The sequence below is a fragment of the Shewanella gaetbuli genome, from assembly GCF_023284065.1.
Lineage (GTDB): Bacteria > Pseudomonadota > Gammaproteobacteria > Enterobacterales > Shewanellaceae > Shewanella > Shewanella gaetbuli.
In genome coordinates, this window is the sequence record NZ_JAKIKP010000018.1 from 1 (window position 1) to 51,852 (window position 51,852).

Consider the following 51,852-nt stretch of genomic DNA (forward strand, 5'->3'; position numbering starts at 1 on the left):
AGCCAACTGCTCTACCGACTGAGCTAACGACCCATCTTGGTTTTGCTAACCTTACAGATTAGACTGGAACAAAAGCCAACTGTCTATGTTTCAAGACCGACTGAGCTAACGACCCATTATAGAAAAATCTATAAACCTTAAATTCTTTAGCCACTATTTAAGAAAGTGGTGGGTCGTGAAGGATTCGAACCTTCGACCAATTGGTTAAAAGCCAACTGCTCTACCGACTGAGCTAACGACCCATCTTAGTTTTGCTAATCTTAATAATTAGGCTGGAACAAAAGCCAACTGTCTATGTTTCAAGACCGACTGAGCTAACGACCCATTATAGAAAAATCTATAAACCTTAAATTCTTTAGCCACTATTTAATAAAGTGGTGGGTCGTGAAGGATTCGAACCTTCGACCAATTGGTTAAAAGCCAACTGCTCTACCGACTGAGCTAACGACCCATCTTAGTTTTGCTAACCTTACAGATTAGGCTGGAACAAAAGCCAACTGTCTATGTTTCAAGACCGACTGAGCTAACGACCCATTATAGAAAAATCTATAAACCTTAAATTCTTTAACCACTATTTAAGAAAGTGGTGGGTCGTGAAGGATTCGAACCTTCGACCAATTGGTTAAAAGCCAACTGCTCTACCGACTGAGCTAACGACCCATCTTAGATAAAACTTAAATTCTTTAGCCACTATTTAAGAAAGTGGTGGGTCGTGAAGGATTCGAACCTTCGACCAATTGGTTAAAAGCCAACTGCTCTACCGACTGAGCTAACGACCCATCTTAATTTTATTAACCGTAAATGGTTAACTGGAACAAAAGCCAACTGTCTATGTTTCAAGACCGACTGAACTAACGACCCAAACGTTATTGCTAACGCAGAATTCAAATCAATATTTGAGTTAAATTCTTTCTCAAAACAGCTGTGCTGTTCTGAGGGCGCCTATAATACCGTTTTCATTTTGTCATGCAAGTCCAAATTTCTAATTTCTTGTTGTTTGCATGAAAAACAGCCTAAGAGGCTGTTTTTTGACTTTATTGCAACTATAAAGCGGACAACTGTTGTTGTGCTAAACGCGCTGAAGCACTATTTGGATATTCTTTTAGTACTTTATTATAGAACGCTTTTGCTTCTGTCTGATTATTATCTTTCTCAGCAATCATGCCTAACTTAACCAAGCTATCACCACGTTTATTGGAATCAGCAAAATCAACCACAACCGTATTAAAAGCTTTTTTAGCTTCTGCATTCTCACCTTTATTAAATAATAGCTGCCCTAACCAATAGTTAGCATTGGCTGCAAAGCTAGATTGCGGATATTGTTTAATAAAATTACGAAATGCCGGAATCGCTTCATCGTATTTGCGCTCTTTGAGCACTAGATTCACAGCCGCTTCATAACTGCCTGTTTCACCTAAGCTAGATGTTGCTGCAACATCCGTAGTGACTGAATTTTCAGTCGAGGCAACAGGAACTGCAGCTTTGGTCGATAGATTGGCAATTTCTTCATAAAGCTGACGTTGACGTTCCAACATCTGATTCAGTTGATAGTTTTGCTGCTCAGTAATACCCCGTAAATCAAGCACTTCTTTTTGCAATGCATCTAAGCGGCGTTGAGTATCAAACTCGCTTTGCTGTTTAGCTTTTATAATTCGTTCTAAACGCGCAACACGCTCATCACTTGAACCACCTGCAACATCCTCAACGGGAGCAGGCGCAGCAACTGCTGTACCTGCACCTAAGAACATTGCCGTAATTAATACGGCTCGTTTCATTATTCACTCCTAAATTGGCCAGTGATAAACTGGCCGTCCTTGACTGTAAACTTAATAAACTAGAACACCACGACGGTTTTTAGCAAAACCTTCATCAGTACGAGAGAAATCTAATGGTTTCTCTTCACCATAACTAACAATGCTCATTTGGCTAGGTTGAACACCCATGCCTTGTAAGTATTTTGCAATGGCTTTCGCACGTCGCTCACCCAGTGCAATATTGTACTCTGGAGTACCACGTTCATCAGCATGGCCTTCAATTAAAACACGTACATTTGGGTGTTCAACTAAGTAGTTACCGTGTGCCATTAATATTTCAGCATTTTCACTTTGCAGCTCACTACGGTCAAAGTCGAAATAAATAATATTTTGGCGACGTAATTCTTGTTCTTTTAAACGCTTTTGCTCAGCAGGACTCAATACTTCTGCTGCCCCACCTGTTACAACACCGCCATTTTCATATTGACCGCTAGTGGTAGAACCGTTAGTTGATGAACCACTGGCATCAGTTTCAGAGTCTGAAGTTGAGCTACAAGCACCCAGTGCCAATAGGGGAACTGCAACTACCATAGCTTTGAACAACTTATTCAGATTCATGTTAATTCCTTATTCTTTCTTAAATTATAGAAATGGAGACCAAGCGGGTGATTTAACCTCGCCTTGTCCTACTGGTAACCTAGCCTTGAAGCGTCCATCTGTTGAAACAGCGGCAAGAACTTGTTTACCTTGATGCGTAGTACCGTAGATAACCATAGTGCCATTTGGAGCAACGCTGGGTGATTCATCTAAACGAGTTGATGATAACACTTGCATAAAGCGCGTCGCCAAATCCATTCTAGCAATATTAAAGTTTCCGTTAGTACGATTGACAAAGATCATGCTGCGACCATCAGGAGTAATAGAGCCCCCTAAATTCCATTCGCCTTCAAAAGTCATTCGGGTGACTTTGTTTGTATCCAAATCAACTTTATATAACTGCGGTCTACCACCTCTTTCAGAGGTAAACAACAGAGACTTGCCATCAGGGAACCATGATGCCTCTGTATCAATAGCATAATGGTCTGTCACTCGCTTAATCGCTTTGGTTGCAATATCAATGGTATAGATTTCAGGTTGACCATCTTTAGATAACGTCACGGCCAGCTTTTTCCCATCAGGTGAAAATGCCGGTGCACCATTAATACCATCAAAACTACTGACCTTAGTTCGCGCTTGAGTGTAGATATCTTGAACAAATATTTCTGCTTTACGGTTTTCAAAGCTCACATAGGCTAAGCGACGGCCGTCTGGAGACCATGTTGGCGACATTAATGGCTCAGGAGAGCGTAAAAGCATTTGCTCGTTATAACCGTCATAATCAGAAATCATTAAATGATAAGGAGACTTTTCACCTTGCTTTACAACTACGTAGGCAATACGCGTTAAAAAGGCTCCACGAATGCCAGTAAGTTTTTCGTACACAACGTCACTGATACGATGTGCATATTGTCTAAATTGGCTTGCTGAGATTACAGTTTCACGGCTTTCAAGTAATAATTCACTCGCATTAACTGGTCCTTTACCTGCTTGAAGTTGAGCCTTAACAATATCAATTAACTCGAATGTCACTAAAAATTGATCTGCGCCATACGGTTTTACCGAACCGACAATAACAGCATCAGCAACCACACTTGACCAGCTATCCACTTTAAATTGATTAACATCACTAATATTGCCCTGTGGTAATGAGCGAGTGTCTAACGGTTGAAATGTACCACTGCGGCTTAAATCTGACATGACCACGTCAGAAATAGACTCAGGAATAGCGCCCTCACCTTGCCAAACAAACGGGACAACCGCGATAGGCCTGGCTTGATCAACCCCTTCTGTAATCACAATATCTAATGCTGCGCGTGCAGGCATTGTTAATACCACACTGACTAACACAAACCATTTAACCAACTTTTTCATGAGACTCCTTCGCACAAACTTCGCTTTTAATGCATTATTTAATATCGGTAACTCAATAAAATACTAATTGAATTCGGGTGATACTAATAAATTAATTTCTTTTAATTTGTTGTAAACATCGGGTTCGTTAGACACAGGTAAACGACCCGCTTTGTTGATGGCCGCTTTAGCAGCTCGACAAACAACTTGATCACCTTCAAGTGTTTGGCTCGATATCACTAATCCATCCGGAGCTAAACGAATAAATACTCGACAATTTTTACCCCGCATATTCTCATCAACCACAAGGTTACGTTGAATAGTGGCTCTGATCATTGCAGTAAAACGACCGACTTCTGATAAAACTTGTTTATTACGTGTTTGCGACAAGGCTGCTTGCTCCGCGGCTAACGCATCAGCCATTTCTTGCTCTTGACGCGCTTTTTCTGCTTCACGCTGTTTGCGCTTACGTTCTTCTTCCGCTTTACGTTTGCGTTCTTCTTCAGCCTTTTTAGCCGCAGCTTCTTCTTGCCTACGTTTTTCCGCTGCTTTTTTCGCAGCCTCTTCAGCAGCTATACGTTCTTGTTCTTTTTGCTTTCTGAGCTTTTCAGCTTGCTGAGCACGCTCTTTCTCTTGCTGCTGTTTAATTTTAGCCGCTTTTGCTGCTTCATTTGCTTTTTGAGTTTCTAATTCTTTTTGTTTGCGCTGAATTTCAAGATTCTTAATTCTTTGCTGTTCTTGTTCACGAGCTTTTCTAGCCTCATTTGCTTGACGTTCAAGCTCAGCTTGACGCGCCTTTTCTTTATTCTCGGCATCTTGCTTTTGCTTTTTTAACTTCTCAACATGATCATTAATCCGTTGTTGGTCAACGACCACAGCTTGAATAGCCGGAGCACTAGCGGCTTGTGGCGTAGGCTTTGGTTTGTCATCAAAACTCACGCCTAAAGCTAAAATGACAATCGCCCCTATATGCACACCAGCTGAAATCGCTAACGGGATTTTAAGATCTGATTGACTAGCCACCTATTTCTCCTTGGGTGAATCTGTCATTAGCCCAACAGCAGGCACACCCGCTTGCTGTAAGCTAACCATAAGTTGAATCACGCTTTCATAAGCAATACTTCTATCGGCTTTAACAACAACAGGCCTTTCAGGCTCGAGTTGAATCATCGCGCCCACCTGAATAGACACTTCTTCCAAATCTAAAGGTTCATTGTTTGAACCACTGCCGACGTTTAAGTAGTAGTCACCTGCCGCATCAATAGAAGCCACTATGGGTGGCTTACTTTCTGGAGGTAACGTTTCAGCTTTACCTTGTGGTAACTCAACTTTGACGCCTTGAGACACAATGGGTGCAGTCACCATAAAGATGATTAACAGCACTAACATGACGTCAATGTAAGGCACTACATTAATTTCTGCTATAGGTCTGCGACGCTTACGTTGATACATTACACCGCTTCCTTGTCGCTATAAGCTTGGCGTTGCAAAATATTTGAAAACTCTTCCATAAAGTTGGCATAAGCTGACTCTAACTTTTCAACTTGAGTCGCAAAGCGGTTATAGGCAATAACAGACGGAATAGCCGCAAACAATCCCATTGCGGTAGCAATCAAGGCTTCGGCAATACCCGGCGCGACCATCGCTAAAGTGGCATTTTCAACCGCACCTAAGGCAATAAAGGAGTTCATAATCCCCCAAACCGTACCAAACAAACCAATATATGGACTCGTTGAACCGATAGTCGCTAATAAAGGTAGGTTATTTTCTAATTTTTCTAGCTCTCTTGATAAGCTCACACGCATGGCTCTAGAGGTGCCATCCATAACTGCTTCAGGTGATTTACTATTCACTTTAATCAGACGAGAGTACTCTTTAAAGCCAGCAACAAACATCGCCTCAAGACCACCATTGTTATCACCTCTGACCGACAACTCTTTATAAAGACGATTTAAGTCAACACCTGACCAAAAAGTATCTTCAAACTTTGCTGAGCGTACTCTTGCTGATGTTAGCAATTTTCGACGCTGAAGAATGACCGCCCATGATGCTATGGACAATCCTAATAAAGTCAACATAACTAGCTTTACTAAAACACTGGCTTGTAAAAACAATCCAATAAAAGAAATGTCAGCGTGCACGATTAAACTCCTGAACTATATTTTGTGGGATGGCTCTTGGGCGCATTTTTGATAAAGATATACAGGCTACAGTGACTGTCGCGTCACAATAACAGGTTCCCGATTCATCTATCAGTTGCTGATGAAATACCATTGATGCTTTTTTTAATAACACAATACGCGACTCAACAATTAAGTCCTGTTCGAATCTTGCCGCTTGGCGAAAATCTAATTCAGCATGTTTCACCACAAAAGCAATATCGTCACCTAATAATGTTATTTGACTCACACCCATTGCTTTTAACCATTGAGTGCGTGCTCGCTCAAAAAAATTAAGATAATTTGAATGATACACAACACCACCAGCATCGGTGTCTTCATAATAAACAGTAATAGGCCAATTAAATGTCATTGTGCGTTTTAATTTTATGAATAAAAGTTGGCTTACTATACCGAGTACAAGGCACGTTGTGAATCACCCTCATTATGAAATAATGACCAATTTCAGCTTAAAAATCGCAAAAATGTCATTTATAAGCCTAATTGATATCAAGATGAAGATTTATTAATGTTTTATGAGTTAAAACATGACAAATCCAATGCGAAAAGTTGTTTATTTAATAAGCTTTAACTGGGTTTTAAATGCTAACAAAGCGTCTAAAGGGCCGCATTCAGCTTCTTGTCTTTGACGACACCCAAAAAACTCACCGCATTGATATCATCATTTCAAACACAATGCGTGCTAGGCATATTTAACACTAAAGCGATAACTTAAATGAGGACTTAAATGAGGACTAAGCTGAGAATCTTAAACTGGGAACAAAAATTTTTTATATATTTTCTGGTAAATTCAAAAGCTAAAATACCAAAGACTCTTTTTATTAACAAATGCAACCTACCAACAATGCAGCTTATCCGAATATTTATGCAGCAAGTGGTAGGATATTGGCTGTAAACCAGTGTAAATAGTCATTTACCAATAATATATGATTAACCCCACCCAATAAAGGATTAGAAAAACTAATGCTTTATCGAAATTTTTCTAGTTTGTGCGTTTAGAGTATTAAATCTATTATAGCCTTGTTTTCGGGACACATCGATTTGATGTAGAAAACAATGAACTTCAGATTAGAGTTATTTAACTTTAGTCTATTCCAGTTCTTATGCTTGACTTCCTTCCTTCAATTTGTTGATTGCAAATTATTTGGCCCACTCAATTTGAGTGGGCTTTTTTTTGCTTTGTGCCATAAAAAAGCCTGAACAATGTCAGGCTATGTGAGAATAATTCTTTAAATTGGCTTAGTTATTTTAATCACAACTCTTCTATTAACCTGTCTCTCTGCGGCAAGGTCATTTCCAGATACATGTCGTTTTTCACCATGCCCTTCAGTAATAATACGATCCATCGATATTCCACTGGCAACCAGTAAATCTTTAACTGAATCAGCTCGCTTATCAGACACCCGTTGATTAATACTGCGGCCACCATAACTATCGGTATAAGCATTAACCACAACAAGCTCTACGTCTTGGTCATAAGAAAGATACTCTTGCACCTTTTTAAGCTGATATTTTGAGAAGCGTGTTAATTCTGTACCGCCCTCTTTATAATTTAATACTGTAAAAGCAATATCTTCAAAGCTATAGGGTAATAGGTTTGCTAAGCAAGAGCGAAACTCACGATACTTACTACCAAAGTTAGCGGCAGAAATACCCACAGCTACTTTATGGCTGTCATCATACCAATCAGCATAATAAAATGTCGGTTCTCGACCTTGGCTCAATTCATTCAACATCGTCCAGGCCGCTTTTTTAGGTACTTCACCATTAAATTGCTTTTGGTAACTTAATGAGGTGATTTGTTTAGCTGCATCTCCAGGACGCCATTTAGGGGCACGGCTGATCAATTTAGCGTCCGTTACCGCATCAGGTTTGGCCCACATATCTAGGGTAAATAATAGGTTTAACTCTTTGCCTGCTCGACTGGTAAATACTGCTTTACCATAATCTGGAATATCATGCTCAAGTCTACATTCTATCGGGCTATTTTCACCCACTTGCCAAGATGAATTTTCTAAAGTCGCAATATAATGGCGCAAATCAGCATTAGCACTAGCACAAATGCATAAACTTGAAATAAAGACTATTTTTAGCCACATAACATCACCCTTTAATTACATTACTTCCATACTATCGGCGAGCAATTAGATTTCTTAAACAATTTTTACCACTCAAACGAGCATCTTAATTCAGTTTGGGTATAATACCCCGCAAAAGGCTGTGACCATTGTTTGCACCTCATTCCCCACAGCAATAATTATGATAGACAAGGTAACTGAATTACATGAGCGACATTTGTGATAGCAATAAATTTAAGCATCGTTTCCGCGGTTATTATCCAGTGGTGATTGACGTTGAAACCGCAGGCTTTAATGCTAAAACCGATGCATTATTAGAAATAGCGGTCACAATGTTAAAAATGGACGACAATGGTGTGCTTCATATTGATAAAACACTTCATTATCATATAGAGCCATTTGAAGGTGCCAACCTAGAACCTGAAGCCCTTGCTTTTAATGGAATTGATCCATCTAACCCTTTACGAGGCGCAGTAGATGAGAAAAGTGCTTTTTTAGAAATTTTCAAGGAAGTGAAAAAGGCACAAAAAGCAGCAGACTGTCACAGAAGTATTGTTGTGGCTCACAATGCAGCATTTGATTTAGGCTTCGTCAATCAGTGTATTGAACGTAATAACTTGAAACGCTCGCCTTTTCATCCCTTTGCCAGTTTTGATACCGCCTCTTTAGCTGGTTTAGCCATTGGCCATACGGTATTAGCCAAAGCCTGTAAAATGGCGGGCATTGAATTTGATAATAAAGAAGCACATTCTGCCTTATATGATACCGAACGCACTGCAGAGTTATTTTGTTATATCGTCAATCGTTGGAAGCAATTAGGCGGCTGGCCGCTTGCACCTTCAGAGTCTGAGTCAGAAGAATCGGAATAAAGACGATTCAAATATCACGCATAAAAAAAGCTGCCCTTGGCAGCTTTTTTATTACAAAACTAATAATTATAGTTTGTCAGAATTGTCTTTTAAGTAAGCAGCAACACCGTCAGTGCTTGCAGTCATACCTTCATCACCTTTAGACCAACCCGCTGGACATACTTCACCGTGCTCTTCGTGGAATTGAAGTGCGTCGATCATACGTAGCATTTCATCAACGTTACGACCTAGTGGTAAGTCATTCACAACTTGGTGACGTACTTGACCTTCTTTGTCTACTAAGAAAGAACCACGGAAAGCAACGCCCGCTTCTGGATGCTCAACGTCATACGCTTTACAAATTTCATGTTTCACGTCAGCAACAAGAGTATATTTAACTTGGCCAATACCACCCTTCTCTACTGGAGTGTTACGCCATGCGTTATGAGTGAATTGTGAGTCAATAGACACACCAATAACTTCAACACCACGCTTAGTGAACTCTTCCATGCGGTGGTCAAAAGCAATAAGCTCAGATGGGCATACAAAAGTGAAATCTAAAGGATAGAAAAAGATAACTGTTGGCTTACCTTTAATTGCAGTTGCAAGGTTAAAGTTATCAACAATTTCACCAGAACCTAATACCGCAGCCGCAGTAAAATCAGGGGCAGGACGACCTACTAATACGCTCATTTTATATCTCCATTAATGGCTTTAATAAATTCCAAAGTTAAAACATAGACTATGCTTTAACGCAATGTGCTATACCATACCCTTTATTTGTGACATAGATAAGAGGTTTTGAATGAAAAATATTTTACCTGTCTAAAAAGGCAACATTTTTTGAGAGTTAAGCCATCATGCCGCTTTGCTCTAGCCGAAATTTGTATATTTACCGAGCCCACATCCACCATCGACGAACCCAAAAACCGCCATCCTCAAGCCTAAAAACCGCCATCGTCGAACCCACAACCGTCATCCTCGAGATCTTTTATCGAGGATCTGCTTTCCTCTGTAAACGAATAACAATAGATTCCGGCTCAAAAGCTTTACCGGAATGACGGGGTTATTACTTGAATGACGGGGTTATTACTTGAATGACGGGGTTAATTAACATCAACAAACTCATCAATAATCATCCTCAAGCCTAAAAACCATCATCCTCGAATCCACAGCCACCATCGTCGAACCCCAAACCGCCATCGTCGAACCCCAAACCGCCATCGTCGAATCCACAAACCGTCATCCTCGAGATCTTTTATCGAGGATCTGCTTTCCTCTTTAAGCGAATAACAATAGATTCCGGCTCAAAAGCTTTGCTGGAATGACGAGGTTATTACTTGAATAACGGGGTTAATTAACATCAACAAACTCATCAATAATCATCCTCAAACCTAAAAACCACCATCGTCGAACCCACAAACCGTCATCCTCGAGATCTTTTATCGAGGATCTGCTTTCCTCTTTAAGCGAATAACAATAGATTCCGGCTCAAAAGCTTTACCGGAATGACGGGGTTATGACTTGAATGACGGGAGCTTGTCGGAATAACTAGAGTTGGTTATTATCGTAATGACGACGTTATAGCCGGAATAACGGGGTTAATTAACATCAACAAACTCATCAATAATCATTCTCAAGCCTAAAAACCGCCATCGTCGAACCCCAAACCGTCATCCTCGAGATCTTTTATCGAGGATCTGCTTTCCTCTGTAAACGAATAACAATAGATTCCGGTACAAAAGCTTTACCGGAATGACGGGTTAATTACCGGAATGACGGGGTTATTACTTGAATGACGGGTTCTTGTCGGAATAACTAGAGTTGCTTGTTTTGGCCCTCATCTTTATTTGCTACTTTTGTGCTATTTCTTGTTTATACAGAAGATAAGTAATAAATAGGTTAATCACTGGATAACTAGAGCCAATTAACTGTCTTGTTAGCCATCTCAAACAGAATATTCACATTCATAAATACATGTAAGCTAAACCCTGCTCACAATTGCCAATAATATAGTCAAAAGTCGATGCTTTGCTGGACAAGTCTGTGAATACAAGTCATAAATAAACGTTTTACTGTATTACAAAAAGAAATTACAAGAATATGAATGCTGTTGTTATTGCTGTTTGCTTAATGCTTGCATTAAGTTTTGCTCGAATAAATGTGGTTATCGCATTAACGATAAGTGCGTTAGTTGCCGGATTAGTGGGTGGACTTGATATACACCAAACCATTGCATCTTTTAATGATGGCCTAGGTGGGGGGGCGCAAATAGCATTGAGTTATGCCTTGCTTGGCGCATTTGCTGCGGCACTTTCTCATTCTGGGTTAACCACCTATATCTCACACTCAATCATCAAAAAGCTGGGTAAAGAACCCAATAGCACCAATACCAACGTTGTTCGTTGGACTTTACTCATTGCTATTTTAGCTATGGCGGTTTCATCTCAAAATATTTTACCCATTCATATCGCCTTTATTCCTATTTTAATTCCACCTTTATTGCATGTTATTTCTGCATTAAAAATTGATAGACGCCTGATAGCGTGTATCTTAACTTTCGGTCTTGTCACTACTTATATGATTTTACCAATAGGATTTGGTGGCATATTTTTAAATGACATCTTATTAGCGAACTTGAACAACAATGGCTTAGAGGCGGTACATGCTCAAGTACCACAAGCTATGCTGTTACCTGCTTTAGGTATGGTTTCTGGCTTATTGGTTGCCATTTTTATAACTTATCGTAAACCAAGAGAATATAAAGTCATTGCTGCTGAAGCTAATCAAGACATTACAGATAGTGGAATTAATAAGAAAAGTATCATCATTTCTCTGGTCGCGATTGTGTCCACCTTAGTGGTGCAACTACAAACAGACTCGATGATTTTTGGTGCGTTAACCGGTTTTATTATTTTTAGATTTTCAGGCATCATCAAACAAAATGTAGGCCAAGACTTGTTTAATCAAGGTGTTCACATGATGGCGAACATTGGTTTTATTATGATTGCCGCCGCCGGTTTTGCTGCGGTTGTTAAATCAACGGGTGAAGTGAACACCCTCGTCACTTCATTGGGCGATATCATCGGTGACAATAAAGCGCTTGCAGCCATGTTAATGCTGATTGTGGGTTTATTAATTACCATGGGAATTGGTTCTTCATTCTCAACTATCCCAATTATTGCCACTATTTATGTGCCACTTGCATTAAGTTTCGGCTTTTCAGTTCCGGCAACCATTGCTTTAGTCGGTACTGCTGCCGCGCTGGGTGATGCTGGTTCTCCTGCTTCAGATTCAACCTTAGGCCCAACGGCAGGTTTGAATGTTGATGGCCAACATGACCATATTCGCGACAGTGTGATCCCAACATTTGTTCACTACAACCTACCCCTACTTGGCTTTGGTTGGTTAGCTGCAATGGTGTTGTAGCCGCTTCATAATCTTACTGATACAAAAATGGGAGCTAAAAAGCTCCCATTTTTTATTAATACGGTAATTTCATCCTTAAAATCTTTGGCTATTTGGTACCAAAAATCTTATCACCAGCATCGCCTAAGCCTGGTAAAATATAACCTTGCTCATTTAAGCAATCATCAATGGCTGCTGTATATAATTCAATATCTGGATGAGCTTCTTCTAACGCTTTAATGCCTTCAGGTGCGGCTACCAACACCAATGCTTTAATTGAAGTGCAACCGCGCTCTTTTAATAAATCGATAGTTGAAATCATTGAGCCACCTGTGGCTAACATTGGGTCAACGACTAATGCGATACGCTCTTCAACATTGCTAACTAACTTTTCAAAGTAAGGCACAGGCTCAAGGGTTTCTTCATCACGATAAATTCCCACGACAGAAATACGCGCACTCGGAATATGCTCAAGAACACCATCCATCATGCCTAAGCCCGCACGTAGAATGGGGACTACGGTAACTTTTTTACCTTTAATCTGGTCAACTTCAACTGGACCATTCCAGCCATTAATGGTCACTCTTTCAATTTCAAAGTCTGCGGTCGCTTCATAAGTTAATAAAGAGCCAACTTCAGTAGCAAGTTCACGAAAACGTTTAGTACTAATATCGGCTTCACGCATTAAGCCAACTTTATGACGAATTAAAGGATGTTTTACTTCTACTATTTTCATTTCTCTCTCCCAGCTTTGAATATTTATAGCCAAATTTAATAAATGTTAGTGCATTTATCCTATCTATAAAACATAAAGTTTTACAAAAGCAGTAAATCGTGAGCTAAGCCAATAAAAATCGACCAATTAGATGTTTTATATAGCGGATAAAACAAAATCACCGCTTTCGAGTAGCATCACAAGCTGATAGAATACCGCCGCATAAAATCCCTAAAACGATGTACCCGAGAGGATCCTCCGTGAGCACTCCTACACCTTTAAGTTACAAAGACGCCGGCGTTGATATTGATGCAGGTAACGCGTTAGTTAATAACATTAAATCTGCCGTAAAACGCACCCGTCGCCCTGAAGTTTTGGGCAACCTAGGGGGCTTCGGCGCATTATGTGAACTACCAACTAAATACAAACACCCTGTTTTGGTTTCTGGTACTGACGGAGTTGGTACAAAACTTCGCTTAGCTATCGACCATAAAAAACATGACACTGTGGGTGTTGACCTTGTTGCCATGTGTGTAAATGATTTAATCGTATCTGGCGCTGAGCCACTATTCTTCTTAGATTACTATGCCACTGGCAAGTTAGATGTTGATACCGCAACCTCTGTTGTTAACGGTATTGCTGAAGGCTGCTTCCAATCAGGTTGTGCATTAATTGGTGGTGAAACCGCTGAAATGCCAGGAATGTACGAAGGCGAAGATTACGATTTAGCTGGTTTTTGTGTTGGTGTTGCTGAAAAAGAAAACATCATTGATGGCACGAAAGTTAAAGCTGGCGACTCTCTTATAGCATTAGCTTCATCTGGCCCACACTCAAATGGCTATTCATTAATTCGTAAAGTTTTAGAAGTCAGCGGTGCTGATCCATTACAAGACCTTGCAGGTAAGCCATTAATTAACCATTTACTTGAGCCAACTAAAATTTATGTAAAATCTTTACTTAAATTATTAGAGCAAACAGAAGTACATGCTATGGCGCATATCACGGGTGGTGGCTTCTGGGAAAACATCCCTCGCGTATTACCAGAAGACTGCAAAGCCGTCGTTAAAGGTGATTCTTGGGAATGGCCTGTGGTATTTGACTGGTTAATGGAAAATGGCAACATTGCACAACGTGAAATGTACCTTACCTTTAACTGTGGTGTAGGCATGGTTATCGCATTACCAAGTGATAAAGTAGATTCTGCTTTAGCGTTATTAAATGCTGAAGGCGAGAATGCATGGTTGATTGGTGAAATTGCTAACCGCTCTGCTGATGAAGAGCAAGTGGAGATTATCTAATGTCTGCAACCTGCCGCATCGTGGTATTAATTTCTGGTAACGGTTCTAACTTACAGGCAATTTTAGATAGTTGTGATGACAATCTACAAGCCGAAGTGGTAGGCGTCATTAGCAATAAACCTGATGCTTATGGTCTGACTCGTGCTCATTACAGCGAAGTGGATACTAGCTGTGTTATTGTTCATAAAGATGAGTCGCGCGCCGAATATGATGCAAGATTGATTGATGCTGTTGAAAAGTATCAGCCTGATCTTATTGTATTAGCTGGATTTATGAGAATTTTAACTGATGATTTTGTTAATCGTTACTTAGGTAAAATGATTAATATTCATCCGTCACTATTACCCAAATATCCAGGGTTAAATACACATCAGCGCGCTATTGATGCTCAAGACTCTGAGCACGGTGCAAGCGTACATTTTGTCATTCCAGAACTCGACGCTGGACCAGTAATTTTACAAGCCAAAGTGCCTGTATACCAAGACGATGATGCGACTATTTTAGCGGCTAGAGTTCACGAACAAGAGCATGCTATTTATCCGCTAGTTGTAAAATGGTTTAGTTTAGGTCGTTTGGCTTTACAAAATAATCAGGCTTTCTTAGATGGTCAACTTATTGGTATTAATGGCTACGCTCCTGATTAAGGCATTTGTTAATTAACCCAATAAAAAATCTCGCCTTGGCGAGATTTTTTTTGGGTTAGCCATTATTTTATTGGTAATTCCATATCGGCAAACATTTCATCAATTAACTGTTGGTCTCTTAAACCAACGGCTTGCTCAACCACTGAACGCGTTAAATGTGGTGCAAAATGTAAGATAAAGTCGTACATGTAACCCCGTAAGAAACTGCCTCGTCTAAAACCAATTTTTGTAGTGCTATGGGCAAATAAGTGGCTCGCATCAATGGCAACAAGATCTTTATCAATATTGGCATCAATAGCCATAGACGCTATCACTCCAACCCCTAACCCTAAACGGACATAAGTTTTAAGTACATCGGCACTGGTAGCACTAAACACAACCCTAGGGTCTAGACCTGCACGGTTAAATGATTTTTCAATTTCAGAAGCCTTATCGAAACCAAATACATAAGTTACTAATGGATATTTAGCGAGTTCTTCAATACTCGGTTTAACCATTTTGGCCAGTGGATGATTTCTGGCAACAACAATAGAGCGATTCCAGTGATAACAAGGCAACATAATTAAGTCACTGTATAAATGCATCGCTTCTGTTGCAATAGCAAAGTCAGCATCGCCTCGCGCCGCCTGCTCACTAATCTGGCTAGGTGTCCCTTGATGCATATGCAAGTTAACTTTTGGGTATCGTTTAATAAACTCCTGAATAATATTAGGTAAAGCATACCGCGCCTGCGTATCGGTTGTCGCAATATTTAGCTCACCCTGATTAGGCTTGGTATATTCTTCAGAGACTTTTTTAATACTTTCAACTTTACCCAAAATATCATTGGCGATTTCAATAACTTGCTGACCTGCAGGCGTAACATGAGTTAAATGCTTACCGCTTCTGCCAAATATTTGAATGCCCAACTCATCTTCTAGCATTCTAACCTGCTTACTGATCCCAGGTTGCGATGTATAGAGGTTTTCAGCCGTTGCTGACACATTTAAATTATGTTTAACCACTTCGGCAATATATCTTAATTGTTGTAGCTTCACGGCAAATATCCTTGCAGTTTTTAAAAGTATACCTAGAATTTTATTAGCCGATTTCAGGCCACCAAGTATAACCAAACGTTATACTTAACATAAAATGTAATGTAATTTGGAATATATGACAAGTGAAAACGACTCATAATGTCTGCTTGAAGAATTTAATATTGATTTATAAAGCACAAGGAATTGAGCTCAAGCAAACAACTAATCGATAACCATATTGATGTGAAAAAGCGCATATTAATAAACAAAAGGACTTATTTTTCAACGACAGTCCGGTGAACTTACGCTAATATATGGGTAATTTAGATTTAACAGTAAATTATATAATAAAGTTAATGATACCTGTGCCGTAAAATCTCATAGCATAAGTATCTATTACGACAAGATGGAAACCCTATGTCCCTTATTTTTATCCTACTGCTTATTGGTGCCTTATTACTGCTGATTATTGGCTACAGCATAGTGCAGCAGCAAAAAGAACGTGCAGAAGCTGAGCGCAGACAAGAAATCGCTCGCCAAAAAGCCATCATTGATGAAACTGAAGCAGTGTTAGCTAACACTGGGATTGCATCATGTTCAAGTCATATTATTTTGGTCCTGTATAAGCGTATTCAGGATGCTATTCAACAGTCAATGACATTTGCTTCTGGCCAAATTTTAGCGGATTATCAACGACGCCTAAGTGATTTAACTGCACAAATAAATACCCTAGCAGGTAGTCCACCTCAAGTTCCACCGGTTGAAAATTTCCGCTTACCAGATAACGATAAACAAGTACTTGAGTTAGTCAGAACCCTTAAAAAACTCAAAGCGATATTACGAGCAGAACACAATAAAGGTAAGGTAGACCCAGCGATATTCAGCACTGAAGAAAGCCGCATTGACAGTTTACAACAACGAATTAATGTTGAATCAATGATTACCCGTGCTCGTGCAGCTTGTTACATGAAACAGTATGGATCAAGCAAACAAATGGTCACAAAAGCATTATCAACCTTACATTTAATTAAGGCTCAAACTCCTAATGATCCGTTTATTAGCCGTAAAGTTGATGAAGCCAAGCAACTACTTGATGAAATAATGGGAGCTCAAAAAAGTGCTGGACCTAGCTCACCTAAACAAAACAAAAGTGATGACGATGATTTAGACATGTTGTTCCAACCCAAGAAGAAATGGTAATAACCTCCTTAGTCGTCATTTAGCTTATAGCACAATAAAAAACGGTAGCCAGATAGAACTCTGACTACCGTTTTTTAATGACTCATTTTAAACAACTAGTGTTGATTGTCGTCTTTAACCTTCTGAGCCAATTTTTGTTGTCTTCTTTTTTCCATAACCTGCTTAACATCGCTGCCAATATGGGCCTCACCACGTTGCTTAGCAAGTTGTACTTGTCGTTCACGCTCAATAAAGCGTTGGCGCTGTTCATCTGAAATTTTATCAATACAGTGCGGACAACTTACGCCTTGCACATAAGCTGGCGACTGTTTTTCAGCTTCTGTAATGGGCATTCTACAGGCATTACACTGATCATACTGGCCTTTTTCTAAAGCATGATTCACCGCAACACGGTTATCAAATACAAAACATTCACCTTTCCACAAACTTTCTTGCGGCTCGACTTCTTCAAGGTATTTTAAAATTCCCCCTTCTAAGTGATACACCTCTTCAAAACCTTGCTCTTTTAAGTAAGCAGTCGATTTTTCACAACGTATGCCACCAGTACAAAACATGGCTACCTTTTTGTGCTTGTTAGGGTCGAGGTTTTCTTTCACATACTTAGGGAATTCACGGAATGTTTCTGTGACAGGGTTTACTGCATGTTCAAAAGTACCAATTTGAACTTCATAGTCATTACGGGTGTCGACAAGAAGCACATCTGGATCTGAAATTAACGCATTCCAATCTTTTGGTTTTACATAGGTCCCAACGACTTTACGCGGGTCGATACCTTCCACACCCATGGTGACAATTTCTTTCTTTAATTTAACTTTGGTGCGGTAAAACGGCATTGCTGCGTCAAAAGACAGTTTAGTAACAATATTATCTAAACCGGGTTGGTTATCTAACCAAGCCAACAGCGCATCAATTGCAGCGTGGCTACCTGCAACCGTACCATTAATTCCCTCACTCGCAAGCAGCAAGGTCCCTTTTACATCATGTTGTTCCATCACCGCTAATAAAGGCTCACGAAGTGATTCAAAATGCGTTAACGATACAAATTTGTAAAGCGCACATACGACAACATTTTCTACAGCCGATGTATTATTAGGCTCAACTTGACGAATATTTTTGGTAATTTTAGACATATTATCTCCGCTGGCTGGAACTTAACTTCCAGTGCATAGGCAGGCCAAAAGTGACCAACCTCTAAAAAATGGCGGGAATTATACCTAAATCACACAGTAAAAACAGTTTTTATTGTTGCAGTTAATCGAGCCTACAAGATATTTAGCGAGTAATGAACATAAGGCTTAAATCGACAAAAATATCTGAAATTTAACTACTTACGTTGAGTATATATCGCTGAGTTGTTAATATCTCACTTTGTAATGTCTCACCTAAACTCATCAAAATGGAACATCTACATGGTTTTATACAGCTTTCGTCGTTGTCCTTATGCAATGCGCGCAAGACTTGCACTACATTTGAGCCAACTGAATCCACAGATACGTGAAATTGAACTGAAAAATAAACCCAGTGAAATGCTTGCTGTATCCCCTAAAGGGACAGTTCCAGTTTTGGTCAATGGTGACGATGTGATTGATGAAAGCTTAAACATCATGCGATTTAGTTTATTACAGCATCCCAATCCTAATTGCGAATACTTAACTCAAGCACAGTATCAAGTTCTGCTACAAAGCATTGAAAACGCTAGCGCCAATGAGCTAATAAAACGCCATGATGAAGAATTTAAAGGTTGGTTAGATAAATATAAATATGCCGATAGGCACCCACAAATGAGTCAAACTGAGTATCGATTACAAGCCGAAGCTTTTATTCAACAATTAGAAGATAAGCTGCTTGAAAATGAGTATCTATTTGCCGCTAGCCCAACCTTTGCAGATTTTGCCATTTTTCCGTTTATCAGGCAGTTTGCCAATGTTGATCCTAAGTGGTTCAATAATAGTCACTACCCTAACGTTATTAACTGGCTTTTAAAGTTAGTTAATAGTCAACTTTTTGGGCAAGTAATGACAAAATACCCGTTATGGCTGGATAAAAAACAGCTGACAAATCTAAAAAATTAATAAAACTGACAATAAGTCAACATTTTGATGGATATTTGCTTAATTTAGCTGCATATTGCAAATTATCTATTACGCTTAATACAGTCATTGCTAAACGCAAAGGAAAAATGACATGAACTATATGGATATAACACTAGCCTTGTTACTTATAGGCTTGTTTTTACTACACATAATGTTTTGCTACCGAGCATTAACCACAACCGCCCACATTAGCAATATAAAACGCTGGTTTTGGGGCGGAGTCAGTCTGTTAATGGGGCCATTAGGCTATTACGTGTATCAAAACCTTCTACCACTAGAGTCGTTAGAATAAGCTGCTTATTCAACTATTTGAAGCAGAGCCGTTATAAATAACGGCTAAATTGCTTACCGGGTTTTAACGGTTTAATTGGTGCAGTTAGTGTTGGTGTGCCGATATACAAAAATCCAATAATTTGATCTTCTTCCCCTAAACCTAATCCTTTATGAACCTGACTATCAAATGCAAAGTCTCCTGTACGCCAAACCGCACCTAACCCAAGCGTAAAAGCGGCTTGTTGCATCGCCATAGTGGCACAACCTGCTGCAAGGTGTTGTTCAAAAACAGGGACTTTAGGGTGTTGTTGAGTTTTAGCTACAACGGTGATCACCATCGGTGCTCTAAAAGGCATTTTTGACGCTTTTTCTATCATAGCTTCATCACATTGTTTAAGTTTTGCGGCTTCAACAAATATATCTGCTAAACGCCCTAACCCTTCATCTTGAGCAATAATAAACTCCCAAGGTGTTAATGCGGCATGATCAGGTACACGAGCCCCGGCATTTAAAATAAATTCAACTTGTTCCGCCGTTGGGCCTGGGGTGGTCAATCTTGGGCTAGATTGACGAGTCAGTAATAATTCAGTGGCTTTCAATGTCTTATCCTTTGTTATTTTTTTGGAATAATAACAAATATCCCACTAGTTTAGTGGGATATTTTGATAAAAAATTAACGGTGTCGTTGAATGAAATTAGCCTATTCAGCTTTTACTTAAACGTGCATGAACATAGTAATCAAGGCTAAAGTAACGTCCACCGCCTAAGAATAATAACGCTAGCAGCATAACAAAGTAAGTCACAGCAAACTCAATACCATTATTTAGAATCACAAAATTACCTGAGCTTGTTAGCCACTCATAATTGCCGTGTTGCTGTAATATTGTTTTAGCCGCCGCCAGCTTTTCACCCGCCTCAATCACGTTTTCATTGGCTAACCATGAGCTTGAATCGGCTATCGCCAACCAGCCTTTATCCCAATGTACAGCAAAAGCCGCAACTAACATGGTTACCATCATAGGAATAGCAACAAACCGAGTCGCCAAACCAATAAGTAATAGTATGCCCCCAACGAATTCTGTTCCGGCTGCAAGTGCCGTCATTAATTCAGGCATAGGTAAGCCTAAGCCCCAATCGGGGTTACCAAACCATGCGGCAGTATCTTCAAAATGCGACAACTTATTATAGCCAGCTTGAATAAGCACGGGGGCAAGATAAACTCTTAATGCTAGCGGCGCTAAACCGTCAAAGTAAGTAAGCTTTTGTAATAAACTTTGGTAGAGGGAGAAAAGTTTTTGCATGACATGTCCTTTGAAATTAACCCATTTATGATTCGCGCGTTTAATTCGCCGTTGCTAGCTAATCATAGTGTACTTAACTCAAAAGACCTGAACACTGCGTATTTAATTTCAAACTATCCATCATTTTCTAACCCTAGCTTGGCTAACAATCACTAACCTAAAACCCCTATTACAACAGAGGCTAGATTGACGATAAATCAATTAGCTCAAAATAGTGTTCAAAATAATCAAGATATTCAAAGCGCCCCTTTGATGCTATCAATAACGTCCACATACAGGCAAATACCCAATAACAATTAACAGCGTGATCTACACATTCAATGGCTTCAGTCGTTAATTTAGGTGTCGGTTGATTAAATTGCCAATTAAAATAGCGGCTTTTTAAATAGTTAACTTGCTCTGCAGACAATTGATGGGTCGCTATAATCGTCGCTAAATCGAATAAAGGATGACTGGCGGCAGAATATTCAAAATCAATACATACAAGGGCTTGTGTATCAATAGTTTCGTTTGAAGCAACATCTATGGGGTTGATTGATTGAAGTAATACATTAAATGGCGTCAAATCTCGATGGCAAAAACTGAGATGCAGTAAGCATGCATCCAACGCCTTAAACCATAAAAGACAGTGTGGTGTTATCTGTTGCAGTTTTTGATAGCACTTTAGCCAGTCATCTTGATGATTTGACTTGTCTCCACCGACGTTATCAATGGGTGCGTGCTGCACAATAGACTGGTAATAATCCGCTAATGTATGTTGATACTGTTGCCATTGTTGTTGATAACAAACATGCTTTTGAGGCAGTGGCAATTGCCCTAGCTGTGTTAATAAGCTCAGCAATAAATCAACGGGTTTTGTGGTGCTAGAAAACAAACTTAGTGTCTGTTTTCTATACGTTTTTGCCCCATACTCCTGATAATACTGCTGCCATTGTGTATCTTGTTGGATGTATTGGCTCAAGTACACTTCAAAGCCTTGGCTATGAAAATACAAACGCGGGGCAATATTCTGTGCAGCAGCTTGTTGCCATGCAAAAACTTCGTCTTCTCGGTGACACCAACTGGCCTGATTATCATTCACTCGTAACACAAACGCTTGCGGAAAATCAGTTATGGAGGTTGCTGTCGGGCAGTACAATACAAAGTTTTGATTACTTAACCCTTCGGTTAAGCACTCTATTTTTTGACAATAAGAGACTAAATGTTGATAAAGCGTTGACGGTAGTTGCTCACTAAGCAAGGTATTTACCGCATCGGGTAATGCGGTAAATACCGGGTATGTTTTCAAATTGTTACGCATTGCGCATCGCAGTGGTAACAGAACTTCGTGATTGATCTTCTGCCAACCAAGCTTTTCGCCACATGAAATACCCGACCAACGCCATCACCACATACATGACAAATAACGCCGTGGTTAGCATTAATCCTTTTTGAAAATAAAGGTAAATAGACAAGGTATTAATGACGACCCAATAAAACCAATTTTCAAGCACCTTTTTAGCCACTAAATAGGTGGTCATCACTGCAAAACAGGTGGTAGCAGAGTCAAGATATGGAAATGAAGCTTGAGTAAAGTTTGCCATAACATAACCGACAATAATGGAAATAACAGCCGTAAAGGTAATCAATAGTACATGGGTATTGAGCGACCAACTAATAATAGGTGACCCAGCGTCATTGATGTGATGCTCTTTACCGTCTTTAGGTTGTTGCATCCACAACCAATAACCATACACTGCCATCGCCATGTAATAGATGTTAAGTAACGACTCCATTAATAACGACACTTTCCAAAATAACACGGTATAAATAGCGGTGCTGGCAAAGGCCGCTGCCCAACACCAAATATTGGTACGCATTGCTAATGCTAAATAAGCAATGGCCAACACTACAGCAATGGCTTCCCAAAAAGTCATTACTCCGACTTCATTAATAATTTGTTGAAATGATTCTGTTAGTTCCATCATGACAATGATTACTCAGAATGAGCTAGGTTCAATTCACCGCCAATAAACTTACATACAAAAACCGCTTTACCCCATTTTTCATGGGCGGCTTTCATTTCTATCGCAAGCATAGACATAACATCTTCATACTCACCACACACTTGTGTCGCCATTGCGTTAGTAACGCGTTCAATATTGTTATAACTATCCACTCGACCAATAAACCATTTAATGGGGTCTAAATAGTTTTCGTTAAATGGATACATGCTTATTTCTGCAGTTAACTTCATATTGCTACCTTAAAGTAAATTGCGACACCTCTGTTATGGTGTCGCGATTAGTTAGCGCTTCCCTGCTTAAAGCTCAGTGTCACACCGAGCGAAAATTACATAAATTTATAATCAAACGTAATACCCACCTGACGCGGATCGCCATAGCGGATATATTGCTTATCAGCCCAATCTAAATCAGGTTCGTTTCCAAAGTAAAAGCCTCGTACGCCGTATTTTTCATCAAGTACATTGCGTCCCCAAATATAAGCTGACCAAGTTTGAGTTTCATAGCCTACACGAGCATTAACCAAGGTGTAAGGCTCAGACTTTGATTCATTACTGTCTGAGTAATAAAAATCACTTTTACCGTTGGCATTGACATTAACAAACCAGCCAGAGTCTGCAAAATAGGTCATACCCAAGCTGTAAGTAAAGTTAGGCGAGTGGGCTAATTCACGTCCAGACAGGTCAACCGGATTACCGTATTTATCATTGTAGGTGTATTCACCATATTCTGTTTCTAACCAACCAAGGCTACCATATACCTGAATGTTTTCGGTGGCATACCAGTTCGCATCTAATTCAGCACCGTAATTGCTCGAACTTCCGGCATTTTCAGTAAATAATAGGAAACGTTGTGGGTTTACAGGGTCTTGAATAGAAGCCGCAACTTGCTGATCTTGTCTGTCCATATAAAACAGCGCAAAGTTACTGTCTACATTGCCATTTAACCAAGATGACTTAATACCAAACTCATAGTTATACAGAGTTTCAGTATCGAACTCTTTTTTATCGCTTAACTCTGGCGGTAGGGTCATATTAAAGCCACCCGCTTTATAACCGCGAGCTACTTTAACGTAGGCATTGTGATCCGTATTAATCGTTTTAGACAAGGCAATATGACCACCCCACATGCTTTCAGAAGGCTTAAAATAATCACCGTTTGAGTCTGAGTACTCACTATCACGACGTTCAAAACGAATCCCAGTTGATAATAAATAGTCATTGCCTAGTTGGCTATCTAATTGGCCAAAAATAGCATAATTTGTGGCTTCATACTCAGACTGTAAAACTTCATCAGGCCAAGTGTTATATTCTGAATATAAGTCATTGTCTTCTCTCAAATTCAATGCGTAAACCCCCACTAACCATTCTGTTGTATCATTGAATAGTTTACTGGCTTGAGTCGATGAAAAGCGGAACTCTTGAGATACGGTTTTACGCTGACCTTCTTTGTCCCAAATATAATCATAAACACAAGGTTCAGAACCAATAACGTTCCAGTCTTCGTCATATTCGTTACAGGTTTTTCCTTCCCAGTACTCAGGATTAGCCCAGTCACCGTCATAGGCGTGTTCATGATCTGTTTGAGCAAACGACGTTAATGAGGTTAACACAAAGTTTTCAGCCCCTGTGTAGGTAAACTTTAGCCCTGCGCCAGTGGTTTTTTGATTATCAACGCCAGGTTGGTCAGTTAGGGTGTCAAAGCCGTTGTTATCTAATGTCCAAACATCATAACCATTGTCATAGTTAGCATGTAATAAGGTTAAATCAGCCTGTAAATCATCAGTAGCATACCAACGTAATTTAGCGCGAGCGGTAAACTCGTCACGCTTATTGGTGTCATCTCGACCTAAGTAGGTATTATTTCGAAAGCCATTTTGATTGTGTTTTTCTAGTGAGACACGGTAAAGCAATTTGCCACTATCGGTTATTGGGCCAGAGCTAAAACCAGCAAAGCTTTGTAAGTCATCATCACCAAGGCTTGCTTCTAACCCATGTTCAAAGGTATCGGTTGGGTCATTACTTTTTAAATAAATAAGCCCTGCTAACGCATTAGCACCGTATTGAGTCCCTTGTGGCCCCCTTAATACTTCAACTTGTTGCATATCATACATGCTCGACACCATACCTAAACCCGATAAGTCGATGTCGTCAACAATAAAGCCAACAGACGAATTTGGCGCACCTTGGTATTGCTCTTGCTCACCTACACCACGAATTTGGAAGTATTTGGGTCTAGAACTGCCACCAGACCAATTAAAGTTAGCAATACCATTTAGAATATCTTCAAAGTGCTGTGCACCTTCATCTTCAATTTGCTGAGCATCAATCACCGTCACACTAGAAGGCATTTTGTCTAAACTAATATTACTAAAGTCAGCATTAACAACAATCACTTCCATTTTTTCAGTTTCTGGAGTTTCTGTAGTAACAAGTTCATTAGCCGCTGAGGCCGAACTAGCATAAAGCACAGAAGAGATTGCCAGCGCGATCGTGGAGGATGAAAAAATTGATTGATTTGATTTTAAAGAATACATAGGACCTCAAATATAAATTTTGAGATCCGGCAGATAGCGATAAAGAAGTGCACGTCCATGAAATCGAAGTAGCCCATTCCTACGCCGGTATTAGCCGGATCAGGTTCTAAGGGTTCATATTTAAATGTCTCAGTTCACCACAAGTAACGTTAAAATAACGTTAGCAGTAGGTGAACACCCCTTGGCGGCGTCGATTATATATTAATTTTAATTTTGTAACAGGCAAAAGGCGGACTTTTTGCCAATAAAAAGCCAAGCAACCGCTTGGCTTGTTGATACATCGATAGTAAAACCCAAGTGAAGCATACTATTCTCCAGCTCGGCTCAACTGATTTGTATACAAAGACTTAGTTAGAAAAAGCTTTTCTGACGTAAACTTCAAATCGGCTGGCATTGGCGTTTGGAGCTACCCCAGACACTTGTATTTGTTGTTTACCATGCAACTTTAACGCTTTCCAACTGCTCGCTTCATCTTCAATGGTAAAACCCGCAGCGTCATACCAAGTAAACTTATATTGTAAGCGTAAGTCTGTGGCCACTAAACTGTTGATTTGCGCTGCGCCTTGTAATAAGTCAGCCGACTGGCGAGCATTGACATTACTCACAGAGACTTCTCTAGCAAAAGTATTATTATCGACTCTGACTTCACCTTGAGAATTCACCGCAATACCCGCAGTGTGGTTAGCACAACCGCCTAGTAGCATTGCCGCAGTAAACATAATACACGCAAGCTGTTTCATAATAAGTCCTTAATTATTCAATTAAAAAGTGGGCGCGAGCCGTTGCAATTAACTGCTTTCTGTTGGTTTGCCAACAGTTAATACTGACATTAGCAACCCTGCGTCCTTGACGGGTAATTTTACATTCTGCAAAGGTGTCTTTGTGCAAGCCGGCACGCAAGTAATCAATTGAAAAATCAACAATTTTAGGTACTTTATTGGCTTGCATAAATACCATTAGCTGCACAATGGCTGACATTTCCATAAACCCAGCAATCACCCCTCCATGAATTGCAGGTAAAACAGGGTTACCAATGTTGCCATCTTTAGCGGGTAGCTTAAACACCATTTCATCACCAAAGCGTGAAACAGACATGCCAATAAATTGTGAATAAGGCACTTTATCTAATAAATAAGAATAATCATTTAATTCAATGGCACGCTTTACGACATTTTGCACATCAATAGATTGAGGCTCAACATTATTAGCTTGAGGCACATTTAGTGATGTTTCTGGCTCATCGATATGATTAATAGGTGGCTGATTACCCATTAACGCTTGGCGAAACTCTTCACCCACCATTTCTGGACTGATACGCATAAATGAACCTACGGCATGAGCAATAGGCTCATCAATACTATCTTGATAAGCAATAGCACGAGTAAACGCGACCGTTGATGATAACCGATAACACTCAGCAAACGCATAAACCGCTTTATTTGGCTCAGCGGGCTTCATGTAATCGACTCTTAAGTCCAGTGTAGGAGATATTTCAAGCGACTGGTACTTGTTCAAAATGGCACACACCACCGCCGAACCACAAGTGGTGTCAATAAGGGTAGTGATCACCCCGCCGTGAATAACCCCAGTATCAGGATAACCAATAATGTCTTCACTATAGGGCAACTTCACCAATACATGATGTTCGCTAGCCTCTTGCACTGAAATATTTAAACGTCGGCATTGGGCTAGCTGATTAACAAACCGCTTAGCAACGTCTGTTAATGGGAAAAAATCTGGATTGAATTGCATTAGCCTTTACTCAACATAGGGCCAAGTGGTTTACCGCCCACTAAATGAAGATGGATATGGTAGACCTCTTGTCCACCATGCTTATTACAATTCATGATTAATCTATAACCATCTTCAGCTATACCTGCTTCTGCTGCTAATTTTGCTGCAACCGTCATCATACGGCCCAACGCTAACTCATCTGAGGCTTTAACATCATTTGCCGTGGCAATTAAATGGTTTGGAATAATCAAAATATGAGTCGGTGCTTGAGGTGCAATGTCGCTAAATGCAGTGACTAATTCATCCTGATACAAAATATCGGCCTCAATCTCTCGGCGGATTATTTTGCTAAAAATTGTTTCTTCGGCCATGTTATTGTCCTTGTTGTTCTTCACTGAATCGTTTGGTTAAGTTTATCTTATTTTTCAGAAATTATAATGCTGATTAAGGGTTTTTAGTGCTGGTTGATTGCTTAAACAACACATTTTTGGCAGCATGTTTGCTTTCTTACCCAGACTTAATGGACACGTTATGCATCATCATATTTATGCTTCTGATCCCAAAGCCCATTTATTCTCCATCAAAGCATCATTAACTAACGCTGCGCCACAACAAATATTTAGTTTACCTGCCTGGTTGCCGGGCAGTTATATGATTCGAGACTTTGCCAAAAACATTATTGATATTCAGTTTTATGATGAACAGCAAAATGCTTTATCTTTTGAACAGTTAGACAAGCAAACATGGCGAGTTAACAACCAAGGAGCTTGCATTACCATTTGCTATCAAGTCTATGCTTGGGACTTGTCAGTCCGCACCGCACATTTAGACACAAATCATGGTTTCTTCAATGGGAGTTCTGTCTTTTTAGCGGCTAAAGGCCTAGAACACTTACCGCAACGAGTTACCATTGCGCCGCCCGCAGAAGAGGCGCTATCTGAATGGAAACTTGCCACCAGCATGAATAGAACGTCGGGCGAGCAATTTGGTTTCGGTGAATTTGAAGCGTCTAATTATCAAGATTTAATTGATCACCCTGTCGAAATGGGCGACCTCACCATTGACACTTTTATGGCGGCAGGAGTGCCACATGACATCGTGCTCAGCGGCAAGCATCGAGCCTGTATGGCTAGATTGAAAAAAGATTTAACTGCCATTTGCGAATATCAAATACAGCTATTTGGCCCCCCAGCACCATTTGAGCGTTATGTGTTTATGACCACCGTGCTCGATAATGGCTTTGGCGGATTAGAGCATAAATCGTCAACAGCATTAATGTGTTCTAGAAACGATTTACCGAAATCAGAAACGGCTGAAGTCAGTAAAGGCTACCGCACCTACTTGTCACTTTGTAGCCATGAATATTTCCACAGTTGGAATGTAAAACGTATAAAGCCAGCAGAGTTTACCCCGTTCGATTTATCTCAAGAAAGCTACACTCAACAACTTTGGGCTTATGAAGGTATCACCTCATACTTTGATGACTTTTTAACTTACCGCAGTGGCTGTGTTGATAAACAAAGCTATTTGACATTATTGAGTGAAACCATGACCCGCGTTTATCGTGGCAAAGGTCGATTTAAACAAAGCCTAACTTCATCTAGCTTTAATGCTTGGACAAAATTCTATAAACAAGATGAAAACGCCGCCAATGCAATCGTCAGTTATTACACTAAAGGGGCGTTATTTGCCCTGTATTTAGACTTAACCATTCGCCTTGAAACTCAGGGAGTCAAAAGCTTAGATAACGTAATGCAGCAACTTTGGCAGCAATATGGACTCACTGAAATCGGTACCGACAAAACCAGCCACCAACGTATTGTTGAATCCATTTTAAACCGACCATGTGATGACCTTTTCAGTTATTTGTATAACACCCAAGACTTGCCTTTAGCACCTTTGTTAGAACAAGTTGGCGTACAATTAAGCTTTAGATCTAGTCAAGGTATGACAGACACTGGCGGTGATAGTGTTAACGGTTATGACATTGGCTTTGGTGCCAAATACAAAGTAGAAGGCATAGGGCTTAAAATCCTTACCGTTGCGCAAGATAGCCCTGCACATCAAAGCGGCTTAAGTGCCGGTGATGTATTAATTGCGGCTGATAATTTACAAGTAACGGCTAAGTTTGAACAGCTATTGCAAGACTACAGTGTTGGTGAACAAGTTGAATTACATTGGTTTAGACGTGATGAACTAATGAAAGGATTACTGCCTGTTAAATCTGCTGAAAAAGACACTGCGGTATTAACAATTATTGATGAGCAAAAAGCCGCAATTTGGTTAGATTAAGCAATTATTTTGCCCCCAATACCCAATGTTGGGGGCTAAAAATTGCGTTAAACAACCACCTCATGCATATGAGTTTGTGCCCATGCAATGGCTTGGCCTCTGCTAGATACCCCTATTTTTCTAAATGCCCGATATAAGTGAGTTTTAATGGTCGACTCACTGACAAACAACTGATTCGCAATATCTAAGTTAGTACTTCCTGACAATAAAGCTTGTAATACTTCTCTTTCACGAATCGTCAATTGATCTTCTTCGTCGGTATCATTTTGAACGCTTTTGTACAGTTCTTGAGGTATAACACTGCCGCCTTTGAGGATTTTTGTTAACCCTGTGCTAATTTCAGCCAAGTTAGCATCAGAATAAAACACTCCTGAGGTAATCGCACAATGAATTAGAAACTTAGCATCCATTTGTTTAGGAAAATTGATAAATACTGTTTTCACGTCACTATATTCACGATCTATGCATCTTTGCAGTTGATAAGCCTGCTGAAGATCAATGGTCGCAAGATCAAATATCACTAATGAATTTTCATGTTGTTCAAGCGTTTTAGCCATAGTGCTAGGTTGAGCACTCACTAATTTCACCAAAAACTCTTGCGGCCACCGGCAATCAAGCAAATCTATCAATAAGGTTGACCTAGAAACGATCATCCAGTTTGCAACTTTAAACATATAACACTCCATGTAATTTGCTCTTAAAGTAGAGCTTAAACTGTTTAAGCTTTAACAACTGTATCAAGCCAATCAATGCATAACAATTAGCCTAATGGGTGCTTATGTACTTAAAGTTATACTTTTGTACTACACAATCGTTAAGCAGACACAGATTGGTAGCCATGATCTAAGTGACTGTCTAACTCATTTTAGTTGATGTTTTTTTGTTCAACCAGTGAGGCGGGATTTTTAATTGATTAACTTCAGGCAGAGATTTGACTCCCTGCCTATAAGTTCACATTAAGTTTATCCAGTAACCAGAGAAGCGACCAATGCAATAAACAGCATAATTGATACAACCTGCCAAAATTTAACTGGGTCTTTATCAATAATTGGCACAGTGGTTTTACTGACTTTATTCGGCTGTGGAGTGGTTAATTGGTGAATAAACTCACAGCTGTCGGCTTGTCTAAAGGAGGCCTCAATACTCATGGCTTTTTTCAACACCGCATCAATCCACTCGGGCACCATAGGGTTTAGCTTATTAACACTAATGTACTCTATGGCTAAAAAGTCTTGTCGAGTGTGACATTTACACAATTGTCCTTTAAAAGGTAACTCACCGGCTAACATTTCAAAGGTGATCACCGCCAACGAAAACAAATCTGCACGGCCATCGGCTTGATAACCCAGAATCACTTCTGGCGCGGTGTAATCTGCTGTACCTAAAATATTATCGCGGGTTAATGGCGTAGTAATTTCAGCAATGCCTTTGATATAACAGGAACCAAAATCGATAATCTTAATATTGCCTTGCTTAGTGACAAAAATATTGTCTGGTTTTAAATCTTGATGCAGGGTTTCGCGACGATGAAACGCCCTTATGCCTAATTCAATCTGCTTAACTAAACGAATAACCTCTTCAACAGCGGCCTTTTTATGCTGGGTTAACCATTCAGCTAAACTCACCCCATCTAAAAACTCAGTTAAGTAATACAAGGCTGATTTAGGCCTATTATGCTCTGCCACTTTGACGACATAATTGTTATTAATCCGATTCCCTACCCAGCTTTCAAGCATAAAGCGTTCAATATAGGCGGCATCGTCTATATAGTTCACCGAGGGCGTTTTCATACAAAATGCACTGCCAGCTTCGTTAATAACACGATAAACCTGACTGCGCTGCGACTGATGAATAATATGGGTTACTTGATAACCATCAAGCTTCATTCCCACATCTAGCGGAGGGGGAAATGGTTTACTGGAAAGCTTTTGATAAACATCGCCAATGTCTTGTGTAGGCAACGCAGCCACATACAGCAGTTGGACACTTAAATTATCATTACTTTGTGCATTTAACGCAGTATCAATTAACTGCAGGCAAAACTGCTCACATTGTTCATCAGTTAATTGTGGGTGTTTTTCAATATACTTGGTTAAACTTCGGCCCAGTTCATAGTCAGTTAACACATCATGAATGCCATCTGTGGTGAGTAAAAATATATCTCCCACTTCAAGTGCTACTGACTTGTAATCAACATCAAGTTTAACGTCCATCCCCAAAGCACGGGTTAGATAATGCTTACTTTCACTTACCGTAGTGCTGTGATCGCGACTTAGCTTAACCAACTCACCCGCTCTTAAACGGTACACACGCGAATCACCCACATGCAGCATATGGGCAGTACAAGACTTAAAAACTAAAGCAGATAACGTACAAACATATCCTCTACGGGCATCGCGATAATCTTGGCCTAAGCCGTATAACCAGCGATTTAAGGCGGTCAACACCTTATTACACGAGGTTTGCACTCCCCAAGTATCTGGAGTGGAGTAATAGTCACTTATAAAGTTACTGACACTGATAGCCGAAGCTTGTGCACCACTTTCTGCGGTACTGACACCATCACTGATCACCGAGACTATGCCCTTAGTAGACAACATCAACCCAGAAGGGATTCGAATCCCTATGGCATCCTCATTAGCTTGTTTACGGCCTTTTTCTGACGCTTGACCTACATGAATCGTTAATGGATTGGTTACATTAGTCACCAATGCCTCTTCTACCAAAGCGGCATTTTTAGGTGAGTCTTGTAAAACAGATGATGTTTGCATATTCATATATCCAATGACGAAAATAGCGAGGTCTTAGCCTCGCTGTTTTAAAGGCGCCAAATAACACACTAGCTTACGCTAATTAAAGTCACCTCACCTTGTTCATTTACTTCTGCAATATGGCCTTTTGGCTCTGCCATAAATAACAAGGTAATAAAACCAAATACCGCACTAGTGGCAATAACGTAAAAGAAAGTTTGGGTAGAGACTATAGAGTAAACGGTTAAAAAGAACACCGCACCTACATTACCATAAGCACCTGTCATGCCAGCAATTTGCCCTGTTAAACGACGTTTAATTAAAGGCACTGCAGCAAATACCGCACCCTCACCACCTTGGACGAAGAATGAACATGCCATCACCACAACCACAGCAATGGGTAATCCCCAGCTTGAGTCAATTTGCGCCACCGAGAAATAACCAATAGCCAAGCCTGCGGTTAAAATTAACAAGGTAACTTTACGGCCAAATCGGTCACTTAACCAACCGCCACCTGGACGCGACATTAAATTCATAAAGGCGTAACTAGAGGCAACCATACCCGCTTGTGCCATACCTAAACCGAAAGTTTCGGCAAAAAATAAAGGCAACATAGACACCACTGCTAATTCAGAACCAAAAGTGGTGAAATATAAAATATTCAGTACCGCCACTTGTTTGAATTCATAACGTTCAAATTCAGGTACTTCTGCCACAAATACGTGCTTATTCACTTGGTAGGTCTGATAAAAATCAACACAAAACACCAACACTAATGCGGCATATATCAACAAGGTTGTTTGCTGGGTAAACATGCTGACACCGGCAGGCGATAATTTCCAAGCCAGTAAAGCCAACGTGGCATACATAGGGATTTTCATGATAATTAGCAGCACAAAATCTTTTTTGCTAGTGACCTCTAAGCCACCAGCTTTTTTAGGTTTAAAGTAGGTAGACCCTTTTGGTGTATCAGACACATTAAAGTAATACACAAAAGCAAACAATAAGCTCATTAAGCCTGTTAAGCCAATGGCAAAACGCCAACCATTTTCACCACCAAAAGCTAACGCAATAGCAGGCAAAGAAAATGCCGCAGCAGCTGAACCAAAGTTACCCCAGCCACCATAAATACCCTCGGCAGTGCCTAACTCTTTTGCTGGAAACCACTCACTAACAATACGAATACCAATCACAAAACCAGCACCAATAAAGCCAATTAAAAAGCGTGCTAATGCTAATTGCTCAAAACTATCCGCTACCGCAAACATAAAACACGGTATAGAACAAACCGCTAACAACACCGAGTACGTTAATCTTGGGCCGTATTTGTCGGTCACCATACCAATAATGATACGTGCTGGAATGGTGAGCGCTACGTTTAAAATCAGCAAGGTTTTGATTTGTGATTTGGTTAAGCCCAAGCTGTCGGCAATAACACTCACTAATGGTGCGGCGTTAAACCACACCACAAAAGTGATGAAAAAAGCCATCCAGCTTAGGTGTAATACTTTCATTTTTCCGCTAAATGAAAAAAGCTTAAATTTATCTGCACTCATAGCGACGTATTACCCCTTGGCCAGCACAAATACTTGGCCTTGCTCTGTTTTAACTTCAAATGGTGTAGCTTGCAGATTGGCATCTTCTATACATTTACCTGTCGTTAGGCTGTAGTGTTGCTTGTAGATAGGAGAAGCGACACATAGCTCCCCTTCCATCTCACAAATAAGCCCGCGAGCTAATACCCCTACACCAGTGACAGGGTCAGTATTTTCTAGAGCAAATAAGCCATCTTTACCTAGATTAAAAATTGCTACCGCTTTACCTGCAACCCAAGCAGCAATACCTGTACCTTGTGGTAAATTTTTCTCGTCACCTACGTTTACCCAGCTCATGCTACTACCTCCTCAGAATTTGTTGTGCTTTGCTCATCTGTAATATCGCGAATAGCGATGTTGCCCGCGCCTGCATCTTTAATAGCAGGGAAGCGTTGATCGCGGATTCGTTGATAACCACTATCATCGCTTTCAGGCGCAGCGTCTGGGTTAATAAATTCATTAAAACGAGCCAAATATTCTGGCTGTTCAAGACTGGTTTTCCACTCACATTGATACGCGGCAACCACTTCATTCATTTGCTGTTCAAGCTCGGCATTGAGCCCTAATGCATCGTCAATCACCACTGACTGTAAATAAGCTAGGCCACCTTCTAACGAATCCATCCAAGTTGAAGTACGCTGTAATTTATCGGCAGTTTTAACGTAGAACATCAAAATTCTGTCTATGTATAGGTAAAGTTCTTCGGTGGTTAAATCGGTAGCAAATAAATCACCATGGCGAGGACGCATACCGCCATTACCCGCAACAAATAAGTTCCAACCTTTATCTGAAGCAATAATACCTATATCTTTACTTTGCGCTTCGGCACACTCGCGGGTACAACCCGATACCGCAAACTTCAATTTATGCGGGCTGCGCAGTCCTTTGTAACGATTTTCTAAATCAATGGCTAAGCCAACAGAGTCTTGCACCCCGTAACGACACCAAGTACTACCGACACAGGATTTAACCGTACGTAACGACTTACCATAAGCATGACCCGTTTCGAAGCCAGCATCGATTAGCTTTTTCCAAATTTCAGGTAATTCAGATAATTTAGCGCCAAACATATCAATACGTTGGCCACCGGTAATTTTGGTATACAGGTCATATTCTTGGGCAATTTCGCCCATGGCTATCAACTTAGCTGGGGTAATTTCGCCACCCGCAACACGAGGGACAATTGAATATGTACCGTCTTTTTGAATATTACCTAAGAAGGCATCATTGGTATCTTGTAACTGCACATGGCCTTTGTCTTGATTTAAAACATAGTGGTTTTTCAAGCTAGCAAAAATAGATGCTGCTGCAGGTTTACAGATATCACAACCATAGGTATGACCTTGCTCAGATGGTTTACCATGTTTAGTTATTAAGGTATCAAAGTCTTCAATGCCTTCCACTTGGCATAAGTGATATAAGGCTTGTCTGTCATGGTCAAAGTGAGCACAAATACCCGCATTAAAGTCTAAACCTTCAGCTTGTAATGTTTGATCAATAATTTTTTGCACTAATGGCGCACAACCACCACAACCAGAGGCAGCGCGGGTACATGACTTAATTTCAGCCATTTTATGATTACCCGCTTTAACCGCTTCAACAATGTCACCTTTAGTGACTTGGTGACATGAGCATACAATAGAGGTGTCTTTTAAGTCAGCTTCTGATTCAGCACCTGCAAGTAATAATTCAACTGCAGAACCTGCAATTTCATCTTGAGATAAATACAAATCTAACAAACGGTTATAATCGCTGTTATCCCCGACTAATACGGCACCTTTTAAAAATTGACCACTTTCGTCTAACCATAGTTTTTTGTAAATACCGGTTTGGTTATCAGACAATTCAACAAACTGGGCGTTATCAAAACCACGGCTAGCGCCAATGGCAGCAACATCCACCCCTAATAATTTTAATTTGGTGCTCATATCTGCACCAACGAATGCACTGGGCTTCACATCAGATACCGCAGAAGCAATATGAGAAGCTGCAACTCTGGCCATTTGGTAACCTGGGGCAACTAAACCAAAGATTTTTTGCTCCCATAAGGCACACTCACCAATGGCATAAACATCTGGCGCAGACGTTAGGCAGTAGTTGTCAATTTGAATCCCGCCACGTTCGCCAATATTAATTCCAGCAACACGGGCTAATGCATCTTGCGGGCGAATACCTGCCGAAAATACAATCATATCGGTTTCTAGGAAGGTATCATCATTAAAGGTCATACGATGCAGCGCAGATTCGCCATCAATAATAGCGGTAGTGGCTTTAGAGGTATGGACACTTACCCCTAGCTCTTCAATCTTGCTGCACAATAACTCACCGGCTTTATCATTTAACTGTACTGGCATTAACTGAGGAGCAAACTCAACAACGTGGGTTTTCACCCCTAACTGCTTCATAGCGTTTGCCGCTTCAAGCCCCAGTAAGCCGCCACCTACAACAACACCTACTTTACTATTAGCTGCAGAGGCTTGAATAGCTTCTAAATCTTCAATGGTGCGATAAACCAAGCATTGGGCACGGTCATTACCTTGAATCGGAGGCACAAACGGGAATGAACCGGTAGATAAGACTAAACGGTCATATTGATACTCATCACCAGCAGCGGTTACCAATGTTTTGGTTGCGGTATCAATATTGGTCACCTGAGAGTTCAAGTGCAAAGTAATACCCCAATCAGCATAATCTTGAGCACTTGTTAACATTAATGGCTCAGCACTACCTGTTTCAAAATACTTAGATAATTGCACTCTATCGTATGCAGGACGTGGCTCTTCACCAAATACATGCACATCAAATTGCTTGTTTAGTCCAAGACCGCACAATTGTTCAATAAAGTGATGGCCCACCATGCCATTACCAACGACCACTAACTTAGGTTTTGTGACTGCCATACTCGACACCTCCATGCTGGGTTTTAAAAAGCAAAAAGGCGCCAACTCCCTTTAAGGAGTTGGCGCCAATGCCATAATAAAACCCGGATTTTTAATTTAATTTTCTATTAGCTTAATGAATGCACAGCTTGTGCCAACATTTACTATGATTTATTTTTTTAATTTCAATATAAAACAGTACATTACAACAAAAGAATTGTTTTAGATTATCTATATAGACTCAAAGTAGACGGCTTTGCACCAATCTGATGCGCACCATTATCTAGCATGCCCTTTGTTGAACAAGATTCAGCAGGCGAGTTAGTCGACATAACCGCAATAATTTGTGCCGACATTTGTGCCATTGTTATGCCTTTTTGCATTGCTTGCTGCTGTATAATTTTATGGGCTTTTTCTTCAGTGAAGCCTTGCTGCATCACAATGAGCTTTGCCTGACTTAACAATTTGAGCCCTTTTATTTCATCATCTAACTTTTTGAATTCAGCAATACTTTTATTTGCTGCATCAAACCGAGCCTGGGCTAAATTCACTAAGCTGGTGATACGGTTAGCGGCCATTTTTTCTGGCACAAATGTAATACGACCACAACAAAGTAATCGTTCTAATTGTGTTTGCTGCCAATGGCTGGCATTTACAATCATCGCCTGCGGCGCCGCCTCAAATATGCGTAAAATAAACCCTGTCATATGCGGTGAAAGTTCATCGCACATCACAATCACTACATCAAACTCAGCCAGCTGCTTACAACGTTCAACTTGACTTAACGATGTCATCACCATCGCCTCACCCATTGAACAAAGCGCATTCTGATATTCAATTAGCCTGTTAGCTTCTGCTGTTCTTTGGCTAAAACTTGATTCACAAATAATTAAACTGCGCATATCTGCTCCTTGTTACCTGAGTGGGATATGTTAATAAATTCTGCATGGGATAAAGACTGCAACTGTTGAAATATCGCTTGTGGATTTAACCTATTCGCCCACACCTGCTGTGACGCTTCAGCTATGTCAGTTAATGGTTGCTTAGCTAATAACTCACGCTCTAAACGCAATATTAATGCTAATGTAGACTCAATACTTTTTACCGCCTGAGCAATCATAGGCGCAGACATTAACTGCAATAGTTGAGTTGATTTATCAGGTTCTATTTCTGACCAAAGTAGTGCAAGCACATCGGCTGACAAGTCTGCTTGGCCCACTTTTGCACCAGAAAATGCCTCTAAAGAGGTATCTAAACTAAAATCACCACAACTAAGGGATTCTGCAGCTGACTTAACAAACTTTACTGTAGTGGTGACTCTAGGATTTATTTCGGTTTCACCTTGTAAGCCCTTGAAAATGCCTACAATGCCTTGCTGATGTTGCAGGTGTTGATGTTGGTGTCGAAACAGTTTCTCAGCAACCTGCTGATGAATGTTGTCTAAACCAGGATGAAAATAACTGCGAAGACTGATGGGAGCGTTTGCCGGATTAACGCAACGAGAAGCCGTTTGAATAATGCTGCGTAAACCTAACTCTTGATGCAATAAACGACACTCATCTAATACATTTAGCATATCACCAGCATGCACATAAACAATATTGGCATCATCTAGCGCTTGCTGCGCATCTTCAGCGTTGAAACAACGAGTAATATTTAATGCACCAATACAAGACTCCACATGACGACGATGGGGTAATGCCAAGCTATCGCCATGTAATAATATTTTAATGCCATTATTTGCCAGTAATTTTGCCACCAGCAATAACCAGGGTAACTGCTCACGTTTACCCGCAAATACGGGCCAATCAATATCTACCGTTAATGACGCCCACTGGGCAGATACTGACTGTTTAAGGCCTGCTACAACGCCTGCTACTTCATCAACAGTTTCACCACGTACTCGCATTAACATCATAGCACTGGCCATTTGAACTTGAGTCACCTTGCCTTGAGCAAACCCTTGTATTAACAAGCTAGCTTCGGCAAAAGTTAAACTGCGCGAACCTTTTTCACCTTTGCCAAGGGCTTTTATCAATAGCCGAAAATCAAATTCGTCTACTGACGTTAATGTGAGCTCACCAATCTTAGGCATACTCAACCTCACGAACCATGTGATTATAATGAGCTGATGAGTAATCAATATCGCTTAATAGTTGTGCTAACTGTTGACCAATAGACACCACTTCACCAATGATAATCAGCGTTGGGCCAGAATCTTTAATGGTTAAAGCCGTTTGGCTCATCTCTGCAACCGTTGAATAGGTGACAATTTGGTTAGCACGACCACCATTAGTGACAAAGGCAACCGGCAACTCAGACGAACACTGCTCTGACATCAATCCTGTAGATATACGGCTGGCTTGCTCTTTGCCCATATAAAACACTAGTGTAGATTGTGCGGCTAACAGGGCTTGCCATTGCGCTGGGGCGTAAGCACTGTCTGCATCAGTCATTTTTGTGCCGGTAATTAAGGTAACGCTTCTGGCTAACCCTCTAAATGTTAATGGAATACCGGTACTAGAAGCGCTGCCTAAGGCCGCTGTGACACCCGCATAAAACAATGACTTAATACCTCTCTGCGCCAAGTACAAAGCTTCTTCGCTGCCGCGGCCAAAAATATGTGGGTCACCACCTTTTAACCGTACTACTTTCAAACCTTGCTGAGCTAACTCGCATAACAGTGCATTAATATCTTCTTGCTTTGTGCTGGGCTGGCCACAACGTTTACCCACAAAATGTCGCTGACAATCGGCATCTACCAGAGTCAAAATATCGCTACTGACTAAACTGTCATAAACTAAAGCATCAGCTTGAGAAACGACCCGTGCAGCTTTTATTGTCATTAAATCTAATTGGCCACACCCAGCGCCAACAATGGCAACTTCCCCAGCTTGAAGTTCGCTTGAATTTGCTGCACTGGATTGCTTTGTATCAATAAGTGTTTTGACATTATTCATTATGCAACGTCCTCTTTGGCTGAATCGGATTGTGGTGCAGCTTGTTCAACAACAAAAGACAACGCATCTTGCCAAATCGTTGTTGCACATTGTTTAACCTCACTGTTACAGCTACCACACTGGCGGCCACAACCTAAAGCTGATTGGGTATTATCTAATGCAGCATTAAAGTCGAGCTGATCAATGCCGCTTTGCATCATTTGATTATCAAAATGCTGGCTTAATTCGTTGCTGATGTCTGCTTCACTTACACCCGTACAAGCGCATACAAGCGGGCTATTACCAGCCCGAATTTGAGCATGAATTTGTTTTAATAACTGGCTGTCAAATGCCTCACCAATAAAGGCATTCATAGGTTCAAGAGCCACTTGTACAGGTTTGTCAGATAAGATTTTTAACGACGTTAACCTGCCTTTTTCAAGGTTGCATTGAATGTGTAATAGTTGGTCGGCACATATTTCTGTCGTCAGGCTTAAGGTCCATTTTATGGAATGCGGAGTCGCTTGATAGGCAAATCCATCTTGCTCATGTTCAAAGGCAATATGGTGACACACCTCATTAGATAATGTTTGAGGCACATGCCAACATAAGCCTTGTGCACTGTCATCATGTAAACCAAAAACCACACCTTGTAATGACAAATACAATGGCGATAAAGCAACAGGTTGGCACTTAAAGCCGGGTTGTTTTGATACTGGATCAACCTCGGCGCTGATGGCTTGGTTCACTCCACTGGTCAATGAAAATTGCTTTGACCAATGCATTGACATAAATGCCAAATTCACTGGTACATCGGCATCAATCTTAACTCTTGCTGCAGTAAACGCGTTTGAAGATTCGGCCGCCGAACTAGCCGATTTAATTTTCACTAATTGTGAGTCATACAAGCCTAAAATAGTTAACTGAGTCGGGTTGATAACTAATAATGGCTCAGGAACACTGGCACGAAGGCTGGCAATATGCCCTGTACGTGTCATGGTATGCCACTGATCACGGCTACGACCACTATTGAGCAATAACACAGAGGCTTGCGCCATTAATCCTGTGGCATTTGAGTCATACACAATCGGTTCAACATCTATGGATTCAGCCGCAACAAATTGTGCTTTAGCTGATGGCGTTGCAAACTCACCATCAGTAAATACCCGTGTATGTTGCTGACCAATTTGTTTGGCATCTGTAACAGGCCATTGTGTAGGAAGTAACGCATCGTATTGAGCTTTAGAAAGGTTTGCTAGACCGGCAAGATTAAACTTCTTCTGAGGAAATGTTTGGCAGACTTTTGCAGAAAGTTGAGCATGCTCTTTAAAAACCGCAGCATTATCTTCAAAGTCAAAACCACTAAAGCCCATTTTAGTCGCCACTTGGCTAATGGCCCACCAGTCAGGTTTAGATTGTCCTTTAGGCGCTGTAAAACCACGTTGGCGGGTAATGGTGCGCTCACTATTGGTGACCGTACCGCATTTTTCTGACCAGCCCTGCGCGGGTAAAAGTACATCCGCTAATTTAGCCGTGTCGGTATCAGGAATAACTTCAGACACCACCACAAATGGACAATCTGCTAGCGCCTTGGCCACTTTATCGCTATTAGGTAACGATACTGCAGGGTTAGTTGCCATGATCCAAATAGCCTTAATAGTGCCATCGGCAACCGCATCAAACATCTCGACAGCAGTTAAACCTTTGTCTTTAGCAACGTCATCACAGCCCCAAAACGCTGTAAGTAATTGTCTTTCTTGAGGGCTAAAACCCATATGGCTTGCAAGTTGTGTGGCTAACCCACCCACTTCTCTTCCGCCCATGGCATTAGGTTGGCCCGTTAACGAAAAGAAGCCACTACCCACTTGGCCAATTTGCCCAAGTGCTAAATGACAGTTGATAATGGCGTTGGTACAATCCGTGCCAATAATGGATTGATTAACCCCCTGACAAGATGCCGTAAGCACTTTAGATTTACTCGCAAATAATTCAAAAAACTGCTCGAGTAAGGCTAATTTAATACCGGTACGCTTGGCTAGAAGAGGCAAATTTGCGCTGAGTTTTTGAGCGGGTTTAATGACCTTATCAAACCCTTCAGTGTGCGCCTCTATATAGGATGGGTTTAATTTATCGTTATCGGCTAAATATCCCAATAAACCGCTAAATAAACTTAAGTCTGCTCCAGGGTTAATCGCTAAATGAAGGTCTGCTTGTTTAGCCGTAGCGGTGTTAATTGGGTCAATAACCACCAGCTGACAATTGTTGGTCTTTTTTGCCGCTAAAATACGTTGAAATAACACCGGATGAGTCCATGCGGTATTGGCGCCAATTAATACGATAACTTCCGCTTGTTCTAGGTCTTCATAACAGCCCGGCACCACATCTTCACCAAATGATCTTTGCATAGCACTAACTGCTGATGACATACAAAGACGTGAATTAGTGTCTACATTCGCTGTTTGTAAGTAGCCTTTAGCAAATTTATTAGCCACATAATAATCTTCAGTGAGCAATTGACCAGATAAATACAAGGCAACAGAATTCGGGCCATATTTTTCACGAGTTTCAATAAATTTTTCGGCAATTAGCTGAGTAGCATCATCCCAATCGACTACTTTTCCAGAGGAAAGCCTTGGATATCTAAGGGTAGTTGGTTGCGGTAAACTTTCTAATAAACGCTCACCTTTCGCGCATAAACGACCAAAGTTAGCGGGGTGTGACTCATCCCCTGCCAGTGTGAAAGAGTTCTGCACTTCATCAAGTTGTGGTGACATATCCTGTGACGTGTTTGATGACGAGCCGTGATTAATTGTTAAACCACAACCCACCCCACAATATGCACAACTTGATTGAAAAACTGCCATTACAACACCTATATCTTTATCTCAATAATGACTACAGGTGTCGCAACTAACGTGCCAAAAATATATAACTATGAATAATAAAGACTTTCTGTAAGTTTGCCCTAGTTTGGTGGTGATTTTTGCGCAACATAAGTGCAACAGACCGCACCATGTTTGCGCATCTTATTGAAAAATAACACATTTAAATACCTCTTTAGGGGTAGACCTTGTGTTTGTCTTGGCAAAAAAGATAGGCAATAAAACATAAAAAAACGTACACATTCGTCAGAACATGTACGTTTTATATTGACAACCTTGAGTTTAAAAGAGGGTTAATTAATCACCGTTTTCACTCACTGCTGTATCAGGCATAGCTGTTAAACAAAGCTATATTAGCTGTTTCTTAAGGCTGCAATACGTTTTTCTAATGGTGGGTGACTCATCATCAATTCCGCCATTGAACGCTTACCATTAATGCCAAGTGCAGACATTTGAGCAGGCATCGCACCGGTTTCTGGGCCAGACTTTAAACGCTCTAGTGCTGCAATCATTTTGCTTTTACCCGCAAGGCGAGCTGCGCCTTCGTCGGCTTTAAACTCACGAATACGAGAGAAGTAAGCCACAATCATAGAGGCTAAAATACCAAATAGCATATCAAGAACAAACACGACGGCCATGTAAGCGAACATGCCAAGGCCTTCACCTTCTTCGTCATTACTCGCAACCACGTTATTAATAATGCCCGCAACAACACGTGCAGCAAAAATAACAAAGGTATTCACGACACCTTGAATCAAGGTTAAGGTCACCATATCACCATTAGCAACGTGGCTAACTTCGTGAGCCAATACACCTTCAATTTCATCTTGAGTCATGCCATAAAGCAAACCAGAGCTTACAGCAACCAACGAGTTATCTTTACTTGGTCCGGTTGCAAAAGCATTCATTTCAGGTGACTGATAAATAGCCACTTCTGGCATTTTGATTCCCGCTTGCTCAGCTTGGCGCGCAACGGTTTCGACTAACCAACGTTCAGTATTGTCACGAGGCTGAGTGATCACCTCACAACCCATAGTCTTTTTAGCCATCCACTTAGAAATAGCTAAACTGATAAATGCGCCACCAAAACCAAAAATGGCAGCAAACACTAATAGTCCACTCATTGTCGAAGTGTTAACCCCTAGAATAGACATTACAATTGAGGCCACTAGCAAAACGGCTAGGTTGGTCGCAATTAACAAAAAGATACGCTTCATTTTAGCTCCTGTGTTGGCAACATTGCCGATAATCAAATAATTCTTACAGACATAATATGTCCATTAAAATGAAATTCAAGTGATGCAAAGATTAAATATGTTTTAATCTTGCTAATAAGTTCATTTGCGGCAAAGTCTAGGTTTAATTACTTAATTAAAACTTAATAAGCCCCGATGATTGAACATATATCGCGGTTAATTGAACTTTGATAAGATTAACTCAAATTAAGTTTAGTTATTGATGATAAAAAGGATATTTAATGACCGCTAATATTTTATTATTAAGCGCCTCACGAGAAGGTGACACCCCATACCTTGAACATGCAGTTAAGCTGATTCAACCTTTATGTGGTCAAACTCGGCAATGGATCTTTATCCCTTATGCTGGTGTTGGTATGAGCTACGATGATTACTTAGAAAAAGTGCGTACAGGTTTAACAGACTTACCTATCACCATCAAAGGTATCCACGAATTTAGCGATCCTATACAAGCCATTAAAGATGCTGATGGTATTTTTGTGGGTGGCGGTAATACGTTTCAACTATTAAACGAATTATACCGTTATGACTTAATTCACCTCATTAAAGAGCAAGTTGCTGAAGGTAAACCTTATGTGGGTTGGAGTGCAGGTTCAAATATTGCTGGCCAATCTATTCGTACCACCAATGACATGCCAATTGTTGAGCCACCTTCATTTACCGCAATAGGCTTAGTGCCGTTTCAATTAAATCCGCACTATAGTAACTACCAAGCACCGGGTCACAATGGAGAAACCCGTGCCCAACGTTTATTTGAATTTACCCAAGTTGACCCAATTACCCCCATTATTGCTATTCAAGAAGGGTCAGCACTCAGATTAACAGCAAATAAACTGACATTAATTGGCGACAAAGTAGGTTATTTATTTCAAGGTGAACAACAAGAAGTTGAGTTGCCTGCTGGCAGTGACCTAAGCCAATATATGAACTTATAAGGCTAACGCCCCAAAGCAAATATCGATGAATTGATTAACCTGAACTACGGATAAGAGATTAGCTAACACACTAATTTATTTTAAGGTTTAGTCTAGAATAGATTTCTAGAGAGATATTTTTGCTTAGAACAAGGCAAATTTGTGCGTCAATAGCTAGCCTATTGCAAACAAATTTAACGCAGTTATCAGTAAAAATAGCCTCTAGAAAGCAAGTTGTTATCCGCAGCTCAGGTTGATGATCTTTGTGGCGTTATTTTTAAGGCTTATTTACTGAAGAAGATTTTTCAGCTAACTGCTGACAAAGTTGCTCGTCATCCAATTGGGCTATTTGAGCGCAAGCAGAAGATAAAGGCGTAGCATTAGTAGTGTCATTCAGTTTCACGTCATCCCCCTCAAACACTTTCGCCGCTAATTCAGCTTGAGCAATATGAGCAAGTTTGTTCACTAGGCGATAAGACATCACTACCCCTGCAATACCAAAAATAATCGAGCCGATGACTTGCCCTATCAACACTCCGTAAACTTGCCCCCATTGCGCACCAAAATACACAAATGGAATAGTACCTATAGTTGCCTTACCCACATTAAACAAGGTGGAATACTTAGCTTTACCTAGGTTATTAAACGAAGCATTGGCGACAAACAAAATACCTGAAAAGATAAAAAATACGGCAATGTACTGACAAAAGAATAAAATGATTTCAGCAGCATCACCTTTCATGTCAAAGCCTTTGACGATTTGATGTCGGGCTAAAAACAAAATAAGTGACACCACACAAACATACAGCACACAAAACTGAATCGCTTTAGTTAGGCTTTCTTTTACTCTTGCGAACTCATTAGCGCCAAAGTTCTGACCAACAATGGGCCCTACCGCGCCAGACAAGGCGAAAATCATCCCAAAACTTACCGGAATGAGTCGACCTAAAATGGCCCAGCCAGCAACATAACTATCACCAAAGTCAGCAATGGCGCGAGTCACAACCGCATTACCTATAGGGGTGGCTACATTGGTTAACATTGCAGGGCCAGCAATGGAAAAAATAACCGGAATGTCCTGTTTAAATTCTTCAAAGCTAACACGCCCTAATAACTGATGTTTTATCAACGCACCGTGTCCTGCAATAAACAGTACCGCAAAGCGTGAAATAACCGATGCAGTTGCAGCACCTTCTATTCCCATGGCAAATACAAAAATAAATATCGGGTCTAAAACGGCATTAACACCACCACCGGCTAACGTGGACATCATTGACAGTTTAGCATCACCCACAGCCCGAAGTGCGCCACCAAGAGCCATCGCTAAACAGATAACAGGCAGTGATGGGACTAATATGTACAAATAACTCTTAGCTAAATCAGCTGTTTTGCCGGTAGCCCCAACCAAAGAAAGTAACTCTGGCACAAAGCTCAACACCAACACCGCCACAAGCAAACTGGTGAGTAAGGTCACAATAGCACTGTTCATAAATAGTCGTTTCGCTAAAACGCTATTTCTGCTACCGACGGCTCTTGAAACCAACGCACCCAGTGCAATGGATAGTCCAATGCCAATAGAAGTAGTAAAAAATGAAATGGTTCCTGCATAGCCAACCGCAGCAGCCAGCTCTTGCTCACCCAATAGACTTAAAAAGAAAATATCTAGTAAATCAACAACAAATAATGCAGAAATACCCACTGCAGCCGTTGAGCTCATTACTAAAATATGACGTAAAATTGATCCTTCAACAAACTTAGCGGTTGTCATGGTGTTCCTATTTTTATAATCCACTTATGGCTGGGTGAGAGATGCTAAGGCCTCAAGTTCACTTCCACAATGATTGCAGAATTGAGCATCATTATCGTGGCCTTTTTTGCCACAGTTACTGCACTTTCTTAAATCACGTACCTTCACCATTTCATGTGATATTTCAGCCGTTAAAATACCTGTAGGAATAGCAATAATGGAATAGCCAATTAACATGGTTAGCGAAGCAATAATCTGCCCTAATGGCGTTTGAGGGGTAATATCACCGTAGCCAACAGTGGTTATGGTAACAATGGTCCAATACATAGACTTAGGTATCGAACTGAAACCATTTTGTGGCCCTTCAATCACATACATTACGACGCTTAACACTAATATGATCAAGGTGACTGAGAAGAAGAAAACAAACACCTTACGGCTAGACTGCATCATCGCCTTAAGCAATAAGTTTCCATCGGCTAAAAAGCGCAATAACTTTAGCACTCTAAACACTCTAAATAATCTTAGCACTCGAATCGCCAAAGCGAAGTTTGCCGCTGGAAAGATTAGCGCAAGATAACTAGGTAGAATTGATAAGAGATCCACCACACCAAAAAAACTGCGGGCATAATGAAGACGATTTTGCGAGCAATACAGCCTTAAAAGATATTCAATGGTAAATAAGATAGTAAAAAACCATTCACCAATAATAAAATATTCACCATATGCATCACTTAAACTGCCAATAGTATCTAAGCTAATCAACACGATACTTGCCACAATCGCAACCATTAGCGAAATATCAAACGCTTTACCTGCGGGTGTATCAGTGCCAAAAATAATGGTTCGTAAGCGTTGTTTTAATAATGAATCCTGTGGGGGTTGATCAGCCATGTTTATTCAACTCATTTTTGATATAGATAAATGCATCAGACGCTATACCAATTACAAAAAGATAGCGTTAAACTCTCCGTGCTTGATAGTAGCAAACATATTTACAGATAATTAAAATAATAACATTCATTTTTCGGAGTTAGCATGTTGTTGCGCTGTTGTTTATACGCTTTTTGGCTGCTTGCTTTTGGTTTCATTCCAAGCGCCTCAGCAAGTAGTCAATCAAAAGTCGATTTGGTAGTAGTAAATAAATCTGAATCTCGTATGTCGGTATACCGTGACGGTAAAATTATTAAAACCTACGCCATAGCTATGGGCGATATGCCCACTGGACATAAACTCACCGAAGGCGATCAACGCACCCCTCAAGGCCGCTATATCCTTGATTATAAGAAATCAGACAGTGCATTCTATAAATCTATTCATATCTCATATCCCAATGATGAAGATAAACTCAGAGCCAAAGCATTAGGCATCAGCCCCGGCGGAATGATTATGATCCACGGAGAAAACCCGCGATCAACTTTATCTCCCGAAGAAGCTCAAAAGTTTAATTGGACTAACGGTTGTATCGCAGTCACAAATAAAGAAATGGATGAATTGTGGCAATTAATTGATGAAGGCACTCCCATCGAAATTTGGCCTTAAAGTTTGCACAGACATTTCAGGACACCTATAAATTTTTCAGGACACCTATGAATATTTCAACCTTAACTCAAACATGGCCGCAGTTTAGTCAGCAAATTACCGAGTTCATTAAACAATTAGGCTTAGATTCCCTTGCATTACATTGTGATCATGCGGCTCTTCGAGTTAATAATACACAGACCGCAGAGCAATTAGTCCAAGAGTTTGAAGTCCAAGGGCATGTTATATCAAACAATATCATTAATGGTCGGCCTATTCTGATCATTAAACTTGCAACACCATTACAGCTTGCTAATCAAGCCGTCGAGTGTGTTGAATTACCCTTCCCATCAGATAAAGTTTATCCACAAGAAGGCTGGGAACACGTGGAATTGGTTTTCCCTTCCAATGCGCAAAACTGTCAAGAGTTGGTAAAAGAAATGATTGACAAAGCACCACAGCTTGAACAAGTTATTGCAGGTGAAACTGAGATTAAGGTTAAGCAAAGTTCACCGAAAGGGGATAATGAAAGGCTGGCAAACCCAACGATTGCGTTCAAACTGAATGGGATTTGTGTAAAAGTTCATCCTCATGATATTCAAACTATTATCGCCAGCGAAAACGATTAAAAAGTGTCAATATAAGTTAAGTGAAGGGTTAGCTATTTAACCCTTCAATCACTACCTCAGCAATATTATCGTAATAGTTTGCCCAAGCACTTTCTATCGTTGTATTTGATTGATCTTTTAATTCATATTGAATAGATAAAATCAATGCAGATTTGACCACTTGAAATTGGGCTTGTTTTACATTGTAGTTTTTATGTCTCACCCCTAAATCAAAAAGCAGCGGGCGTAGACTTTCAAATTGATTTATTTTATTAACGGCTGTGGTAAAAATTTCATTAAAATGCTTTTCTTGAATTGCACGTTCAGTCTTAAATAGCGGAATAACAAGCGGTGCCATTTGAAATAGATGATCATAAAAGGTTCTGCTTAAATTGATATTTTCTGCTTTAATTATTGCAAAAGATGATTGAATTAGCTGAATTTCTTGCGGGGTTAACTCCATGTATACTCCTGAAAATTGGAAATTTTAGCACTAATTAGAATAATGACTTTATCGATACTATTGATGCTGGCTTTATTATTGTACAAATCAGTTTAAGCTTAATTAGCTTAGTCAATTAATTAAGCGAGTGCTAATTTAATTATTAATCGGTTTTTCTGCGGTTAATACACTTTTCATTGATGGCACAATCGATACTGGATCAAGTCGCATTTGAAACCAGTTTAAACGCCAATCTAAATGTGGCCCTGTAGCACGTCCGGTTGCACCTATCTCAGCTAATTTTTGACCTTGAGTGACTTTATCGCCTTCCTTTACATACAGCTTACTTAAATGTAAAAAAGTTGAACTGACACCGTAACCATGGTCAATGATCATCGTACCACCTGAATAAAACATATCAGCCACTGATAATGTAATCACCCCATCAGCAGGCGCTACGACAACCGTGCCTGTTGGTCTAGCAACATCAACCCCATAATGAGGGTTGCCTGGAACGTCGTTATAAACACGTTGACTACCATAAACACCTGAAATCCTGCCCGTTACTGGCCAAATAAAATCTTGCATAAACGCTGTTTGGTCAATAAATTTATTTCGTGCTGCTCGAGTTTGTTTAGCATCTTCAGCAGCACGCTTTTGAGCCTGCGGATCCGGTTTCATAATTTTTTTACTGATACCCGTGACACGATCAATTTTGTACTCACGAGCCGCTATTTTTAGTGGTTTTAATTCTGTTAAACCATTCGGATAAACCACCTCAAGCATCTGCTCAGCTTTCGCTTCACGTTCAAAACCAATTGCAAATTCACCATTGGGAGTCACTTTAACATCTTGACCGTTTAAGGTGATTTGACTCCCAGCAGGAACAGTACCTCTAACCAGCGCACCTTGTTCAAATTTACCCTGAAAATCGATTTGATTTGCCTGTACCGGCATACCTGAAGTCACTAGGAAGCCAAACACAAGCACACAAAATAACGCTGATAATAATTTCATAAAAACCCTTTAGCCTCTAACCGCAATGGCTCCTTTGCCAATACCTTCAAATGCAATCACTTTAAAATGACTTTCAGGCACCTTAGCCGCAAGCGTTGTTGCCATGTACTCAGCCAATAATTCAACGGTCGTATCATGAGGAATAATGTCGCAACAGTGCTTAGGCATCGCTAATTGAAAGTCACCTTGCGGGGCAACATAATGGAAAGCAAAATGACTTTCATCGCTCACTTTGGCCTGTTTTGATAAAGATAAGTCATCCACTAAAACTAAATCTTCCTCTGTACCTAAGTAAATATCATGCCAACGCTCAGCCCAATACTCATCCCATTTAGGCTCTGCAATGCCATTTTCAAATACCGTCACAGGGCTTCTATGGCCATGTGCAATCCGTTGACAATTGCCGTCATGTTTACGTAACCCGTGGCTGTAATGATAATAAGGTGTAGACAGCACTTCATTACGTAATGTTAAGCTAATACCTTGAACATTATCAGGTAATGCTTCACGTAATGCTTTTTGAAGAAAATCATTCACACTTTCAAAATCAATCACTTCAGTAGGAATTAATGCAAATGCTTGTGATGGACAAGCTAGATGAATATCACCTTTTTGACTGGCAAAATCCATCCACACTCGGTCACCTTGTTGCTGCCAACGCACTTCACTGCAAGCCGTAGGGATAAGCAAACGGTGATCAGCTACATCATCAATGGTGTTTTTAATGGTCTTTTTGACTTTAGAGAAGTCCAAAACCATGTTTTGGTCATCCAGTCCGCCGTCAAGTAATACATCAACAATCCAGCTTTCACCAACCATTCCACGAATAGGACAAAGATAGGAAAAATCAATTACAGTTAAATCTTTTACAAACAGTTGCATTAAAGCTCCTAGGCAGAAAAACAGTCCACCTCAGTATTAATCATTTCTCATTAGCAGTAGGCCAAAAGAATCGTAACACCAAACAATTGAAGTAGATGCTTGGCGTAAACTAACATTCTAAACAAAAGTCAGCTATTGAGCGAGTCTCCATAAAAAATAGTACCAAAAAAGCTGCAAAGATGAGTTTGTGATGGTTTTTTAGGGTAATTAAAATACTCAACCTTTGTCATTACGACAGCACAGAACCAACGTCATTCCGGCAATGCTTTTGAGACGGAATCTGAATTCATCAACTGCAGATCCTCGATAACAGATCTCGAGGATGAAGGATTAGGAGCATTAAGCCCCGCCGTATGATCACAGCAACGCACAATCTAGGTCATTCTGACGCACTCAACCTACGTCATTGCGAGAACACTCAAGCCTCACCATTATGACAGCGCTCAAACCTCGTCATTACGGCGCACTCAACCAACGTCATTCCGGCAACACTTAATGCGCGTCATTCCGGCAATGCTTTTGAGCCGGAATCTGCATTCAAAAACAATAACTGCAGATCCTCAACAGCAGATCTCAAAGATGACCGAGCAAAAACCCACAAACGCAAAAAAGCCCACAGCGCTAGCTGTGGGCTTTTTTATCTTATTTGACGTCTGGAAATGACCTACTCTCACATGGGGAGACCCCACACTACCATCGGCGATACTGTGTTTCACTTCTGAGTTCGGAATGGGATCAGGTGGTACCACAACTCTATGGTCTCCAGACAAATTCTGTCTAAATACTGGTTAATTCTACGTCTAACGTCATTGTTTCCTCGTTCTAGTGCTCATGTAGTAAACTACACTCCGCGCTTCACTTGTCACGGCTTTGTTAGCCTAACAATTTCCTGCGTATTTCAGTATTTAGTAATTCGGAAAACTGATTTGAGTTTCAAGTACATGGAAGTACTTGATGTCATAAATGCAGGTGCAATTTATGACCACACTATTTAAGCGCTTATTCTAAGACTAAGCTATTTCTTCATTACCTAATCGTAAAACCCATCTGGGTTGTATGGTTAAGCCTCACGGGTCATTAGTACAAGTTAGCTCAAC

Annotated in this window: 47 protein-coding genes, 4 tRNA genes, 1 rRNA gene and 1 riboswitch; of the genes, 11 read left to right on the plus strand and 41 right to left on the minus strand. The window is 40.4% G+C overall.

From position 1 onward, the window contains the following. Window positions 1-166: 166 nt before the first annotated feature. The 12 genes from L2672_RS16460 to L2672_RS16515 form a co-directional block, all read right to left on the minus strand. Window positions 167-242: transfer RNA gene (locus L2672_RS16460), tRNA-Lys, on the minus strand. Window positions 243-375: 133 nt separating this feature from the next. After that, window positions 376-451: transfer RNA gene (locus L2672_RS16465), tRNA-Lys, on the minus strand. 133 nt (window positions 452-584) lie between these two features. Then, window positions 585-660, minus strand: a tRNA-Lys gene (locus L2672_RS16470). 43 nt (window positions 661-703) lie between these two features. Continuing rightward, window positions 704-779 (minus strand) — tRNA-Lys (locus L2672_RS16475). Window positions 780-1,043: 264 nt separating this feature from the next. After that, entirely contained in the window at window positions 1,044-1,775 is a 732-nt protein-coding gene (gene ybgF, locus L2672_RS16480; protein ID WP_248996942.1) for a tol-pal system protein YbgF, read from the minus strand. A 51-nt stretch (window positions 1,776-1,826) separates the two neighbouring features. Next, window positions 1,827-2,372 carry a peptidoglycan-associated lipoprotein Pal gene (gene pal, locus L2672_RS16485; protein WP_248996943.1) on the minus strand — a complete coding sequence of 182 codons (546 nt, stop codon included), beginning with the start codon at window positions 2,370-2,372 and terminating at the stop codon, window positions 1,827-1,829. A 24-nt stretch (window positions 2,373-2,396) separates the two neighbouring features. Further along, window positions 2,397-3,725, minus strand: a complete 1,329-nt coding sequence (gene tolB, locus L2672_RS16490) for a Tol-Pal system beta propeller repeat protein TolB (RefSeq protein ID WP_248996944.1) — start codon at window positions 3,723-3,725, stop codon at window positions 2,397-2,399. Window positions 3,726-3,788: 63 nt separating this feature from the next. Beyond that, complete coding sequence (tolA, locus tag L2672_RS16495) at window positions 3,789-4,727, minus strand: cell envelope integrity protein TolA (protein ID WP_248996945.1); 939 nt, start codon at window positions 4,725-4,727, stop codon at window positions 3,789-3,791. Beyond that, window positions 4,728-5,156: a protein TolR gene (tolR, locus tag L2672_RS16500; RefSeq protein WP_248996946.1), complete on the minus strand. Its 429-nt coding sequence runs from the start codon at window positions 5,154-5,156 to the stop codon at window positions 4,728-4,730. Continuing rightward, entirely contained in the window at window positions 5,156-5,845 is a 690-nt protein-coding gene (gene tolQ / locus L2672_RS16505; RefSeq protein WP_248996947.1) for a protein TolQ, read from the minus strand. The genes tolR and tolQ overlap by 1 nt, the downstream gene beginning before the upstream one ends. Continuing rightward, window positions 5,835-6,236: a tol-pal system-associated acyl-CoA thioesterase gene (gene ybgC, locus L2672_RS16510; RefSeq protein ID WP_248996948.1), complete on the minus strand. Its 402-nt coding sequence runs from the start codon at window positions 6,234-6,236 to the stop codon at window positions 5,835-5,837. The genes tolQ and ybgC overlap by 11 nt, the downstream gene beginning before the upstream one ends. A gap of 877 nt (window positions 6,237-7,113) precedes the next feature. Then, a complete protein-coding gene (locus L2672_RS16515) occupies window positions 7,114-7,983 on the minus strand; it encodes a flagellar protein MotY (protein ID WP_248996949.1) in 870 nt (289 codons plus the stop codon). A 185-nt stretch (window positions 7,984-8,168) separates the two neighbouring features. On the opposite strand from L2672_RS16515, the gene rnt reads away from it, so the two are divergent. Beyond that, on the plus strand, window positions 8,169-8,831 hold the full coding sequence (gene rnt / locus L2672_RS16520; protein ID WP_248996950.1) for a ribonuclease T: 663 nt from the start codon (window positions 8,169-8,171) through the stop codon (window positions 8,829-8,831). Window positions 8,832-8,897: 66 nt separating this feature from the next. Here rnt and L2672_RS16525 read toward each other — a convergent pair whose 3' ends face one another. Continuing rightward, window positions 8,898-9,503: a peroxiredoxin gene (locus L2672_RS16525; protein WP_248996951.1), complete on the minus strand. Its 606-nt coding sequence runs from the start codon at window positions 9,501-9,503 to the stop codon at window positions 8,898-8,900. A 1,410-nt stretch (window positions 9,504-10,913) separates the two neighbouring features. On the opposite strand from L2672_RS16525, the gene L2672_RS16530 reads away from it, so the two are divergent. Beyond that, window positions 10,914-12,239, plus strand: coding sequence for a Na+/H+ antiporter family protein (locus L2672_RS16530; RefSeq protein ID WP_248996952.1), 1,326 nt, complete (start codon window positions 10,914-10,916; stop codon window positions 12,237-12,239). Between the two features lie 88 nt (window positions 12,240-12,327). Here L2672_RS16530 and upp read toward each other — a convergent pair whose 3' ends face one another. Further along, window positions 12,328-12,954: a uracil phosphoribosyltransferase gene (gene upp, locus L2672_RS16535; RefSeq protein WP_248996953.1), complete on the minus strand. Its 627-nt coding sequence runs from the start codon at window positions 12,952-12,954 to the stop codon at window positions 12,328-12,330. Window positions 12,955-13,193: 239 nt separating this feature from the next. Here upp and purM point away from each other — a divergent pair, with 239 nt between their 5' ends. Together purM and purN are read left to right on the plus strand one after the other, a co-directional pair. Beyond that, on the plus strand, window positions 13,194-14,231 hold the full coding sequence (purM, locus tag L2672_RS16540) for a phosphoribosylformylglycinamidine cyclo-ligase (RefSeq protein ID WP_248996954.1): 1,038 nt from the start codon (window positions 13,194-13,196) through the stop codon (window positions 14,229-14,231). Beyond that, window positions 14,231-14,875, plus strand: coding sequence for a phosphoribosylglycinamide formyltransferase (purN, locus tag L2672_RS16545; RefSeq protein WP_248996955.1), 645 nt, complete (start codon window positions 14,231-14,233; stop codon window positions 14,873-14,875). The genes purM and purN overlap by 1 nt, the downstream gene beginning before the upstream one ends. 62 nt (window positions 14,876-14,937) lie before the next feature. Here the strand turns inward: purN and cysB are convergent, their stop codons facing one another. Then, complete coding sequence (cysB, locus tag L2672_RS16550) at window positions 14,938-15,912, minus strand: HTH-type transcriptional regulator CysB (protein ID WP_248996956.1); 975 nt, start codon at window positions 15,910-15,912, stop codon at window positions 14,938-14,940. A 396-nt stretch (window positions 15,913-16,308) separates the two neighbouring features. Here cysB and L2672_RS16555 point away from each other — a divergent pair, with 396 nt between their 5' ends. After that, a complete protein-coding gene (locus L2672_RS16555; RefSeq protein ID WP_248996957.1) occupies window positions 16,309-17,091 on the plus strand; it encodes a hypothetical protein in 783 nt (260 codons plus the stop codon). A 95-nt stretch (window positions 17,092-17,186) separates the two neighbouring features. Here L2672_RS16555 and trhO read toward each other — a convergent pair whose 3' ends face one another. After that, on the minus strand, window positions 17,187-18,221 hold the full coding sequence (gene trhO / locus L2672_RS16560) for an oxygen-dependent tRNA uridine(34) hydroxylase TrhO (RefSeq protein WP_248996958.1): 1,035 nt from the start codon (window positions 18,219-18,221) through the stop codon (window positions 17,187-17,189). A gap of 279 nt (window positions 18,222-18,500) precedes the next feature. On the opposite strand from trhO, the gene L2672_RS16565 reads away from it, so the two are divergent. Beyond that, on the plus strand, window positions 18,501-19,163 hold the full coding sequence (locus L2672_RS16565) for a glutathione S-transferase (RefSeq protein ID WP_248996959.1): 663 nt from the start codon (window positions 18,501-18,503) through the stop codon (window positions 19,161-19,163). A gap of 112 nt (window positions 19,164-19,275) precedes the next feature. Next, window positions 19,276-19,476 (plus strand): hypothetical protein, encoded by a 201-nt coding sequence (locus L2672_RS16570; protein ID WP_248996960.1) that lies wholly within the window; start codon window positions 19,276-19,278, stop codon window positions 19,474-19,476. Between the two features lie 31 nt (window positions 19,477-19,507). On the opposite strand, the gene L2672_RS16575 is transcribed toward L2672_RS16570, so the two are convergent. From L2672_RS16575 to hinT, 9 genes are all read right to left on the minus strand, one after another. After that, window positions 19,508-20,056, minus strand: a complete 549-nt coding sequence (locus L2672_RS16575; protein ID WP_248996961.1) for an NAD(P)H nitroreductase — start codon at window positions 20,054-20,056, stop codon at window positions 19,508-19,510. Between the two features lie 105 nt (window positions 20,057-20,161). Next, complete coding sequence (locus tag L2672_RS16580) at window positions 20,162-20,758, minus strand: HvfX family Cu-binding RiPP maturation protein (RefSeq protein WP_248996962.1); 597 nt, start codon at window positions 20,756-20,758, stop codon at window positions 20,162-20,164. Window positions 20,759-20,939: 181 nt separating this feature from the next. Then, window positions 20,940-22,058 (minus strand): phosphotransferase, encoded by a 1,119-nt coding sequence (locus L2672_RS16585; RefSeq protein ID WP_248996963.1) that lies wholly within the window; start codon window positions 22,056-22,058, stop codon window positions 20,940-20,942. Continuing rightward, complete coding sequence (gene pnuC / locus L2672_RS16590) at window positions 22,051-22,725, minus strand: nicotinamide riboside transporter PnuC (protein WP_248996964.1); 675 nt, start codon at window positions 22,723-22,725, stop codon at window positions 22,051-22,053. The genes L2672_RS16585 and pnuC overlap by 8 nt, the downstream gene beginning before the upstream one ends. Before the next feature lie 8 nt (window positions 22,726-22,733). After that, the gene (locus L2672_RS16595) at window positions 22,734-22,994 is read right to left on the minus strand and encodes a hypothetical protein (protein ID WP_248996965.1); all 261 of its coding nucleotides are present in this window, start codon (window positions 22,992-22,994) and stop codon (window positions 22,734-22,736) included. 95 nt (window positions 22,995-23,089) lie between these two features. Next, complete coding sequence (locus L2672_RS16600) at window positions 23,090-25,297, minus strand: TonB-dependent receptor (protein WP_248996966.1); 2,208 nt, start codon at window positions 25,295-25,297, stop codon at window positions 23,090-23,092. Window positions 25,298-25,356: 59 nt separating this feature from the next. After that, window positions 25,357-25,489, minus strand: a riboswitch (TPP riboswitch). A gap of 155 nt (window positions 25,490-25,644) precedes the next feature. Further along, a complete protein-coding gene (locus L2672_RS16605; RefSeq protein WP_248996967.1) occupies window positions 25,645-26,037 on the minus strand; it encodes a YcfL family putative periplasmic lipoprotein in 393 nt (130 codons plus the stop codon). Window positions 26,038-26,050: 13 nt separating this feature from the next. Further along, a complete protein-coding gene (locus tag L2672_RS16610; RefSeq protein WP_248996968.1) occupies window positions 26,051-27,049 on the minus strand; it encodes a PaaI family thioesterase in 999 nt (332 codons plus the stop codon). Continuing rightward, window positions 27,049-27,402 (minus strand): purine nucleoside phosphoramidase, encoded by a 354-nt coding sequence (gene hinT / locus L2672_RS16615; RefSeq protein ID WP_248996969.1) that lies wholly within the window; start codon window positions 27,400-27,402, stop codon window positions 27,049-27,051. The genes L2672_RS16610 and hinT overlap by 1 nt, the downstream gene beginning before the upstream one ends. 160 nt (window positions 27,403-27,562) lie before the next feature. Between hinT and L2672_RS16620 the strand changes: the two genes are divergently transcribed. After that, a complete protein-coding gene (locus L2672_RS16620; protein ID WP_248996970.1) occupies window positions 27,563-29,323 on the plus strand; it encodes a M61 family metallopeptidase in 1,761 nt (586 codons plus the stop codon). Between the two features lie 47 nt (window positions 29,324-29,370). On the opposite strand, the gene L2672_RS16625 is transcribed toward L2672_RS16620, so the two are convergent. The 10 genes from L2672_RS16625 to htpX form a co-directional block, all read right to left on the minus strand. Next, the gene (locus L2672_RS16625; RefSeq protein ID WP_248996971.1) at window positions 29,371-29,997 is read right to left on the minus strand and encodes a LuxR C-terminal-related transcriptional regulator; all 627 of its coding nucleotides are present in this window, start codon (window positions 29,995-29,997) and stop codon (window positions 29,371-29,373) included. A 288-nt stretch (window positions 29,998-30,285) separates the two neighbouring features. After that, a complete protein-coding gene (locus L2672_RS16630) occupies window positions 30,286-32,094 on the minus strand; it encodes a bifunctional protein-serine/threonine kinase/phosphatase (RefSeq protein WP_248996972.1) in 1,809 nt (602 codons plus the stop codon). 68 nt (window positions 32,095-32,162) lie between these two features. Then, window positions 32,163-33,629, minus strand: coding sequence for a NarK family nitrate/nitrite MFS transporter (locus L2672_RS16635; RefSeq protein WP_248996973.1), 1,467 nt, complete (start codon window positions 33,627-33,629; stop codon window positions 32,163-32,165). Window positions 33,630-33,638: 9 nt separating this feature from the next. Beyond that, window positions 33,639-33,965, minus strand: coding sequence for a nitrite reductase small subunit NirD (gene nirD, locus L2672_RS16640; protein ID WP_248996974.1), 327 nt, complete (start codon window positions 33,963-33,965; stop codon window positions 33,639-33,641). Further along, complete coding sequence (nirB, locus tag L2672_RS16645) at window positions 33,962-36,568, minus strand: nitrite reductase large subunit NirB (RefSeq protein ID WP_248996975.1); 2,607 nt, start codon at window positions 36,566-36,568, stop codon at window positions 33,962-33,964. The genes nirD and nirB overlap by 4 nt, the downstream gene beginning before the upstream one ends. A 206-nt stretch (window positions 36,569-36,774) precedes the next feature. Next, the gene (locus tag L2672_RS16650; protein ID WP_248996976.1) at window positions 36,775-37,449 is read right to left on the minus strand and encodes an ANTAR domain-containing response regulator; all 675 of its coding nucleotides are present in this window, start codon (window positions 37,447-37,449) and stop codon (window positions 36,775-36,777) included. Continuing rightward, complete coding sequence (locus tag L2672_RS16655; RefSeq protein WP_248996977.1) at window positions 37,437-38,642, minus strand: glycosyl transferase; 1,206 nt, start codon at window positions 38,640-38,642, stop codon at window positions 37,437-37,439. The genes L2672_RS16650 and L2672_RS16655 overlap by 13 nt, the downstream gene beginning before the upstream one ends. Next, window positions 38,635-39,507 (minus strand): uroporphyrinogen-III C-methyltransferase, encoded by an 873-nt coding sequence (cobA, locus tag L2672_RS16660; protein WP_248996978.1) that lies wholly within the window; start codon window positions 39,505-39,507, stop codon window positions 38,635-38,637. The genes L2672_RS16655 and cobA overlap by 8 nt, the downstream gene beginning before the upstream one ends. Beyond that, window positions 39,507-42,350 carry a nitrate reductase gene (locus tag L2672_RS16665; protein WP_248996979.1) on the minus strand — a complete coding sequence of 948 codons (2,844 nt, stop codon included), beginning with the start codon at window positions 42,348-42,350 and terminating at the stop codon, window positions 39,507-39,509. Before L2672_RS16665 ends, cobA begins: the two co-directional genes overlap by 1 nt. Window positions 42,351-42,721: 371 nt before the next feature. Beyond that, window positions 42,722-43,585: a protease HtpX gene (htpX, locus tag L2672_RS16670; RefSeq protein ID WP_248996980.1), complete on the minus strand. Its 864-nt coding sequence runs from the start codon at window positions 43,583-43,585 to the stop codon at window positions 42,722-42,724. Between the two features lie 260 nt (window positions 43,586-43,845). Between htpX and pepE the strand changes: the two genes are divergently transcribed. Next, the gene (gene pepE / locus L2672_RS16675) at window positions 43,846-44,559 is read left to right on the plus strand and encodes a dipeptidase PepE (protein ID WP_248996981.1); all 714 of its coding nucleotides are present in this window, start codon (window positions 43,846-43,848) and stop codon (window positions 44,557-44,559) included. Between the two features lie 256 nt (window positions 44,560-44,815). Here the strand turns inward: pepE and L2672_RS16680 are convergent, their stop codons facing one another. Further along, window positions 44,816-46,306: an MATE family efflux transporter gene (locus tag L2672_RS16680; RefSeq protein WP_248996982.1), complete on the minus strand. Its 1,491-nt coding sequence runs from the start codon at window positions 46,304-46,306 to the stop codon at window positions 44,816-44,818. A 24-nt stretch (window positions 46,307-46,330) separates the two neighbouring features. Further along, window positions 46,331-47,179 carry an ion transporter gene (locus tag L2672_RS16685; RefSeq protein WP_248996983.1) on the minus strand — a complete coding sequence of 283 codons (849 nt, stop codon included), beginning with the start codon at window positions 47,177-47,179 and terminating at the stop codon, window positions 46,331-46,333. A gap of 144 nt (window positions 47,180-47,323) precedes the next feature. Here L2672_RS16685 and L2672_RS16690 point away from each other — a divergent pair, with 144 nt between their 5' ends. Next, window positions 47,324-47,827 (plus strand): L,D-transpeptidase family protein, encoded by a 504-nt coding sequence (locus tag L2672_RS16690; protein WP_248996984.1) that lies wholly within the window; start codon window positions 47,324-47,326, stop codon window positions 47,825-47,827. 47 nt (window positions 47,828-47,874) lie between these two features. Then, the gene (locus tag L2672_RS16695) at window positions 47,875-48,435 is read left to right on the plus strand and encodes a VOC family protein (protein ID WP_248996985.1); all 561 of its coding nucleotides are present in this window, start codon (window positions 47,875-47,877) and stop codon (window positions 48,433-48,435) included. A gap of 28 nt (window positions 48,436-48,463) precedes the next feature. Here L2672_RS16695 and L2672_RS16700 read toward each other — a convergent pair whose 3' ends face one another. The 4 genes from L2672_RS16700 to rrf form a co-directional block, all read right to left on the minus strand. Next, window positions 48,464-48,877, minus strand: coding sequence for a globin domain-containing protein (locus tag L2672_RS16700; protein ID WP_248996986.1), 414 nt, complete (start codon window positions 48,875-48,877; stop codon window positions 48,464-48,466). A 135-nt stretch (window positions 48,878-49,012) separates the two neighbouring features. Beyond that, the gene (locus L2672_RS16705; protein ID WP_248996988.1) at window positions 49,013-49,813 is read right to left on the minus strand and encodes a M23 family metallopeptidase; all 801 of its coding nucleotides are present in this window, start codon (window positions 49,811-49,813) and stop codon (window positions 49,013-49,015) included. Window positions 49,814-49,882: 69 nt separating this feature from the next. Next, on the minus strand, window positions 49,883-50,755 hold the full coding sequence (locus L2672_RS16710) for a 6-carboxytetrahydropterin synthase (protein WP_248996987.1): 873 nt from the start codon (window positions 50,753-50,755) through the stop codon (window positions 49,883-49,885). Window positions 50,756-51,406: 651 nt separating this feature from the next. Then, window positions 51,407-51,522: ribosomal RNA gene (rrf, locus tag L2672_RS16715) — 5S ribosomal RNA — on the minus strand. Between the last annotated feature and the right edge of the window lie 330 nt (window positions 51,523-51,852).

Bases quoted from the DNA above. Each gene is read 5' to 3' on its own strand.
- ybgF (WP_248996942.1), bottom strand. From the start codon at position 1,775: ATGAAACGAGCCGTATTAATTACGGCAATGTTCTTAGGTGCAGGTACA.
- pal (WP_248996943.1), bottom strand. From the start codon at position 2,372: ATGAATCTGAATAAGTTGTTCAAAGCTATGGTAGTTGCAGTTCCCCTA.
- tolB (WP_248996944.1), bottom strand. From the start codon at position 3,725: ATGAAAAAGTTGGTTAAATGGTTTGTGTTAGTCAGTGTGGTATTAACA.
- tolR (WP_248996946.1), bottom strand. From the start codon at position 5,156: ATGTATCAACGTAAGCGTCGCAGACCTATAGCAGAAATTAATGTAGTG.
- ybgC (WP_248996948.1), bottom strand. From the start codon at position 6,236: ATGACATTTAATTGGCCTATTACTGTTTATTATGAAGACACCGATGCT.
- L2672_RS16515 (WP_248996949.1), bottom strand. From the start codon at position 7,983: ATGTGGCTAAAAATAGTCTTTATTTCAAGTTTATGCATTTGTGCTAGT.
- rnt (WP_248996950.1), top strand. From the start codon at position 8,169: ATGAGCGACATTTGTGATAGCAATAAATTTAAGCATCGTTTCCGCGGT.
- L2672_RS16525 (WP_248996951.1), bottom strand. From the start codon at position 9,503: ATGAGCGTATTAGTAGGTCGTCCTGCCCCTGATTTTACTGCGGCTGCG.
- L2672_RS16530 (WP_248996952.1), top strand. From the start codon at position 10,914: ATGAATGCTGTTGTTATTGCTGTTTGCTTAATGCTTGCATTAAGTTTT.
- upp (WP_248996953.1), bottom strand. From the start codon at position 12,954: ATGAAAATAGTAGAAGTAAAACATCCTTTAATTCGTCATAAAGTTGGC.
- purN (WP_248996955.1), top strand. From the start codon at position 14,231: ATGTCTGCAACCTGCCGCATCGTGGTATTAATTTCTGGTAACGGTTCT.
- L2672_RS16555 (WP_248996957.1), top strand. From the start codon at position 16,309: ATGTCCCTTATTTTTATCCTACTGCTTATTGGTGCCTTATTACTGCTG.
- trhO (WP_248996958.1), bottom strand. From the start codon at position 18,221: ATGTCTAAAATTACCAAAAATATTCGTCAAGTTGAGCCTAATAATACA.
- L2672_RS16565 (WP_248996959.1), top strand. From the start codon at position 18,501: ATGGTTTTATACAGCTTTCGTCGTTGTCCTTATGCAATGCGCGCAAGA.
- L2672_RS16570 (WP_248996960.1), top strand. From the start codon at position 19,276: ATGAACTATATGGATATAACACTAGCCTTGTTACTTATAGGCTTGTTT.
- L2672_RS16580 (WP_248996962.1), bottom strand. From the start codon at position 20,758: ATGCAAAAACTTTTCTCCCTCTACCAAAGTTTATTACAAAAGCTTACT.
- L2672_RS16585 (WP_248996963.1), bottom strand. From the start codon at position 22,058: ATGCGTAACAATTTGAAAACATACCCGGTATTTACCGCATTACCCGAT.
- pnuC (WP_248996964.1), bottom strand. From the start codon at position 22,725: ATGATGGAACTAACAGAATCATTTCAACAAATTATTAATGAAGTCGGA.
- L2672_RS16595 (WP_248996965.1), bottom strand. From the start codon at position 22,994: ATGAAGTTAACTGCAGAAATAAGCATGTATCCATTTAACGAAAACTAT.
- L2672_RS16600 (WP_248996966.1), bottom strand. From the start codon at position 25,297: ATGTATTCTTTAAAATCAAATCAATCAATTTTTTCATCCTCCACGATC.
- L2672_RS16605 (WP_248996967.1), bottom strand. From the start codon at position 26,037: ATGAAACAGCTTGCGTGTATTATGTTTACTGCGGCAATGCTACTAGGC.
- L2672_RS16610 (WP_248996968.1), bottom strand. From the start codon at position 27,049: ATGCAATTCAATCCAGATTTTTTCCCATTAACAGACGTTGCTAAGCGG.
- hinT (WP_248996969.1), bottom strand. From the start codon at position 27,402: ATGGCCGAAGAAACAATTTTTAGCAAAATAATCCGCCGAGAGATTGAG.
- L2672_RS16620 (WP_248996970.1), top strand. From the start codon at position 27,563: ATGCATCATCATATTTATGCTTCTGATCCCAAAGCCCATTTATTCTCC.
- L2672_RS16625 (WP_248996971.1), bottom strand. From the start codon at position 29,997: ATGTTTAAAGTTGCAAACTGGATGATCGTTTCTAGGTCAACCTTATTG.
- L2672_RS16630 (WP_248996972.1), bottom strand. From the start codon at position 32,094: ATGCAAACATCATCTGTTTTACAAGACTCACCTAAAAATGCCGCTTTG.
- L2672_RS16635 (WP_248996973.1), bottom strand. From the start codon at position 33,629: ATGAGTGCAGATAAATTTAAGCTTTTTTCATTTAGCGGAAAAATGAAA.
- nirD (WP_248996974.1), bottom strand. From the start codon at position 33,965: ATGAGCTGGGTAAACGTAGGTGACGAGAAAAATTTACCACAAGGTACA.
- nirB (WP_248996975.1), bottom strand. From the start codon at position 36,568: ATGGCAGTCACAAAACCTAAGTTAGTGGTCGTTGGTAATGGCATGGTG.
- L2672_RS16650 (WP_248996976.1), bottom strand. From the start codon at position 37,449: ATGCGCAGTTTAATTATTTGTGAATCAAGTTTTAGCCAAAGAACAGCA.
- L2672_RS16655 (WP_248996977.1), bottom strand. From the start codon at position 38,642: ATGCCTAAGATTGGTGAGCTCACATTAACGTCAGTAGACGAATTTGAT.
- cobA (WP_248996978.1), bottom strand. From the start codon at position 39,507: ATGAATAATGTCAAAACACTTATTGATACAAAGCAATCCAGTGCAGCA.
- L2672_RS16665 (WP_248996979.1), bottom strand. From the start codon at position 42,350: ATGGCAGTTTTTCAATCAAGTTGTGCATATTGTGGGGTGGGTTGTGGT.
- htpX (WP_248996980.1), bottom strand. From the start codon at position 43,585: ATGAAGCGTATCTTTTTGTTAATTGCGACCAACCTAGCCGTTTTGCTA.
- pepE (WP_248996981.1), top strand. From the start codon at position 43,846: ATGACCGCTAATATTTTATTATTAAGCGCCTCACGAGAAGGTGACACC.
- L2672_RS16680 (WP_248996982.1), bottom strand. From the start codon at position 46,306: ATGACAACCGCTAAGTTTGTTGAAGGATCAATTTTACGTCATATTTTA.
- L2672_RS16685 (WP_248996983.1), bottom strand. From the start codon at position 47,179: ATGGCTGATCAACCCCCACAGGATTCATTATTAAAACAACGCTTACGA.
- L2672_RS16690 (WP_248996984.1), top strand. From the start codon at position 47,324: ATGTTGTTGCGCTGTTGTTTATACGCTTTTTGGCTGCTTGCTTTTGGT.
- L2672_RS16695 (WP_248996985.1), top strand. From the start codon at position 47,875: ATGAATATTTCAACCTTAACTCAAACATGGCCGCAGTTTAGTCAGCAA.
- L2672_RS16700 (WP_248996986.1), bottom strand. From the start codon at position 48,877: ATGGAGTTAACCCCGCAAGAAATTCAGCTAATTCAATCATCTTTTGCA.
- L2672_RS16705 (WP_248996988.1), bottom strand. From the start codon at position 49,813: ATGCCGGTACAGGCAAATCAAATCGATTTTCAGGGTAAATTTGAACAA.
- L2672_RS16710 (WP_248996987.1), bottom strand. From the start codon at position 50,755: ATGCAACTGTTTGTAAAAGATTTAACTGTAATTGATTTTTCCTATCTT.